The sequence below is a fragment of the Acinetobacter sp. V91_7 genome (assembly GCF_031799075.1).
GTDB classification, from domain to species: Bacteria; Pseudomonadota; Gammaproteobacteria; order Pseudomonadales; family Moraxellaceae; genus Acinetobacter; species Acinetobacter calcoaceticus.
This window is the reverse complement of record NZ_JAVQNT010000043.1, coordinates 461370-519040: the sequence shown is the minus strand read 5'-3', so window position 1 is coordinate 519040 and position 57671 is coordinate 461370. Positions and strand designations below refer to the sequence as shown.

The following is a 57671-nucleotide window of genomic DNA, read 5'->3' as shown; positions in this document are numbered from 1 at the left end:
ATGAAAGCCCTGAACACAAATTTGCTGAAGGCTATTTTGCTGGCTTTATCGGCTCAACAAAAAAACCTGAAGAACTTTATATCTCACGATATAACCAAAAGCCAATTGCAGCCAAATTGATTGGAGCCAGTTTAAAAAATATTGGTTTGGAGTCGATCAAAACAATTTTTAATGGTGAACTAGAGATTGTTGTAGATGGTGAGTTAAAAACTGCCAATATCGATCTTTCTAAAGCGACAAGCTTTAGTGATGCTGCAAATATTCTTGGTACAGCCTTAGGCGTTAAGTGCGAATTTAATTTTCACCTGCAGTCTCTCATTTTTTACTCAGGTAAAGAAGCTATGGACTCAAGTATTGGATTTGGTTCTGGAGAGGTTGCTACTTATCTCGGATTAACTAAAGCGGTTGGTGCGGTCGTTGATAATCATACGGGTGCTGAAGGTGTTAGTGAGTTAATGTTCCGGGTAACAAACTACACGCTGAATTTCTCAACGATTACTTATAGCCCGGATGCGTTCAGCTTAGAGCATCGTCAGGCAATGGCGTTATGGAATAGCAAACAAGACAGCCGGTTTTGGTTCGTAGCTTATGAAATGGAACCGAATGCACTGCTTGAAAACAACCCTGATAGTTTTGGTGGCTGGATCAAAGAGAACAACATTGAAGGTACGACAATTATCTATGGTGATCTTGAGCATGCTGCTTTAGCTTGTGGCTTTGCTGCATCCATTAATTTTGATGAATTCAATGGCAACACAACCATGGAGTTCCGTCGTCAAGGTGGTGTTAGCGCGTCAGTAACAGATGAACCTACCGCCAATGCGTTGGAGTCAAATGGATATACCTATTATGGCGCCTATGCAACAGCGAAAGACCGTTTTACTTTTTTCTCAAATACATGCGTTTCTGGGCAATTCAGTTGGGTAAATACCTATCTAAACCAAATTTATATGCATTCACAACTTCAGTTAGCAGGTATCAATCTGCTCATGGCGGCTAAGTCTGTACCGTATAACGATACGGGGAAAGCCATGCACCGCGCAGCGTATAAAGATCCAATTGATCAGATGATTAATTTTGGTGGTATTCAAAATGGAGTCGAATTGGATGAGCTGGAGAAAACTTTAATTAACCAGCAAGCTGGCTTTGATGCTGCTATGCAGCTGTATTTAGATGGCTGGTGTTTAGTCCTGGGCACAGCAACATCTGAGATACGTCGTAAACGTGCAGCTTTGCCTTCTATGCTTTGGTACACCGATGGCGGTAGCGTGCACCGCATCAATTTATCATCGATCAATATTCAATAATGGGGGTGTTTAAAAATGTCTAACTATCATGACCCAGGCACATTGACTTCAGCCAATGCAATTCTTCAGATCCGTTGTAAAGGGATCTACGATAATTTTGTAAAAATCCAAGGCTTTCAGGCTGATAATGCCTGGTCTATGGGGGATGCAAACTTAACCGAGTCCCGAGTCGGTACAGATGGGAAGCAAGCTTTTGGTTATACCCCGCATCAGGTGCAATGGGGCATCTTCTTGGAGGTTAATAGTCCTAGTCGTCGTATTTTTGAGAATATCCGCAAAGACTTTGTGAGGAACAAAGAAGCCCGTCTGGTTGAAATTATTGTCGAGTTGCCTTCGATTAAAGAGCGTCATACAGGATCTGGCACTTTTGCCAGCATGAGTGGTGGCCCAAATGGGAAAAAGCTTCTAGATGGCACGACTTATAACTTTAACATTATGACTGATGGCGGTGAGGAGATGAATTAATGGCTCGTAAAACAAAACGGGTCCCGATTAAAACGGGGCGTGATAAGGACAAGACCTTTTTAGTGACTGAAATGTCCGTGACTCAAGCAGATCGTTGGGCTATGCGTGCAATTTTCTCCTTAACGAAGGCGGGTGTGGATATTGAAGGCCTGAATGCAAGCAATGGCATGTTAGAAATGGCTAAGGTCGCAACCTCGGCTATTCAAGGACTCAGTACGGAAGAAGGCATGGAGCTGTTAAATGAGCTTTTAGAGTGCGTTCAAATTATTCCGAAAGGTGGGGATGCGCGTGAAGTGGAATGGGATGATGAGGTAGAGGAGTTCACCACCTTGTTTACATTACGCAAAGAGGCGTTGTTCCTGCATATTGATTTTTTAGTACAAGGCAATACCCAAGATTCGAGCGACGCGGGGTAAGTTTGCCGTTAAGAGCCGGTGCTCTTGCTGAAACAATCAATATCTCTACCGTAGCCAGTGCCGTATTAAAAACGGGGCTGGCTTCTTATTGTGAGTTGGACACCGTTCTCAGCTTAGAGGATGCCTTGAACATCATTGAAGCTGATCAAGTTGCTAAATATAACGAGCAGATTTGGGAGAGCATCAGAAATGAATATCGTTGAGGCTATTGGTATTTATGTCGGTTTGGATTTTGGTGATTTTAATGCCGATGCAGATAAAGCTATTAGCAAAAATGAAAAGCTAGAAAATGCCCTGGAGGATACCGAAAAAGCCGCGAAGAAAACAACAGCTTCAACCAAGGTGTTGAGTGAAGAACAGAAAAAAGCCAATAAAACTTTATCTGAAATGGGCAATGTGATTACAAGTGTGCACCGATTGCTTACGGGATTATTTACAACGCTTGCAATCAGCACCGGGTTTGCAAAGTTAGTTGCAGAGGCGCAGGCAACGAATAATGAATTATACAAGCTTGAAAAACAGCTCGGCATGCAAGCAGGATCAATTTCAGCTTGGCAAGGTGCGGCGACAATGGCAGGAGGTAGTGCAGAGGGTATGATTGCTTCCTTGAAGGGTTTGAACCGCAGTATCAGCGATTTAACCACTATGGGTGATGCAACTCTATTACCATTTCTTAATGAGCTTGGTGTCGGTGTTTTGGACAACATGGGCAATATGCGTGATATGGATAATATCTTGTTAGATATGTCTGAATCTTTCGCAGAGATGGATAAAAGTCGGGCTTATAGCTTAGGTGCCGGCATGGGACTGGATGAGGGAACAATTGAAACGCTCATGCAAGGCCGTGACGCACTGCAAGAAATGTTGGATCTGCAAAAGAATATTTATACATCAAGCGCCCAGGAACTTGAGGCCAGCCGAGAATTATCAAAACAACAAGCGCTGTTGCGTTCACAATATCAAGGCTTGAAGGTCATGCTTGGCAATACACTTGTGCCGATTCTGACCAAGATCACAGAAATAGTGAATAATTTTATAGGCTTCTTACACCGCAACGAAAAAACGGTTAAAAACGTTTTTGAAGGTCTGGCCATTGTCATAGGAGTCACTTTAATTCCTGTTATGTGGGCGGCAGCTGTAGCTGCTTGGGCCATGATAGCACCGTATTTACCATTACTTTTGATCGTCACTGCTTTAGGTGCAGCATTCATTCTACTTTACGATGATTATAAAACCTGGGCTGATGGCGGAGAGTCATTATTTGATTGGGGTGAATTCCAAAAAATTATTGGCTCTGTTGAGGGCATCGTTAACAAGGTGGGTAAAGCATTCGATTGGTTAAAAGGCAAGTACAAAGAATGGTCTGAGATTGCCAAGGAAAAAATCAAAGACGTTGCAAATAGTGGTGCAGACTGGTTAAAAATGAAGGGCTTTATTGATGAAAATGGTATTTCCCTTGATTCATTAAGAAATGGATTTAAAAATCTGGCAAATGACATTACAGCTGTTGTTATGCCTGAGCTTAAAAAGTTTATGGAAATCCTGAATAAATTACGAAAAGGTGATTTTAAGGGGGCTTTTGCAGATATTAAAAACATGATGCCAGATGTGGTTAATAACGGTGTTAAATCCGTTATTAAAACGGGAGCTGGTGCGTACGATAATCTTTTTGGGTTGGACTCAACCGATGATAAAAAGTCATTGTCTGGAGTGTTGCGTGGATTTAATCAAGATATTGATAGGCGCGCAGCAGAGAGTGTACCAGTAGAAAGTAAATCAATAACAAGCTCAGCCTCACAAAAAAGTAGAGGTAACTTAATTTCTGATTTTATTGGCAAGGGTGAGGGCCACTACAATTCTGTAAATTTAGGAAAGCGTTTTGGGTATAAATCAGGTACACGTAATTTGACTTCTATGACTGTGGCAGATGTTAAAGCTATGCAAGATAGTTATGCTGTTAATGCTGTTGGGAAATATCAAATTATTAGGGATACGATGCCCGATGTTATTAAAGGCATGAAATTAACGGGTAAGGAAAAATTTGATGAAGAAATGCAAGATAGAATGGGAGCTTGGTTGTTTTTTAATAAACGAAGTTCTTTGGGAGGGTATTTAAAAGGGAAGCACAATAATCGTAATTTAGCGGGTGATGAAGGAGCAAGAGAATGGGCATCTTTACCTGTTTTATCTGGTTCATTAACGACGAAGGTAGGTCAAAAAACTTACCATTCAAAACGCGGTGCCACTGCTTATTCCGATGGTGTAAATAAAGCTCAGCATTCAGCAAATTCGTTCGAGACTGCATTGGATCGTGCGAGAGCTGATTACTCCAGAGCAATTGAAAGTGGTCTGAGCGAGAAAGATGCGGAATTAGCGGCATTTAGAGGGCAGAATGTTAATAGCAATCAGCAATATGCATTATCTCAAGGTTCCTCAAGGGCTAATGCTATGATTTCTCAAGGCGCCCAAATACAACTGCAAGCAGCATCACACAAAGTAACAAACAACAATCAGAAACAGGTCGATGTTAATATTGGTGCTGTTACGGTTAACTCTGCATCAAATACGATTGACGGAACGGTGAATGACGGAATGCAAGCCACAATAAATAGTGTGAATCAAATGGTAACTGGGATGGTTTAATAAAAATGTTGATTATGTCACATTTTTGTCATATAGTGTGACTGACTCAGAGGGGGCTGGTAGCAGCATTACCAAGCTAAAGTTTCTTAGCCAACTGATCGACAGATTAGGACTAGGGAATGAGTTACAATGGGGGAACGGGGGAGTTACCCCATTGTATTTTTAAATTGAAGCTCATTTTATAGTGAGCTTTTTTTATGGTTCGGATTTCATTATTTTGATGAATTAGCTAGAGGGCGGAATAGGGAATTAAACTCATGGCATCAAAAAAGCCCAGAACATGGACAGGGACGGGGCTTAATTGAAGTTAACAAGAACAATGGCATATGTTAGTTAACACGGAATAATATAGCATCAAGTTCCAATGATATAGAATGAATCTAGTGTAACAAAAAGTGATGAGTAGCTTTAGACAGAGATATATTGATAATATACTTTCTACTTAGATTTATGACTGAGCCCAGTTTTCTAACTGTAAGGCTGGGACACGGTCAAACTATTTTGTATTATTCGTAATACGTATTAAATTAGACCTTTACTATTAATGATCGGTAGCTTTATTGTTTAGTAATAATTAGACTATATTTATACTTGGTTTTAAGGTGTGGAATACACATCAATTTTACAAATAAAACTATATTTGTTTAGCTTTTTTGGTAGCGATAATGAAAAACTTTTTATTTTTAGATTCAGTTCTATCGACAAAAATTGTAACTCTTGTTTATTGGCTCATGTTGTTATGCGTATGGATTCCTGGCCTTGGCCTTGTAATTATGGGTTTTTCAGGCACTGGAACCTATAATGGAGCTTCGGGTATTCTTATGGGTTCGGGATTACTCATTTTTGGTACGATCATAGCCCGTTTATGGTCGGAGTTGTGGGTCGTAATTTTTAAGATTCAACAAAATACTCGCCAGATTGCTTTATTATTACAAGAGTTAAAAGATCGTAATATACTCTAAGTAATTTCTGATTTAATCAAAAAAACCATCCTCAATCTGAGGGTGGTTTTTTTATGGGAGAACTTTATGCGTGGAATGCCAAATATTCCTAATTTTAAAGGATTAACTGAAGCGGGATTGAGTGCTGGCCTAAATCTTGGTGGTGCTGCTTTGATTAATAGTGTTTTTGGAAACTACTGGGGGATTTTTAGTGAATATGGTGTCCCGATCATTATGGTCGATTCGGTACTATCTGTTAAACATTCATCTAGCTCCAAAATCTCAAATGCTGCTGTCGAAAAAGGAAAATTCGCCAGTTACAACAAAGTGAATGAGCCATATAAGGCAACTGTGCAATTGTCCAAGGGAAGCGGTGGCACATTACAGCGTGGCACTTTCTTAGCTCAGATTGAGACATTAAAAAAAAGCACGCTGAAGTTTCATGTCGTTACGCCGGACTATGTGTATACCAATGCAAGTATTGTTGGCTTTGATCATGCGCGAACGGCTGAAGATGGCGCACAGCTTTTAAAGGTCAATGTGCAACTTGAGGAAGTTCAAGAGGCAAACATGGATTATCGATTTGAGGAAGTCCAAAATCCAAGTGATGCAAAGGTAAAAGATATTGGAGAGCAAGAGCCCAAGAAGCCGAGTAAATCACTTTTGAATTCCGCTTTAGGTGGTGGCGGGGTTAAAGGATTAATAGATGAAGTGGGGAGACGTACTGCAGATATGATGGGTGGCCTTGGCAATGTTTGAGATTCCGCTTAATGCATACCCTAATCAAGAGGTCAGCTTTATCATGAATGGCCAGCGTTGGACGCTTAACCTTGAGACCCGGTTAAACAATCTCTATGCAAGTGTTTCCAATGAAAGCCAGGGAACTATTGTTTTAAATCGGATCTGTTTAAACCGAGCCTTTTTTACAAGTAACCTGGTCTTTATCGATACTGAAGGTGCTGAGCACCCAGACTATAAGGGTCTGGGAGACAGCGGCCGTTTTAAGTTGGTGTGGTTTGATGAAAAGAAAAGTTCTTAAAGTGACCTTGACGATTGCAGGTAAGGATAAAAGTTTCACAGCCATCGATGGCAATGAGAATCAATTGTCATCCACCGGCCTAAGAGTTTCTTATCAAGGTTTATTTGGCAACGGTGCCCGTATGCCAATGGCTCAGATTAAGATTTATGGGTTAGCCCTAGAAAATATGTTGGATCTGCTTAAATTACGTTGGGGCACACTTGGTGCTCTTATGAATCGAGTCCGTATTGATGCGGGGGAGGAAGGGGAACCACTTTATAAAGTATTTGAAGGAAATATTACGTTTGCATATCCCGATATGCAAAATTCTCCGGATGTTGTCCTGGTCATCGAATCACAGGCTGCAATTTTAGAAAACTTAAAACCTGTATCACCTACTCCATTTGTGGGTGAGCAGGATGTTGCAGACATGATAAAAGTTCTTTGTGATGAAATCGGGTATCAATTTGAAAATAACGGAGTGAGCCAGGTCATAGAAGCTTGCTATTTTACTGATACTCAGATGGCTAAGATTCAAAAGCTGGCACGGGATGTAGACATCGATTTATACATTGAGCAAGGCTTAGTTGCCATTGCCCCAAAAGGAGCACCTCGGCGGCTAAAAATCCCCATTATTTCGCCTGATACTGGACTGGATGGGTATCCAACTCCAAGTATACAGGGCATATCTTTTAGATGTTTATACAACCCCGCAATTCGTTTTGGCGGGGTTGTTTCTATTCGGGATAGTCAAATTTCTATTTGCAATGGTGATTGGCGAGTTTTCGGGGTATGGGTCAACTTGGAGGCGAATACACCAGGCGGGAAATGGCATTGTGATGTGAACGCAACACATTTAAAGATGGGAGATAACAATGGATCTGAATGAGGATCTAATGCTCTTTAGTGTTGATCAATGCAAAGGCGCAGAACAAGAGCTATCGATCATTATGAATCTGGTCGGGAAGATCCAGACTGTTACCCTGGTTAAAGTGATATCGGTGCAAATTCCTGAAGATGGGATGATGGGAACCGTGAGTGTGCAGCCCATGGTTGCCCAGGTGAGTGGAGCGAAAACGATTATCGAGCATGGGGAAATTTCTAATATTCCTTATTTCCGATTACAGGGCGGTAAGAATGCAATCGTACTAGATCCTGAAAAGGATGATATTGGGATGTGTGGCTTTTGTTCCCGTGATATTTCAGCCATCAAGCGTACAAAGCAACCCGCAGCGCCGAATACTAAGCGTCAGTTTGACTGGTCAGATGGCCTTTACATGGGCGGCTATTTGAATGGAAAACCTGAGCAATATATTCAATTTTTAGCTGATGCAATCAAGATTCATTCCCCATACAAAATCATTTTAGATAGCCCCGAAGTTGAAGTGACAGGTGGCTTAACCGCCAAAGGCATCATTAAATCTTTAACTGACGTTATGGCCAAGGCGATTAGCGTGATTAAGCACGTGCATAAAGGTGTGACAAAAGGGGGAGACAATACGGGAGAATCTATTTGAACAAGACTTTATTTCTACATCCCGAAACATGGGATTTGGCATTAGATGTAGAGGGTAATATTGCCATGGCTACAGATACCTACCAAAAAGCCCAGGATATTTCGAGTGCATGTCGAACCTTTAAAAAGGACGTGTATCACAGACAGGAAGATGGCATTCCCTATTCTGAGGAGGTGCTAGGTAAAGGTAAATATTCATTAGCGTTGTACCGTAAACATTTAAATGATGCTGCGTTATCGATTCAAGGCGTAACAGAAGTAAATGCAGAGCTTTATCCATTAAAAGATCGGGGTGTTACAGGCCGTATTTTATTTGCTGATGAAGATGGGCAAAAGGGGGTAATTGGGTTATGAGTATCCCGAAGCTTGAAATTACAGAAAAGGGAATTTATGCACCGCCCACGGAGGCCGTTCTCGCTGGTGCATGGGAAATGTTGAAAGGTGCGTTCGGGAATAATCTTACTGAAGATTTACGCACGCCACAAGGACAGTTGGTCACATCGATTACGGCCATGGTTCAGGATGAGCGCAATCAAATGATTGAATTGTTGAATCTAACTGATCCCCGCTATTCAAAAGGCGTCTGGCAAGATGGTATTGGCCATATTTATTTTTTAGAGCGTAAGCGTCAAACTCGTTCGACTGCTGTATTAATCGCAATGGGGCTGAAAGGTGCAAAAATCCCACGTGGCACACAATTTCTTGATGTGAGTGGTTTGCTTTGGGAATGCTCCACTGATGCTGTTATTGGTGAGCACGGTGTTACAACAATCAATGTTCATTGCTTAACAGCAGGAACAATTAAAGCAGCGCCAAATACAATCAATCGCTTTTTAAAAGTAATACCTGGCATTGACCGGGTATTCAATGAGGCGGCAGCAATTGAAGGAAGGGAAGAGGAAAGCCATATCGATTTTGAAGAACGACGCCGCGAATCTGTTGCAGCTAATTCAAAAAATACCAATGCAGCCACCTATGGTGCTGTTGCGGACCTGGAGAATGTCATCAGTGTTTTTGTGGTGGATAACCCCACTGATGAAACTGTTTTGGTGGGCTCAACTGATTACCCGGTTATTCGTAACAGTATTTTGGTGTCAGTAGTCGGCGGTGATGAGCTTGATATTGCAAAAATGGCATTAACCAAGGCCGGCTCCGGTTGCTCATTTAATGGCAATACTGAAGTGACAATTAAAGACACGGATAACTTTCCAGAACGTCCACCCGTATATAAGGTCAAGATCTTACGACCTCAGCATATTCCTATCTATTTTAAAATTCGGCTTGAAGATGAAACCGCAATGTCAATTAAAGATGAAAAGGCCATGAAAAAAGCCATTGTTGATGCTATGCAAAGCGGTAAAAGCAAGGCCAAGATCGGCCACCCCGTGGTCGCACTACGCTTTGTGTGTCAGGTGACTGCCGTCACTAGTCTCATTCTTGAATCGATACAGATTAGCCGAGATCATCTGAATTTTAATGATGTGCTGGATTTTGGGGTGGATGAGTTTCCTTTTACCACGGAAGATTATATCGAGTTCGTATAATGAAAAATATTCAAGACACCTTGATGTCACAGTATGCCAATAGCCCGATCATATGCCAGCTCATCGAAGGCTTGAATTGTTGTATTGACCCAAGTAAAGATATTGAAGGTTTTTATCATTTGGCTTGGGATTTAAACACAGCACAAGGATTTGGTCTGGACATGTGGGGGCGTATTGTTGGGGTGGATCGTAATATTGGGGCACCGAATCCAGAAGCCGAAACCTTTGGGTTTAAAACACGTATCGCATCATTTTATCCATTTAATCAAAGGCCATTCAGTGCAGCTGGAACCAAGTATGCCTCATTTAATTTAAATGATCGGCAGTTTAGAACATTAATTCTGGTCAAGGCAGCATCTAATATTGTGCTGGCCACTGCACCCAATATTAACCGCTTTCTTAAGCTGCTATTTGATCAGCGTTGTTATTTCTTAATTATCGGGCATATGAAGGCCCGATATCTTTTTGAGTTTAATTTAAGGGCATTCGAGAGACTTCTAGTCTACAAACTTGAGTTACTCCCTAGACCGAGTGGTGTTTTAGTGGATTACAAAGAGATTGTCACTAAAAATATTTTTGGTTTCGCAGGCACAGGCTTTCAGCCATTTAATCAAGGAGTATTGGCTTAATGAACAACCCGACACTGATTGCTCTGCCTTTTGCATTCAATGGTAAGCGTAACAAAATAGAAAATGAGCGACAAAGTGGGCAGGATCTAGAGGATGCGACCTGGTCCATCGGATTCCCCCCGATTACCATGACCGCGGTAGAAGAAGGCGGCTTGCCCCCAAAAGGGTTAGATTTTAATGGTCTATTTTATGAGTTATCTGACAATACCGTGTTTCTGGCGAAAGGAGGACGTTATCAATATGATGCCGATTATGCCAAAGCGATTGGAGGGTATCCACAAGGGGCCATTCTTCTTTCCGTTGATCGCACCTGCGAATATATCAGCTTGATTGATGGCAATCTGTCTGATCCAAACGATGAAGCCAATTCCGAGAGTTGGAAGCTTTATGCGGGTGAAGGTTCTGTTGTTGAAGCTTCGACCGATGTGGCTGGTGTTGTTAAGCTGAATGATACTCTCACGAGTGATAGTAACCAGGAAGCCCTCACCGCAAAACAAGGTAAGGTTCTAAAGGGCCTGGTAGATGAAAAGCTAGGCAAGAATGAAACCGCAGCCAGTGCAGCTAAGCTCAGTTCCGCACGGACCTTCAATTATAGTGGGGCTGCTACGGGATCAGTGAGTTTCGATGGCTCTAAAGATGTGACCTGTGTGTTGACTTTGGCCAATTCCGGTGTTGAAGCGGGGACTTATAGCTCGACGATCGAGATACCGTCGATTACCGTAAATGCCAAGGGATTAATCACAGCGTTCTCATCTAATCCAATTCGCCTGGCCAGCAGCACACAGACAGGGGTAGTTCAATTGGTAGATGCCTTTTCTGGCGGAGCAGATAAAGCATTGACGGCAGAACGTGGTAAAGAGCTCAATGATAAGAAAGCACCCAAGGAAAGCCCTACTTTTGCGTACAAAGCCACAATCATGAAGGGTAACACAGATGTTGGATTAGAGATTCGAGGGGAGAGTCTTTTTAACTCTTCTCTCAAAATTGGTGATTTTGGTGCATCAGGCTCAGCCAGAAGTGGATTTAAGGTCCGCCATCCATTAACTAACGGTGAGGTGACTTTTCTATTTCCATTAAAAGATCCTGATACCGTTGCGATATTAGCCACTTTAGCGGATTTACCGAGCAATATTGATCCGATTCTTTATGCACCGGTCCCTTATAGCAAGGCAACACCACCGACTGGGTATTTAGTAATGCAGGGGCAGTCCATCTCAGCTGAGCTCTATCCGAACTTATCTAAGTTATATGGCAGCGTTTTACCTGATATGCGCGGTGAGTTTATCCGGGGCTATGACAATGGCCGTGGTGTGGATGCCGGGCGTTCGATCTTAAGTGGCCAACAAGATGCGATTCGCAACATCACCGGGACAATTGAAGCAAGTCTATTAAGTTCTGCGAAAGGAAGTGGAGCTTTTGGTGATATTTCTCCAAGTGGTGGGCATGGCGGAGGTAGTAATGAATCTGATACTCGAAAAAGCACTACTTTTGATGCCTCAAGAGTCGTGCCTACAGCGAGTGAAAATCGACCAAGGAACATTGCATTTAATTATATTGTCAAGGCAGGTTAAGAAATGACGACATTTACAGATAAAGATCGGATGATTATGGCTTATAGTTTTGATCCAGTTGATCAACGGTTGGTGGGGAGTTTTGAGTACTTTTGGGCTGTGGGAACCGGGTTAGCGGCACATAGTACCCGGGTTGAGCCTCCGGCCATAGAAGATGGGATGATCCCGGTGTTTGATGAGGAACGTCAATCCTGGAGTCTAACAGAGGATCATCGTTGCAAGGTCGTGTATTCAATTCAAGATCAGAGCAGTGAAATTGTGGATTATATTGGCCCGATTAAGGACGGGTATACGTTAACTCAACCAGATTCAGTTTATGAAAGCTGGCAGGGTGATCAGTGGGAAGATATCCGGACAGAAGAGGAAAAAGCTTTACAGAAACTCAGTCTATTTGCACCGTTAACTCGTCGGCAGTTTAAACTCGCTTTACTGGAAAATGGTCTATTAGTCCAGGTGGAACAAGCGATATCTGCTATTGAGGATGAGACACTTAAAACCCGGATTCAGATTGAGTATACCGAGTCAGAGAAGTTCGAGCGGATCAATGCATCAGTACAGTACATGTTAAGTGTTCTGGATCTCAATGAAGAACAAGTTGATGAGATGTGGCATTACGCAATGACACTTTAAAATCAGAATGAAATTATTTACAGCACCCAATCGGGTGCTTTTTTATTATTTAAAAATATCTGGAGAAATGAAAATGCATGAGCATTTATCTATCAAGGCACTCCCATGGGTTTTAAAAATTTTTGCGGCAATTGTAGGGGCTATATTCGCTTTAACTTTAAGTGGTGATATTGATAAAGAAGGACGAATTAAGATCAACATTGGTGTTGTGATGAAGTTTGTATTCAGTGTAGCCATTAGCTTGTTTGGTGGTGCTGCTTTCATTGAGTATTTTGGCTTGGGGAATTATTCACATATGGCACAAGGCTTTGTCATGTTGATGTTTGCGGTGTTTGGAATGCTGTGTATCGGTATTTTGTACCAGGCTGTGCAATTGATGAGAGGGAAGTCGCTTGCTGAAATCATTATTGAAGTGAAAGAAACATTTAGCTCAATTTTTAAATAAACCTTATCAAGATTTAATGCCGCCGTAGTGAACTGACCCTATAAAGTAGGACGGTTTTTATTCTTAACTTATTAGTTATTATATTTATTCACCTTTTAGAAAAGTTAATTTGTCATAATTAATTGTTAAATTCCTATTAAGGGTTATAACACTGGAAACAGAAATGACTTTAAAAGACCTTAATAAGCAGATTGATGATTTCAAGAGTAGTGGTAAGTCGCCGAAAAAATTGATTATTGGATATAAAACTTTTGCAGTTTTAATGGAAGATAATGATTTTCTGGATAAAGTTAAGAAGGATAAAGAAGATCCGGTGATTCGATATTACAAAGGGATTAAAATCAAAATGGTGACTGAAAAACATCATTTAGCAATTGAATAGTTTCACGTATTTTTTTAAAGGGCATATTTAGCATTCTTTTTATGTTTTACCCTCCGCCACCTCCGGGTGGTTTTTTTTCATCTAAAGGAAAGTGAAATGAGTACAAAACCATTTTTTGATGAAGCAAGAGTCATTGCTGGAGGCAAGCTTACACAACCACAAGTTGATGAACTTAATAAAGTGGTTGATTGGCTTGCACCAGGTGAAAAAACGACAAGCCAGATTGGTATAAATCTAATTTCAGGCTTTGAAAGTACCCAGCTTAAGGCTTATGACGATGGTGTTGGTGTTTGGACCATTGGCATCGGTACAACAGTTTACCCAAATGGTACCAAGGTAAAAAAAGGGGATACTTGCACACTCGAGCAAGCTAAATCGTACTTTAAATATGACTTAGCCAAATTTGAAAAGACCGTAAATGAATCTGTCGCAGTACCATTAACTCAAAACCAGTTCGATGCTTTGGTATCACTAACTTACAACATCGGATCTGGGGCATTTAAAGGTTCAACTCTGCTTAAAAGGCTAAATACCAAAGACTATTCCAGTGCTGCTGATCAATTTCTTGTATGGAATAAAGCTGATGGTAAAGTCCTAAACGGCCTAGTTCGTCGGCGTGCAGCAGAACGAGAACTATTTTTAAAGAAGTAATTTCTATGTGTGAACGTACGAAACTTCCCTTAATACTCACATTGTTATTAATTCTGTTATCAGGATGCACGGCCCATACGATTAATAGCAATGTTAGAGTAAGTATCTGCGTGCAGTGCGTTATGAGCTAGCATTTTGTACCAGTTCCCCAAGGTTGGCCAAAGCAGCTGCAGCCGTTGGCTAACTTTCTTGATTCATATAAGTTTTTGAAAAAAAGGGCAGCTAATAAGATTAAAACTATCATAAATGGTATTAATTTATTTCCAATATATGTTTACATTTTAATTCTTATATTAAATTGTTAATTTTTACTAAATATTATAAAAATATACCAAAAGGTAAAAATATTTAGCTGTATCAAAAATAATAGAAATTTTTATGACCAGCATTATATGATTTAATTAGGAGTCAACTTATGAAAAGAATCTTACTTTCTATTTTTCCAATATGTTTATGTTCTACTTCATTTGCGGGTGAAGTATTAACAAAGGATCACCTTGATAGACCTATTATCAAAAAAACTTTCGATATAAAAGATCAAAATGGAAATAATATAAAATTATCTCAAGATTTTCTCATTGTTGGAGAGGATGAGCTTTTATATCTTAGAGGATCATCTTCACCAGTAACATTAAAGTATGGAGAGGAAAAATGTCGCTCTGATGGTAAAGTCTTAGATATAGACTTTGGTTCTAAGATAATAAAGAGAAATCAACAGTATATACTTTCTTGCTCAAATGATAAAAATCTGAAAAATACGATTATTAATAAATCTTATTCATCATCACCACAAGAGCAGTCCTTAAAAGGCTTTAACGATGTTACATCTCTAAATCAATTTGGTGAAAAAATTATTACAAGAACATCAACAGCTATAGCACCAAATGGCCGAAAATATAATATACAGCAGCAGTTTCAGGAAATCTCGGAAAATAAATTATTGTATATTTTAAATAGTTCAACACCTGAGACATTGCAATATAATAACGAGCTGTGTAAATCTGTGGGAGGGATAGATGCTACAGATAAAGGGGTTCGTTTAATTAGTAAAGATGCGACATCTGCTATCATATGTGACAATGTAAAAAAAAATAATATAGATACTGTCAGTTCCACTAGACAGAGTTGCAATATTAGTGCTCTGTCAAATAGTGATTATAACGGTAGAGCATATGCAAACAATATTGTATCTGGTACGGTCTATTATACGAATGCCACGGGTAGTCTTATAAGAAGAATCACTGTTAATGGATACTCTAATGAAGCCATTGATTATTTATCTAATCAAACTGGTAATGGTCAAATTTTTCTAAATGCGTATATTGGTGCACCTAATACATATCCTATTGTTACTACTGGTCAATTAGGATGTTCTAGCTCATCTCAAGGTGTGCTGATTGCAAGCTGATTAAGCCCACACCTTAATCTTGCTAAGGATGTTTTTTATAGCAATGTAACAATGTAAATGTCTCGATTTGCGTTAAAGCTCTTTGAAAAAGCCCTGAACTATCAGGGCTTTTCAATTAATTTTCCATTTCTGCTTCATAAAGTGATGTTAAAGTAGCCTTTAATTTTTCATCTTTAGTTTCTGCAATGTACTCTTGCATTTTCTCTTTATACTCAGGGTGTCCAGCTTTATATTTTGCATACAAGTATGAGAACTCGCCTATCTTATAATCAGGGTCGATCTTGTTTTCTGGTTTGTCAAGTTCCACTTTTAGAACCTCTGCAACATGATCATAGCACTTATTAACCAAAGTTGCTTCTTTCCCTTGCATGGTAAACAACTGACATCTAAATGTAAGTCTTGCTGTGTCATTCGGCTTCTCTGCAAGTTGCTTATCATTCAATGCGTGTGCTTTCTCATAGTCATTCAAAATCATATAAATATTCATTTGAAGTAGTTCACGTTTACGTTTGTCCGTGATCTTGTCTACATTGGGAAGTATCTCGCGCATGTGCTTCTGAAAGATTTCTTTATCTTCCATAGAATATTTCTGAATGTACTCATTATGCTTATCAATAATCTTCTGATCTTCGGCAGACAATGTTTTAGGTGCTATCGTCTCAGTTTTTACTTCTGTCTGTTTAGTGCCGTCAGACGCATTGCTGCAGCCGCTTAGAAGTACTGAACCAATAATAAATAGTGTTAAATAGTTTTTCATGCTTATGCTTGGGTCTGCTTTAGAGGGAATGCCTTTTTCTGGACCACATTTGGATTAAATGTATTATAAAAAGCCCTAAATAATTAGGGCTATTGCAATACATATCTATACAAGAAATGGTCTTTAATGAGCTTTTTGCTTAAATGGCATAGATTCAAGAATTTCTTTAATAACTGTTGGGTCCACTACGTTCTCATACATCGTATTAAAAGTATGCTTCTCATCTTCAGTGGTTTGAGCATTAACTAGATCTTTTAACTTTTGCTTATATTCAATATGACCGGCTTGGTACATGGCAGCGTAACTTGACCAGAGAGCATATTGCTTTTGTGGATTATCATTACTTAGTTTTTCGTATTGTGCCTGATATAGCTTAGCTGCTTTTTCATAACAGCTATTAATTTGGCTTTCTGGCTTTTGCAATTTTCTTTGAATTAAACACTGAGTTTCTTGAATGCTTGCCGTGCTATCTAAAGCAAGAATTTTTGTTGCCAAAATATCGGCTTCATTTAAATAACCTAATTGAAGTAGCACTTTTAATTTTAACTTTTGCACTTGTATGCTTGAATCATTGTCATCTGGAAACTTCTTTAAAAGCTTTTCCAGTTTTGCTTGCGTGGATGTAATGTCTGCTTCAGTCTGAAGAGAGCTCATAATTTCATTGAACTCTGCCACAAGTGGTTTTAATGCTTCCTTTTGGTTATTAGATTGCTTACTCTGCACTTGGGCGATTTCAGTTGTGCTATCAAAGTTATTACACGCAGCAACCGCGGCACTTAATAATAGAATCGTTAATAACTTATTCATAACTTTTTACACCTTGCGCGCCGCAGAGTTTAAGGAAAACTTATATTTTTTTATAGGAGGCATTGGATGCACAGAACCCACGGTATCCGAAATTACTGCGGTATATCCTAGTTCAAGTTCTACATCAACGAGCTGCAAATTTGGTTCTGGTAATTTGATAGTGCAACTTCCCAAAGGGGCCTTATTTTTATCTGCTGGCCAATACCCTTGATCGCTTTTTAACTTATGTCTGGCAATTTCTTTACCTTCCCGTGAAACAATTGCAGTCCCAAAAGGGTAGACAGTTCCCTTGTGACTCAAGGGAGCTGCATTAATAACTACACTTAAAAATAGTTCCTTGCCTTGAACTTTGTAGTTTAGAAAATAGCTTACAGCCCCATCCAGAGGTGTTACACCTTCATCACCTAAAAGAACAGCCTTATGGCTAATGTAGACATCTGTTTTATACTGCTCAATGTAAAAGTTTTCATATTTGTCTTCTCTAAAACTATTAGTTGTCTGCTGTTTTTGTGACATTGGAGCTGATGAGAATTTTGCAGCTGATGCTGATGCACCACCATTGTCTTGGACAACTAAGTTTTGTTGAGGCAGTAATTTGCAACCACATGAAAGTGAATCATTAACACGAGCAGCGGCTTTGCCGAAGATCTGCATGTTTGGATCACCGGAGACAATTGTTGCGACAATTTTATGTGTTGGGCAGGTAGCTTTATCACCGACACAAGCAACGGCAATACCGTCAATAAGGAACATACTGTTCCCCGAGATTACTTGGCCGCCTCCAGTTGTGGGGCAGCCTATAGTTATATATGGGGTTGCCAAAACTATTCCTTCTGATTTTCTTGAAGTGCCAGAATGATAGCAAAGAGGGATAGACAATGCTGTATAGTTTTATTTATCAGGGTGCACAGCTCATACGATCAATAACAATGTGACTGTACTGTAAGCATTAGTGTAAAAGCCCTCTGATGAGGGCTTCTATATTATTATTTATCTACTACATATTGGACGAATTGTTCTAAATCAGAAAAAGTGTAACTTCTTTTTTCCTGCTGAGTTGCATAGCTATATTTGTAATCTTTACTTTCCGGTTCTAGATTTAAGTAATCAGTCTCATCCACAAAAGTACAAGAGGCGACTAAATTTCCATTCTTAGTCTTTTTAAATGAAAAATTAACTTTATCATTTACTTGTACCATGCCACCATTTGGTGATTTTGCAATCAATTCCAAAGCTAAAGATACTTTTGTTCCACCATCGAAAAGAACATTAAATTCCGTATATCCATTATTTTCAATTTTTTCACCAGGGAAAAGTGAAAGAAACCAATTTTTCAAATCTTCTCTGTGTTGAGTAACGCCTGAAAGAATTTTTGATATATTTTGACGATTTTGTTCCTCTTGATCTTTATCTTTTTTTGCTTCATCTTTAATTTTTGTTAAATTAAGTGCCATTTTAAGTCCTTAAGTTTATTTATGAAATAAATATATAGTGTTAATTTTGATATTTTAAAGGTCAGCTATTTAATTTCGCGAATTATTCTTCTCATTTAATTATTAATAATAGTTCATCCTGCTTAAAAGGATTTCTACTCAATTTATCCCTACTCATCGACCAGGAACAAAACAAGGTCTAACTCCCAATTTCTTCTTTTCAAACTTGTTATGAACATCATCCATAGTCTACATCAATCATTTACCACATTCTTTAAGCCAAACATCCAGTAAGCTAGAAGGTTCACATGTGCCTGCCACCAACCTCTGAATTCGAGCAACACGTTCGTCAAGTTTAGGGTCATTACTGATTAGAGAATATGAATTTGGCGCGATCAGAACTGCCACAAGTCGAATAAACTCGATATTGGTTAACTCAGCAGGAGGTCGCCCGTATATAGTTGAGCTTGCCAAATGAAAACCAATCATCCACCCATTAGGACCATTTCCCATTTCAAGCGTATCTAACCAAAGGGCAAGAATCTGTTCTTTCGTTAGGTGGCGCTCAAGTCCGAGAGCATAACCAGTTTGACGTATCTTATTAAAGCCAGGACGAAACTGCTGAAAGGCGAGCCTTTTTGCCGCCGATTGAGTAATGGTAGTTAAGCCTGCACCAGCGGTAGAAAAGTCTACTCCAGAATGTTTTGAGAAATTTGGATCTTCAACTGTGAGTAAAATAGCCAGATGGTCTGCTCCTAAAGAGTCACCGCCACGATTTTGAATGATCAATTGATTAGCTCGAGTACGTAATTTATTTGCATCTGATGATGCATCCTGATACCCCTTTGCACCATATACTACAGCAATAACAAGCAAGAGAGCGAAAGTAAAGCTAATTGTAATTCCTGCATATTTAAGTATTTGAAACATTTTCTTATACATTCTGCCTCCCATTTTATAGTAAATTTACTAATCACTATGCCTCGAAAGTACCGTGCTGGCTGATCAAAACTAGAACAGTTACAGGCTATTTTGTATAATTTATTAATATAGCACAACTCAAATTTAAGAAATTTTATTGAGGCTATCCTTATACAGACTTAGAACAGGATGCCCTTTTGGCGAACTATACTAAGTTCATTGGGACAACCTAAATCTATTTTAGGCTCTTTAATCCAAGGAGCCGCGAGACCAAACACACTAATATTCATTCAATTTATTCTTTTTTAGAGAATAAGAGGGGAGCTTCATAATTAGGATAGATATGAGGTTTATATTCAAATGTTGGCTCAAATAGATCAAGTAAGTGAATTCTATCTTTTGCAATTGGTTCGTAGTTTGAGCACATCTTTTTAACTTTGTTATATTTGTGATTGATCAATTTTACTATTTAGGAAGATCTGGATAAGTTTAAAATCTTTGAGGTTTTATGGTCTATTAGATGTAGATAAATAGGGGGGAGATAAGTTAGCTAATTTCTGGCGGAAAAGTACACTTTTCAAATAAAATTAAGAAATCTATAAGATGCTTACATATTGCTTACATGAGAGTAGGTATTAAACAACCACTTAGGATTAATGCACCTAAGTGGTTGTTTTATTTGGTGGGCCCACCGTGACTTGAACACGGGACCAACGGATTATGAGTCCGCTGCTCTAACCAACTGAGCTATAGGCCCTATAAGCAAGAAAAGCTTTTAATCTCAAGGCTTTTCAGTGCGTGCAATACTAATCAATTTTTTAATTAAACACAAGTCATTTTCTAAAGTTGGCGCATAGTAGCCCAAAAAATATTGTGTTGTTTTGGTTAAATATTACAAGCGATAGTGATTCTAGCGTATGAGTACTTCGCGAGTAAAGTGAACTAAGTTATTTATCGATCAATTAGAACTTATTCCAGCCAGCAACTTATTGTGGTAGAGGCTTAATTATCTTTTCGATTCGAATTATTAATTCTTTTAAAATATATATTGTTTGAAATATAATCAATTTGTGGGAGGTTATTTGAATAATGCTGACAAGATTAAGTTAGATAAGTTTACCGAAAAATAGTAGAGTACAAGCAGATTTGTGCATGTATGTATCGTGTGCAATTTATAAATTTTCGATCGAAAATTATTTTAATAAAACTATGAGAATGTAATGATAATATTTATAGGATTAATTTTTTAGAACTTGTAAAGGACTTGTCCTTTGATTTTTGTAAGTCTAGATATAATCGAAAAACTACTTATAAAATATTGAGAGTCAAAGTAATTCGAAATAAATAATCTAATATATAGGATGAATAAAGCTTTAAAGATGAAAAGCGAAAAGAGATGAATAAAGGTGAGCTTATTTTTAAAATTAAGTACTTTATCTCATTTTATTAAAAAAATAGAACTTTTAAGTGGAAAAGTTCGAAATTTTTATCATTGAAATTTCTTTCTTTTCCTAATGTGTTTTCTATATAAAACTTAAAGTGTGATTGCTTTCACGTGGAATACAAATGATTGTATTTTATTAATTTTATTCTTGACTAAAATGCTAGGTTTTAATAAAGTATAAATGTATTTTTCCAAAATAAAAAACTATTGCTTAGTCCTGAAATACAGTAAGAAGCCTGCTTTTTAAGTAGGCTTCTTGCTTTGTATAATATTGACGGAAATAGGGCCTGAACAATAAGCTAAATCTTTAAAGCAAGCATATTTAATTTGAAGTAAAACTATAAAAAGAGATCAGATGTACTCGGAACTAAAGTATAAGAAATTATAAATTTTCTTGAATAATTTGGATGAGTTCTCGAGCCGCTTTAGATAATGGGCGGTCTTGAAGCCAAATTAAATAAATGGATAGAGGTAAATGATTTTTGGTATTTTTAAAATCTAAAAGAACTAAATGACCTTGATCGATTTTTTCTTGTACTAATGATAAAGGGAAATTTCCCCAACCGAGTCCTGCTTCAACCATATTAATTGCTGTTTGTAGACTATTCGTTTTCCAGTACATTGCACCAATAATTGAACGAGAATCTGTCATTTCATGGTCACTACTCGCTACTACAATTTGCCTAATATTGATTAACTCTTCAATAGAAAACGGCTTTGTTTTTTCTTGTAGAAGACTATGACTAGACGAAATAGTGGCAACTACTGTTTCAGTCATGACCAATTGCAGATTTTCACGCATTTTTATATTTAGGTCTGATCCCGCTAAGCATAGACTAATTTCTTCCGTATAAAGTAAATTGACGATGTCATCTTGAGGGGCAGTAATAACTTCTATATTAAGTAATGGGAATTTATCGGCTAATTTTTTTATTGAATAGAATAATAATTTGGTATTTACATCAGAGACAACACCAATACGTAATTTACTTTCAAGCCCTAAAGAAAGTTCATGGGCATGAGTACTAAATAGCCTAAGCTGTTCAGAAATAATGCGAGCCTGTGGTTCTAAAGCTAATGCTGTCGAAGTTGGAATGACCTTTCGATGGGTTCGTTCAAATAAGATATAACCCAATTCTGCTTCTAAATTAGCAATGGCCATGCTGACTGCTGAGGGGACCCGATTTAGTTTACGAGCGGCCGCAGAGAAAGATCCCGTATCTAGTACGGTGATGAAGAGTTCAATATTTTCACTGTTAAAATTCATTTTGATATCAGTTAAACTGAAAGCTATTAACTTTATATATGATTTTAACTGAAATTAAAATATAAAGAATTAAGCAGAGTTTATTGATTATGCAAGGTGTAAAGCGTCGAATCGTATATGTTTCTTCTTATGAAGTGATCGGAATGATTATTTCATCAGTAGGATTAGCTATCTTGGCCGGTGATAGTGTAGAACATACTGGGCCTCTATCTGTCATGATTACGACCATCGCTGTAACTTGGAATTTTATTTACAATGTTTTATATGAGAAGTGGGAGGCTAGACAAAGCAGTAATATCCGTACAGTCAAGCGTAGGGTTGGGCATGCAATTGGTTTTCAGCTTACCTTAGTTTTATTTTTGATTCCTCTTATTGCATGGTGGATGGATATTTCTCTGATTGCTGCTTTTTGGTTAGATGTGGCATTTATCATTATTATCCCGATATATACTTTTATATTTAATTGGAGTTTTGATAAGTTGTTTGGGCTTCCTGCTTCAGCACAGGTTAAAGCATTACAAAAATAGTTTTTTATCAATTTCAATAAGATATCAAAGTCATACTTTGATATCTTATGTTTGGGCTTTACTTAACTTGTTCGAGAGGTAACTGTTTTACAAACTTTAGTTGAGCTCTTTTAGCAAAAAAATAGTAGATCAAAGCTGTAGAGATAAGTCCCACTAGCCATGATAAATCGATCCCTCCTAACATTGCCGCGATTTGACCTGTATAGAATTTACTATTAATGAATGGCAGTTGAATCAAAATACCTAAAAAGTAGCAAGTAATACCAATTCGATTCCAGCGACCATACTTACCATTTGGGTCATATAGCGCATCTACATCACATTCTTCTTTAGAGATAAAGTAGTAATCAACCAGATTAATTGCGCTCCATGGAATAAAAAAAGTAAGTAAAAACAAAATAAATGCTTTAAAAGCACTTAAAAAAGTGTGCTCGCCAATAATTGCTATAAAGGTCGAAATCACAACCATAGCAAGGACAATGAGCAATCTTGTTATTTTTGAGATTTGATTTGTCGATTTGAAACTGTTCCAAACCGTAGCAACACACATAAAACTACCGTAAGCATTTAAGGTCGTCAGAGTAACTTTGCCAAAAGCAATACTAAAATATAAGAAGGTAACAACTAAGGCGATGGGGTTCATTCCAACCACATATTGAACCTCATTTCCAACAAAATTCCCGTTTGCAACCTGAGCAATCAAAACGCCTAAGCTCATGGAAATTTGTGAACCCACTAAAGAACCTAAGCCAACGGCCCAGAAAACGCGAGATGAAGACGTTTTAGTTGGAAGATAACGTGAGTAGTCTGCAACATAAGGTCCAAAAGAGATTTGCCAAGAAGCAGAAAGTGAAACTGCTAACAAAAATGAAGACCAACTGAAATGACGTACTGCTAAGAGTTCAGAAAAATCAGAAAGAGCTAAAATTTGAGTCAGAATAATAACAAAAGCAATCAAGCCAATAATACTAGCTACTTTGCCTACCACATGAATTAAGCGATATCCAATTGTTGCAAATAAGATAATAAAGCAAGCATAAATTAAGATGCCAGTTGTATTGCTGACATGTGCTAGATGTGCAATAGCTTTACCCGCGAGTACCTCACCAGTTGCAGTAAACCCCAGATACATGAGACAGACGAGTATGATTGGAATACACGCACCATATACCCCAAATTGAACACGACTTGAAATCATTTGTGGAAGGCCAAGTTTTGGACCTTGAGCAGCGTGTAGAGCCATGACAGCAGCACCAAAACACTGTCCCACAAATAAACCAATAATCGACCAAAAAACATCCCCGCCTAATACAACTGCTAGTGCCCCCGTCACAATGGCCGTGATTTGCAAATTGGCACCAAACCAGAGGGTGAATTGGGCAAACACTCCGCCATGTCTTTCATTCTCTGGAATAAAATCAATGCTTCGGTTTTCAATAAAACTACTATTTGGTTTCTCAGCCGATGAGTCCATTACACTCTCCTTGTCCTTTAAGAGTCCACTCTATTTTTATTAAGTCTGCATTTGTACAAACAAATACAAACATGTATATACAAGTAATTTTAAAAAGAATCAAATACTTTTTTAGGCTGTAGAACCTAAAAGTGGCTTAAATATTTCATAGATAAATAAAAAAATAATTAGACTGATATTATTTTTAATAGATTTAAATGATATAAAAATAATATATAAAAAAGCCCTCTATTGAGGGCCTGACTTTATACATTCGTGTCTAAGATAGCTTGAAAGAAAGTTGGAAGTTCAGAAAATTGGACGAGTTGGGTTTTATCTTCTTGTTTATAATAATACTGATAGTTTGGAGCTTCTGAATGATTATCGAGATATTGAGTTGCATCGGTAAATTGTGCTTTTGCAACTGGTTTGTCTTTTTTAAATTTCACAATAATAGGATTTACTGAGTTTAATTTTACCGGTACACCATTCTCAAATTTAGCAGTTTCAATTAATAAAGAAATTTTAAAATTTCCGAATGTTACGCAACAATGACCTCCATTTTCTGTTTTAATTTCTTGATCATGAAAAAGCTCTTTAAATAAATTCTTTAAAGATTCTCTATGCTTATCTAAAGCGATCTGAAAATCATGATCTTGTTGTCCAATTTTTTCTTGCTCTTCTTGCAGCAATTGGGCTTGCTTTTCAATGGTGGTGAAATCCAGCTTCATTTTAATATCTCCTTAGGTTGTTTTAAAACTATATATGGCAATCTTTTATTAAGTTTTAAAGAAACATATATTATTTGTTACAACGCAATAATTAAGATGAGCTTTTGTGATAAATAATTGAAAATGTAAAAATATATTTTTAAAAATAAAACTTATAAAATTAAAGAGTTTATTAAGTAAATATTTTTCTATTTTTTATTTGAAAATGCTGCTACATAATAAACATATGATTTTTAATGTAGCAGCATATTTCCTATTTTGTACAATGTTTTACTATAAGAGGCGTGCCTTTAATTTTTAAAAAACCTCCGCTGCTCATTACACCAAGCATTACTAAAGCTGTTCCTATTAATTGCCAGATGTTGAGCGATTGCCCTGTAAGTAGGGCGATCAGCATACTAAATACTGGTACAAAGTTAAAAAAGACGGAAGCACGTCCGGCTCCTAACTTTTGTATGCCATTAAACCAGAATAAATAAGCAATCATTGTAGAGCAGATAATGACATAACCCATGGCCAGATGTGCATTTACAGGCGCAGAAGTGATGGCTGTAAGAGGATCTTCAAATATCATACTTAACACGCCAAGTGTTATTGCCCCGAACATCATAGAAAAAGTCGTTGTTTCTAAAGGCGTGGCATTTTTTACATAGCGGCGAGATAGAACATTTGCTAAGCAAAATCCGAAAGCCCCTAATAATATAAATAGATCTCCAATGTCTATTTTCAGGTGAAGTAAAGTTGTTATATGCCCCTGACTAATGACGAGTAACACACCACTTAAGCCGAATAAAACACCTAAAAATTTACTAGGGGTAAGTTTTTCACCGTCCAAAATAATTGTCATTAATAGAGTCATCAACGGTGTGGTTGCCATAATTAAAGCACCATTCACAGCAGATGTAGTCTGTAAGCCATAAAAACAACCTATGTTGAATCCTGCAATGCCGACAACCCCAATAATAAGATAGATAAATAAATTTTGACTTAAGGCTGCCCATCTTAGTTTGCCTGTTATTGAAAAGATCAGAAGTAAGCTTAGGCTTGCAATTGAAAACCGTTCAGATGCGGCAGATAGCGGAGGCATATGTTGAATAATATAAGACATTGCATTAAATGCTGATCCCCAAAAAAACATCGTTAATACAACACCAGCATAGGCATAAGCCACCGTTCTGTTCATCGACAGGCTCCCACTAAGAAAGGTTTTATTCTGGGCAATTATATAAAGGTGTACAATTCCGTATTAATACACTTCTAATGTGAAAATTTGCACAATGATTGATTGGGAAAATTTACATTACTTTTCAGTTTTTACCGAAGAGAAGTCACTGTCAGCTGCCGCAAGAAAGTTGGGCGTAGATCATGCAACTGTATCCAGAAGAATTGCCCAGCTAGAACAAAACTTAAAACTTAAATTAGTGGATCGTAGACCACGCACATACATACTTACCCCTGATGGAGAACGTCTTGCACAAGTAGTTGCTCGTATGATGGAAGAAACGTTTTCTATTGAACGTTTAACTCAAGCTGGTCAGCAAGAAGTGATGGGTAGTGTTTCTATTAGTATGCCTCCTTTAACGGCTGCGCATCTCATCATGCCTCATCTGGGGAGATTTTATCGACATTATCCCCAATTAAAATTACGTGTACTCGGTGATGTTCATTATGTTTCTTTACAGCATAGTGAGGCTGATATTGCTGTACGATTTGGTCGTCCTAAAGATGAAAACTTAGTTGCTCGTAAAGTAGGTGAAATTCCTTTTGGGATATACGCTGCTCCAAATTATTTAGCCTCAACTGATTCTGAAAGTTATGAATGGATCAGCGTAGAAGTCGGGGGTGTACATGGTCAAAAACAGCAGAAGTTAAAAGAAAGATTAGGTAATAAAGAACCTATAATGGTTACAAATCATCCTGAGCTTCAGTGGAGAGCCGCATGTGGAGAAGCTGGGTTAGCTGTGTTACCTGATTTTTTAGGCACATTGAGTAATTTGGTCAGATTGCAAGATGATCACCCCATGAGTGCTGAAATCTGGTTGGTAACCCACGAAGATCTACGACATAGTCCTGCAATACGTGTAGTAATGGATTTTCTGGTGAGTTGTTTCGAGTCTTTTAGAACTTAAACTTGGTTAGTTAAATGCTTACTCTTAGAAGTCTGTTTAAAGAAGCTGCCATTTTTCCGCAGCTTCTTTTGAATTTAGTTAGATCAATAGGCTAGGTCAGACTAACTTCTATGCCTTCACGTAAATTAGATTGATCTTGACGAGAGTTTAAATCAATTTTGGCAAAAGACTTAGCAAGTAAACGTCTAGCAGCTGAATTAATAGGTTTTTCTACCCATTTAGGTAATTTTATCCCTAAAGGATTAGTTTCGGTTTTAGATACTTCGGTGGTTACTCTTGTTCCCATAATATAGTCAAACCAAGGTCTGGTAACGCACCAATTAGCATTCTGATTACTTGTCATATGGTGATCATAATGCCAAGGAATACGTTTTTTTGCATATTCTGGGTCTAAATGAGACTTGGCATGCACGCGCCAATAATTCCATAAACCATAATAGAGTCCAGCTGTAAAAAAAGGTGCTACAGGTAAAAAAATGGTAGCAGCACCTGCTAATCCAATTAAGGCTGTTTTTTCATTATAAATTTCAGCATTTTTAAGCATAGATTCGGCATAGCCTTCGTCATGGAAGCCATTTAAACGGGCACGTTTATGATGGGCGATATGGGTGAAAAATGGGCTATTACGATACTGGCTTGGAAACTCATGCAGCCAAACTTTATGAAAGTACCATTCCAAGCCATTTGCTACAAAAACACCTACAGGGAATCCAAGCATATGTGTCACTTCTTCTTAATTACAATTTAAAGCCATTGTAAAAGAAGAACGTTTTATCCCTTTGACCTAATAGGCAGTAGACCAATTGCCTTTAGAATCAATTTGATTGTTTTTGTTTACGTTGTCGATAAGCATTTGGAGTTTCATTGGTCCATCGTTTGAATGCACGTGTGAACGCAGAGGGTTCTGAAAAACCGGTTAAATAAACAATTTGATCAATAGTTTCTTGTGTATTAGCAAGCAAACGTCTGGCAAGTTTTTCTCGATGTTGATTTAGAATCTTTTCATAATTTGTATTAATAGCTTGTAAATCAGCGCGAAGAGTACGAGGGTTGCGGTTTAATTGTTCTGCAATCAATTTTTGATCAAATTGCCCAGATTCAAGTAATCCATTACTAAGTAAACGTTCAATTGCATGAATCAGTTGATGCTTTTCTAATGTTAATAACTGCTGTTCCGCAAGAGTTTCATGGATTTTTAATAATTCTGGCTCAGCAGCTGGCGAGGTCTTATTTAATAGTACACTAGGAAAAACAATAGCACCTTTTGTTTGGCCTAAAATGACGGGGCATTTCCACATCTCGCGATAAGTTTCAGCCGAGGCACCTTGTTGATAAGGTAGAGTAATGTGATTAGGTCTGAACTCATTATTAGTAATATATTTAAAAAAATTAAGAAAAACACCAATTCCACATTCTAGATAATGTCTTACGGGATGCTCAAAACCCGATAATATTGCTTGATCTTCATTAATGGTTAAGGAAAGGCTAAATACATCTGTAAGTAGGGCTTGATATCTTATAGTGCGTTGTAATCCTTCACCAAATGTAGAGCTGCTCAAAAATAAATATTCAATGACCAAACCCCGGAAAGGGGGCATTTGCTTACCTACATGTAAGCCAATATCAGGATCTTGGCTAATTTCTTCAGCAGCTGTCCAAAAACGATTTTGGGTAGAATTATCTCTACGAATATTTTTATCGGGTGGTTGATTGGGCAAATTTACACTTGAAAAAATAGATGCTGCATCTAAGCCCATCTTTTGCATAGTCTGGTAAGTCATCCATAAAAAAATTCCAGCGTCTGAAGAATTTTTAGACATGATTTGATGACAACCCTATAAACTATAGCGCATATTCAATCATGATTTTATTGCTGATTCTATATCTCAGAAACTTATATTAGTTTAATTATCAGGAAAGAAACCCGCATCTTCACGTGCTTGCTTTAAAGCTAAGATAAAGGAGGTTAATAAAAGCAAACCTATAAAAAAAAGAAAAAGATCGATGTTACTAATCGCAAAACCTATACTTGTAGCACCTAGACTTAGTAATAAGATACATAATATTTTCCAAAAAATGAGCATGTTACGTTCTGATAAAAAGTCTAAAACATATTATTTGCAATTGAAGGGGATTTCTAAATTTATTTATGTTTTTTTTATTATAAATTATGTAATTCTTTAAAGTTTAAATTTTTATGATTTTAGTCTAAATATTTGAAGTTAAAGTAAATTTAAGTTTATCCGACTTGACGAGTGTCTTTTAATTTTTCTTAAAATTAAGTTTTTATTAATTAATAGAATGATAATTCTTTAGAAGCACTATAAAATAGCGATTATAAATTAAATTTATTTTTTTAATTTATTTAAAACAATATGTTATGATGATTTTTTAAATTTTTGTTAAAAAAAAGACTTGATCTTTAAGCCGAATTTTGAAATTATACCCATGCAAATTGTGATCTATTTCCCACAATTTGTATTTCAGGTTAAGTGGTTATCACTAATGCTCATTTGCTAATTTTGCTTATGAGCATTTTTTTATGTGATTTTTTAATAGAACTACAAAGTTTGAAAAATTAGTTTTTTGAGTTCTTTTGGTAGCATTGAGCTTATTTATTTTTAGTAATTTTATAGAGAATAGTTAATCATATTGAATCGTCACCGTCGCTGTGGCTTTAACCTCACCTGCGGTCACATTGGTGGCAGTCTGATAGTAACGAGCAGTTAAAGGTATATCATATTCAACAGTTTGGTTGGAACTCACCATACCTATATTTAGTTTGCTTGCTTTTTGAATCGGCTGATTTGCTCCATTCATATTCCATAACAGTTCGACACCCACACCGTTGGCTTTGATTGAATTCGCGGCACTGTTGTTAATCACCTGATTATTGGAGGTATCAGAATTATAATCAAAACTTAAGCTGATCGTATTGCTCGTAGAGATACCAGAGTTGTTTTCGCCACCATTACATAAGATTGATAGATTAAAATTCTGTTCCCCTTGGGTTGACCCAATCGCTCTAAAGCCTGATTTCATCACGGTTGGAAGTTGAACTGGTGAATCTACACCATTTTGAATTTCACAAGATGAAGACGCAATAAGAATAGGGGTATTACTTAATACGGTCGTTGTTAAAAATGGGCGATTTTGTTGTCCTGATACATAATAGGTGCTGTAACGGCCTGCGACTAGTGCTCCGGAGCCTGTTGTCATGGCAGTTTTAATAACCTCCATAACAAAATACCCTGGGGAAAGCGTATATGCTTTATTTGGTGTTAATGTACGTCTATAGGGATAATATCCTGAAAAATCTGAAGCATCGGCAGCTTCACGATAAAGACGAATACCAATACCCGGAATATTGGTGGCATAAACATTATTACCTATAGGACTAATTGGATAATTTAAGGGGAGAGCAGCAATAATTTGATCACTCGCGCGATTACAAGTTGCAGTTGAATTATTAGGAGATATTGTAAAAGTATTCTTTTGTAAAATCGTTCCTATTGGATCATTTGGTTTTACTACGATTTTACCTATATTCATTGGAATATCGACGGTAGTAAATCCTTTACTTAAATTACAATTTGCATTTGTATGGCTATAAGCAAATAGACTCACTGCCAAAAATCCAATTTTTTTTAAAATATTATTCATTTACAGACTGCCTTTGTCATAATAATTGGTTGGTTGTTATGCTTTATTTGATCCGCTATATCGTATTCAATCTCGCATTTTTCAGTACTCGTATTTCCCCATTTCACATATAAACGGTCATGGGTTAAGGGTGTTCGTAAATAAAAGCGACTGCCTTGCGCGACAATACCTATTACTTCGTTATTCTGGTTGTATACCTGTGCGGCAAAAGGTAGATGTGAGCCATCTAATGTTGTTGTACTAATAAAAAGTGCATAACCTTTTTTTGTTGAGAATTGAACTTTAGTGATTGAACCTGCATAAGGGGCAATCCGTAAACTGCTCTCACCAAGTTCAACTTGTGTGGGCATGTTTTGCGGGTCAAGACTAATGTCATTCATACGGTAAGGCGTAACATAGGGAATAACTGCATATCCCTTTTTGTTAATACTGAGCCCTGGTGTATTACCGACTTGTGCTCCCGTAGCATCCGGTGCATAGACCAGCACCATGGTTTGAGCCTGATCTGGCCCAAACAGAATTCCTTGGGAATGTGCAACAACATTGCCACTGAAGTTAAGCATTTCTTGTTGGTATGAATCTGCGTGACTGAATGAAGCACCAAGTGTTGTATAGTTTGTTTTATAGGTACCATTAATATTCAGGTTGGTTTGACCATCGTCCTGACTAGAAATTGATGCGCCGTAGTTTAAGCGACTTCCTGTAAAGCCACTGAAGCTTAAAGTCTGGCTGTCCTCACCAATAACACTATTAAAAGTTAGAGAATTTTTCTTAAAATCTAATGGAAAAGATAAAGAAGCAAGGTACTGCGTATCTTGACCTGTGCGGGTGCCGCCTTCATCAACTTCGCTGCTAATTGCGGATAAACTATAAGTTAAATCTTTAAATTGATTGCTATAACCTAATTGGAACTGTTTATTGGTCTTGGGTTGATTCCAATAGTTTGTCCATGAACCCACTAAATAAAAATTTCCCCATTGCTTTGGAAGAACTTGATTTAAAGTAATCTGGAATTCACTTTTTTGTTTGCCTACAGAAAAGCTATCAATATTTTGTTGTTGTAAATCTTGAATTAAAATTGCATCACGCAATTTGAGGTAGTTCTCTGTTGAATAGCGATAAGTAGCTAATGTTAAATTAGTATTTGTTGGAGAAAATAGTTGACTGTAACTTAAACGATAACTTTGCCCTGTCATTTTAGATTGATGATCAAACTCAGCTTTTGATTGAGTGGCATCCAAAGAGACAGCTCCAATGGGTGTTGAAAAAGCTGTACCTAGTAATAATGAGAGATACTGCTGGGTCGCTTGAACCGCACTGTAAGCTGTGAGGTAATTATTAATTCCCCGTTGATACTTACCCTGTATCAGCCATGGAGTTAGGCTAAGGTTTGAATCTCGAAACTGCCCTAAAGTAAAAGAGTATCGACTCATTTGAGGGCGTAGCATTTCGACGACAGAAGCATAGGGAATAGAGAATTTTTGAATTACTCCATTAGACTCAATTACCGAAACTTGTAGCTCACCTCCAAATCCCGTTGGGTAAAGATCATTAATTTCAAAGTTTCCGGGTGGTACCGTTGTCTGATAAATTAAATTGCCTTGTTGTCTAACCTCGACTTTCGCATTGGTTTTTGCATAACCTCTCACTCTGGGAGCGTAACCGAGCATACTGTTTGGAAGCATTCGGTCATCACTTGAAATATTTACGCCCCGATACGGTAACGAATCGATAAAATCACTATTAGTAAAATAATCGCCTAAAGTCACAACGCCATGAATTTTCGGAAATGCTTTTTGTATATATGTATTCGTTGAAGTATAAGAAGAATTATCAGTTTGAAAATCAGTATGGTCTTGCCATTTCCATTGTCCATTATGGCGAAATTGCCAACTCGCTAAATTTGCTCCAAGATTCGTCCCCATAAAAGCATATGTACTTTCATGTTGTTCGTTAACTATCCGATAAGCAGTTGCGTTATATGTCAAAAAAGCTGCATTAATACCTCGATCCCAAAAATGTGGGTCGATATAGCCTTGTGCATTTTTTTCTAATGTGGCTTGGGGGATAGAAATATCAATTCTTAAACGAGAGCTGTCAAATAAATAAAAAGCATTATCTATCCAAGTCCCAAGTGTGTCACAAGAAAGAGATGATGTATGAGAATGTTGGCTAAGCACCTCAGCTTTTACGCCATATTCTAGTAACATGGCTTCTGTGAAACAGGTTTCGGCATTTGCATTGGGAGTGTGCGCATTAAAGCGCATATGTCGTTTACCCAGCCATTGACCATTAATATAGACATCTAAGCTATATTCACCAGCTAAGATGGGGTTTCCATATTTGAAACGACTAATATCAATTTTTTGCGCATTACCTACTAAAAAATTACTATCAAACTCTGCTTTTGAGAAACCTGAAACATCGGTACTATTTTCGGCATATGCAGCCAAAGGCATAAATACCGCAATACTTGAGGCCACATAACAAGTAAAAGGGCTTTTTAAACATATATAAGGTATAAACCATTTAGACATAGTTTTAGAGCCTATTCATGATAGGTATTTAGGTTTTCTTAAGTAATACAGTAAGGTTAGAACTTTATTGGGTGCTCAACTCTTCCACCATAATCATTGATATATACAAAGCTCATATCTGCTAAATTTTTATTTTTTATTTTTATTTTATCTTCGGAAAAAGGGGCAACCATTAAACCTTGTTGTAATAAGTCTATTTTATGGCCTTCACTTCCTTGAAAAATGGAGCTAATAGTCAGGAAAAAGGGTGTTGGGTTCTTTACTACTAGATATTGATCATTCATTTTCCATTGAACTTTCTCACTTAGTTGTGCAATATTTTCTCTTAGATTTATAGGGCGATAAAAAAATTTAATGCGCGAACGAACAGCAAGCTGTAAAAAATTATTAGAAATAGAGATGTTTTGGTCTTGTTGAGTTTTTCCTTCCGGTTTAGGAGGTATATCTAAAACATTAAGCCAAAAAATTGATTCTTGTTGCTGACTTAATTGAGACGTATTAGGCAGAGCTGTAATTCTTAAGGTCTGGCCTTTATTCGCTTCTACTCGTGAAATCGGGGGAGTAATAATGAAGGGCACATTTGCTTCATCAGGAGTCAACTTTGCATTTCCATCATCGATCCAAGCTTGAACAAGAGAGGGAGCTGTACCGTTATTACTCAGTTGCAAAGTGATCTCACGTGCATTTGAAAGATAAATGACACGAGTTCCATGTAAAACAATTTCAGTATGCCCTGTGGTAGTCAGTGCTACCTGTAGACAAACTAATCCCCAAAAAAACTTACGACCACGAAAAAGCATGAGTCATATTCTCAATAATGAATAATAGATAGGAGATAGCTTCTATCTTTAAATAGAAGCTTCAATTTTAATTTTATTGATAAATAATGGTGTATTTTACTTGCGATGTTACCGTACCCGCAGTAGAAGCACCTGTAGCATAGTATTCAGCATAATAGTTAAGGTCAGCATCACCACCTGCCGAAACATTCACCCATTGTGAGTTGGTCTGAGTCGCATTCGTGCCTGTAGCGAGTACAGGGATTACAGCATTATTACTGCTTAGCAACTGGATATTCACGTTTGTTGCGCCGCCTGAAGTTGCTTGGTTTAATAAACGACCAGTATTAAAGTCAACGGTAGCACCCGGTTCAAAATAGGTGGCTACTTTACCAGCCGAAGCACAGTTCGTTAAATTAATTTGAAATGGGGTACGGCCAGCTACATCACCTGCATTTTTTAAGGTTTGAGATGAAACTGTAGGCAGGTTAATTGTTAGATTTTTATCTCCAGTATCAATCGTACAAGTATTATCTGTGACAAGACCATTAATAGTAATTGTGCCATCTGCAGCTTGTGCATTTGTTATATTTAAGAGAGAAACCGCCGCCATAAAAATAAATCTTTTCATAAAATCCCCAAAATAGCCTTTTAAAATAAATTCCATTACTTTTTAGCAAGTTTGTTCTGCTTAAGTAAGGCGAAGAAAATATATCACTTTTCAACCAAAAAACAAGAAAAACATTATATTTATATATATTTTGATTGGTTGTTTTTATTAATAAATATTTGGGAAATATATTTTTTATCAGTTGGTAAAATAATGTGTGATTCATTTTTAAAATAAAATGAAAAAACTCGTAATATTTAAGTAATTGTATTTTATTAAATTAATCTAACTTTAAAGAATTTAAGATGGAAGTTGTCTATATTTTTAACTTAAATTATTGTTTTTTAACAATAAAATTATTTTTAATTTATCTTGTTAATATATTTGTTTTTTTAAGAATTTTTTAAGATTCAATTCCTACTGTTTTAGTTGTAATTTAATAAAAGATAATCTGGAGTTCCGTTCCATGAATAGTATGAAGTATAGCTATAAACCTAATTACTTTTTCTTTGCTCATAAGCTAGTTTTGTTTTTAAAGGATTATCTCATTAAGCATCCAACTGAGCAGGAGACAACATTTAACTTACAAACGATTTATGACATCTTTAGTCATGATCTTGCTTCAAGTACAACTAATCTTGAGGGTATCTTAAATATTGCAGATGAATACGTCTTTGAAACAGAAGAAGGTTTACTTCCATTGATCAGTAAACACTCTGTTAATCTCAAGAATCATGTACTTTCTTTGGAATTTTCACCACAAGCTTTGACAAGCTTATTGTCGGGTCGTTCTTTAATGAACCCTAAAGCAGCTTAGATTCTCTTTTAAGGTAGAGTTAACTCATATAAAATTCATAAAATTTATTTTTAAGAGTTGTTTATGAGTAAAGACTTTAAGGCCTTAACTTATATTGTGGATGATAATATAGCGGATACGGTGACTTGGCTCTTACACCATCAAGATGTTTTTGATTCTTTTAATTTTGATGTATTGAGCCAAGAGTTGTCTGTAACACATGCAGCAGGAAAAGACATTATTCGAGTCGGGACATTTCTTAATGCCACTTATGGAATTTTAGTTACTTCTGTTTAAATAAAAAAGCCCTGAAGAATCAGGGCTTTTTTATTTTACTGCCTTGAGTTATGCGCTCATGGCATTTACTGATAAGTCAGCAACTGTTGGTTTTGGTTTTTCTGCGGTTAAGCCGAGTTTGTTAAACAATGCTTGGTCTTTACCTTCACCTGCATTTGGTGTGGTGAGTAACTTATCACCAGAGAATAATGAGTTTGCACCTGCCATAAATGCTAATGCTTGATCTGAATCACTTAATGACTCACGACCAGCAGATAAACGAATATAGCTATGCGGCATAATAATGCGCGCAACAGCAATAGTGCGGATCCATTCAATTACATCAAGCTTCTCAACATCTGCTAACGGCGTTCCTTCAATTGGAACAAGCATGTTAATTGGCACAGATTCAGGATGAATTGGTAGGGTAGCTAATTCATGTAATAAACCAACACGGTCATCACGGCTTTCGCCTAAACCTACAATGCCGCCGCTACAAACTTTCATGCCAGCTTGGCGAACATAATCTAGGGTATTTAAACGATCATCAAAAGTACGCGTGCTAATGATGTGTGAGTAGTACTCACGAGATGTATCTAGGTTGTGATTGTAATAATCTAAACCAGCAACTTGTAGGCGCTCTGCTTGAGATTGGTTAAGCATGCCTAAAGTCATACAGGTTTCCAAACCTAAAGCTTTTACTTCACGTACCATTTCTAAAACATAAGGCATATCGCGCTCATGTGGGTTACGCCAAGCTGCACCCATACAAAAACGTGAAGAACCTGAATCTTTTGCAGCTTTTGCTTCGCTAATCACTTTTTCTACAGCAATACGTTTTTCTGCTTCTAGTTTTGATTCGTAATGTGCTGATTGTGAGCAGTACTTGCAATCTTCAGGGCATTTACCCGTTTTAATCGATAAAAGGGTGCTGACCTGAATCGCATTGGCAGTGAAGTGCTCGCGATGTACTTGCTGAGCCTTGAAAACTAAATCCAAAAAGGGTTGTTCATATAAAGCTTGGATTTCTTCACGATTCCAATCATTACGTAGAGTCATTGTCATATCCATGATGATGGCATTAATTCACTACACATAATCATACAGAATTCGTATTAAAGCTATAGGGCAAAAAACATCATTTTTTTAATTTCATGACTGAAGTTGATTAAGTTGTTGTTCAATTGCCCAATCAATATGCACGTTGACAATATCATCATGCAAAATCTTGCCATTTTGTAGTTGATCTACAATTTCCTTTGAATAAGGAGCATTTCCTAAACCGATAGCAATATTACGTTTAAAAGATTGATAACCTGTCCGGCGGATTGGGCTGCCTTCCGTATTTGCCAAAAACGTAGCTTCATCCCATTGCCAGATATCGAGTAGGCTGATGCTGTCTAAACCATTTCTAGGATTGAAATCGCTAATGGACGCAGTTTTGGCAAAACTGTTCCAAGGGCAAATTAATTGACAGTCATCACAACCAAAAACTCGGTTACCAATACCGGCACGTAATTCTTCAGCAATAATTCCTTTATATTCGATAGTTAAATATGCGATACAACGCCTTGCATCGAGCATATAAGGTTCAACAATCGCTTGCGTCGGACAAATATCAATACAAGCACTACATGAACCACAATGAGAGGTCGTTGGGCCATCAAAAGGTAAATCGAGTGATGTAAATAGTTCACCCAATACAAAAAAAGAACCTGACTTTTTGTGAATGAGCAAAGTATGTTTACCCGTCCAACCCATTCCAGCACTTTCAGCCAATGATTTTTCAAAAATAGGGGCTGAATCAGCAAAAGGACGTGATTCAAAATCACCAACTTTTTCACGAATTCGTGTGGCTAAAGTTTTCAATCGTCCCCGCATTACTTTATGGTAATCACGGCCGCGTGCATAACGAGCAATAATCGCAGAATTTGGTTCGAAAGGTACATATCGAGGTTTTGGTGACTCGACCAGATAGTTCATGCGAACGCAGATAATACTTTTTGTGCCAGGAACTAATAATGTTGGATCAGCCCGCTTTTCTAGATTTTCTTCTAAATAGGTCATATCTGCATGATAGCCACGTTCAAGATACTCTAAAAAACGCGGCATTTGCTCTTGAGCATCTGGTTTTGCAATGACACAATCAGCAAAACCCAAGTCTAAAGCTTGAGCCTTGATCCATGCTTTTAATTCATGAAGATCAAGTTGTTGCAACGCAATGCGTGATGTATCGGAAGATGTCATAAACCAAAATGCAAAAGGATAATAATATGCAGGCGATAGTTTACCATAGCCATGATATTCAAGCATGGGAGCAACGCTGGTTTGCTGCGCAAAACTCATCATTAGGTTTAATGCAACAAGCGGCTTGGTCAATTGCTCAACAGTTAATTGAACTTTTTAAAGAGCAGTCTATTAAAAATATTGCTGTTTGGTGTGGGCAAGGCAACAATGCTGGTGATGGTTATTTTATAGCAGCTTATTTAAAGCAAGCAGGTTGGAATGTTCAAATCTTTGCATCCGAAGTAGGGGCTTCAGCAGATTTACATCAAGCTGTGCAATTTGCAAAAGATCAACTGGTACAAATTCATCAAGGTTTTGAACTCGCAAAGCATTTTGATTGTCATATTGATGGTTTATTTGGTATTGGTTTAAATCGAGAATTAAACATTCATTGGCAACAGGCTATTCAACAATTTAATGGACAAACGGGCCTAAAAATTTCTGTTGATATACCCAGCGGTTTGCAGGCAAATACAGGATGTACTTTACCTTGTGCAATAAGGGCTGATCATACATTTACAGTTTTAGGACTTAAAGCCGGATTATTTACAGGTCAAGGCAAAGAATACACAGGCGAGCTTCATTTAATTGATTTAATTCCTATAGACCAAGAGCTGAAACCGTTAGCTTATTTAACATCAACAAATATTAAACTTCCTAAGCGTATGGCATTTGGTCATAAAGGGAGTTATGGGCATGTTTTAGTCGTTGGTGGGCATGAACAAATGGGCGGTGCTGTAATTATGGCTGCCGAGGCTGCTTTTCATGCAGGAGCAGGTAAAGTCACGGTGGTTTGTCACCAAAACCATCATCAGGCTATTTTGGCTCGTTCACCAAATATTATGCTCCGTGATATTAATGCCCTAACTGAAAAGTCTATTAAAGATATTTTATTTCAGGTCGATGCAGTGTGTTTTGGGATGGGGTTGGGGCGTGATGATTGGGCAAAGCAGATCTATCTACAATGGTTTAATTTATTAAATCAGAGTGAAGATCTGGAGATTGTTTTAGATGCAGATGCTTTATGGTTTCTAGCAAAACAGCCTCAAAAATTGAATGCACATATTTATCTAACACCCCATCCTGGAGAAGCTGCAACATTGCTTGAGTGTTCTACTACTCAGATTGAGAATGACCGAATTTCTGCGATTTATGCCTTACAACAAAAATATGCAGGGCAGTGGGTGCTTAAAGGAGCGGGTAGTCTGATTTTAGAAGATGCTCTTTATATTTGTACGCAAGGGAATGCTGGTATGGGAACTGGAGGGATGGGCGATGTACTAGCAGGAATGATTGCAAGTCTAAAAGCACAATTCCATAAGGCAATTGCATTACATGAAATTGTTACCCTTCATGCTCAGGCTGGTGACCAACTTGCAAAACAAGGTATGCGTGGTTTACAGGCTTTTGAGATGAATCAGGCAATTACACAAGTCGTGAACTAATAAAGCTTTAACGTCTGCGACTGCTAGAGCGGCTTCGTCCACGTGCCATACCACCTAAGGCATTAAGGACCGACAGTTTGCTCATACTTCCAGATGCATGAGCATGGCAAATTGCTGCTGCTAGTGCATCTGCGGCATCTGCTTGAGGTTTAATGGTCAGGTTAAGTAATCGCATAACCATCATTTGTACTTGTTCTTTGTCTGCGGCTCCATAACCTACAACAGATTGTTTAATTTGGCGCGCAGTATATTCTGCAACTTGTAAATCTAAATTAACCAAAGCGGCTATTGCTGCACCACGTGCTTGACCAAGTTTTAGAGCCGAATCGGGGTTTTGAGCCATAAACACTTGCTCAACGGCAGCTTCAGTTGGACCATGAAATTTAACAATACGTTCAATACCAGCAAAGATACGTTTTAAGCGTTCGGGCATTTCCTTAGTTTCTGTTCGAATAGTACCTGCATCGATAAAACGTAGTTTGCTACCATCTTTTTCTATGATTCCATAACCTGTTAAGCGTGAACCAGGGTCAATCCCAATAATCAAAGACATGCGAAGGCTTACATAAATAATTTAAAGCTATTGTTACATACCAAAATATGATCTGCATGAGTTATTTAAGCAAGTCACTTATGAATGGTTATTTTTCGTTTTTAAATAGATTCAATTTGGGTTACTACAAAGAAGATTTTTCAAGATTTCAAAAAAAGATAATATTCTTTGATAATTGACAATATTCTAGTTTAGTGGAATATTTATCTATAATTTTGGAAGCGAAGTTTGTGGGCGTATGGAAGATATTAATATTCGCATTGCACAGCAAGTACGTGAACTGCGTTTAGCTCGTGGATATACCCTGGATGTTCTTGCTACACGATGTCAGGTGAGCCGTTCTGCTATTTCATTAATTGAAAGAGGTGAGGCCAGCCCAACAGCGGTTGTCCTTGAAAAGCTAGCAAATGGTTTAGATGTACCTTTGACTCAACTCTTCGCTAACCCGCAAGGTAATCAATCACCTCAGCCTATTGTTCGGCGTAGTCAACAATCACAATGGAAAGACCCGGAAACTGGCTATATTCGCCGTCAAATTTCACCTCCAGATTGGAAGTCTCCATTTCAGATTGTTGAAATTGAATTTCCCCCTCACTCACGAATTACTTATGAAATTAGTGAAACCTCTAAGGTAGTACAACAGCAACTTTGGGTAGTTGAAGGGAAAATTGATATTCAATTAGGTGAATCTTCTTATGCTTTAAGCACAGGGGATTGTTTGGCAATGCAACTCAACCAACCCGTTATATACAGTAATAATTCATCTCAAGTTGCACGCTATATTTTAGTCGTCTCTAGTCAACTCGTCTCTGCTGTTAAGGAATCTTTATGACCTTTTCCCTCAATTCCAATTTTCGTTTAATTGATTGTAATGAAGCAGAACATTCCGTGGCTATATTAGAGATTCTGAATGAAGCAATTATCAATTCTACCGCTCTATATGACTATTTCCCGCGCTCTGAAGAGTCGATGAAAAACTGGTTCTCGGTTAAAAGACAAAATAGTTTTCCCGTCATTGGTATTGTTGATGAGACTGACAAGTTATTGGGTTTTGCGAGCTGGGGAACCTTTAGGGCTTTTCCTGCCTATAAATATACCGTTGAACATAGTATTTATATTCATCATGAACATCGTGGTAGCGGACTAAGCAAAATTTTAATGCAAGAGTTGATTCAGCGAGCTCAAGAGGCCGAGTTACATGTATTGATTGGTTGTATTGATGCGACCAATCAGGCAAGCATAGGTTTACATGAAAAAATGGGCTTTATTCACGCAGGCACTTTTAAACAAGTCGGTTTTAAGTTTGGGGAATGGCTTGATGCTGCTTTTTATCAGTTAAATTTGAGCACACCATTTCATCCAATCGATGGATAAATAAAAACTTCACATTTCAAAAATCAGGATAATAGCCCAGTCTATGATTGGGCTATAGAGTTCAACTTATAAAATACCCAGTTGTTCTAAGCCTTTATAAGCAATTTCTTTGCGAATAGAGCTAGGAGTTCCTTTTTTCATTTCTAAATTAAGTGAAAATGCCACAATTTCTCCTTGTGGTTGAACGACCCAGCCTGTTAACCAACCAACTTGCGGTTCAACATCCCATCCCCAACCACTTTTGGCATAAATTTTACTTCCATTTTTTTCCTCTATGAACACCATCGATTGAACTTGTTCTTGTACATTTTTGCTAAATGGAAGAGTTTTATGGGCTAATTGATAAGCAAATTGGGTTTCTTGTTGAGGTGTAATTTTTAGAGGGCCAACAAGCCAAAAATCATCTACTTTTGAGCCAATGTTAGCATTACCAAAACCAATTCGTTTCACCTCTTTGGACATAATATCTAGACCAATTCGTCGGGCTAATTCTTGGTAAACTGGAATTGCAGAAGCTTTCATGGCATCACCCAGTGTCATGTCCTTTTCCCAGTCAGGAAATAAACGTTTTTGCCCATTCCATTTAAATACTTCAGTTGTAGTTGCCTTATGATGTTCAAGTCCAATTAAAGCATTTAACATTTTAAAGGTAGAGGCGGGAACATAGTCGGTTGATGCTCTTTTAAGATCATTTCCATAAATTTCTTCTGTTTGCCCTCGCTTAATCACCAAAACACCCGTGGTCTGTGCTTGATCAAACAGTGATTTAATTTCTTCTGAATTTTTATTGGCAGAAATAGAATATATTTGATGTTGTTTTACTGAATTAGAAGAACAGGCGGATAAAAATAGGATACTTGTTGCAACGATAAGGGCTTTTTTATACATAATCTGACTAAGTTTAATTTGAAGTATTGCTAATTAATTTAACTTGAATAGGACTGTCTTTAGATAGCTAAAATGTAAGTTATCTAGTAAGGTTGATATATCGGTATTACTTTTAAAGTCCTCTAAAAGTAACACATAAACAAAGGAATGCTCCTAACTTTGCTAAGCAAATAAGACTTTATTTGACTAAAGAAGTTCTTTTTTGAACGAATTCTCACTTAAATAAAGTAAAAAATTAAAATCTGATTGAAGTGGCACTTGATAAACCTGATACAGCACTCATTAATAATAAAGCATGTTTGTTTTTATCGAGTTAAAATCAAATGTACTCCAGTATTGCAGACTCTTGCCGGTGCGATAGTTTTTGTTAATTTTTAGAAATTAGGCAGAACAATCAGAGCTAAGAGGAATGCTTAATCCTTATTTGCAACTTAGATAAGGTTAGGTCAAATAAAACTGCAATGAATTTTCTTTTTGAGATAGATAAAGTTTTACATGAATTTACTTCTTATTGTAGTTCTGGGCGCGATTGTTGAAATTGCCGTATGGATTGGCGTAGCACAGTTCATCAGTGGATGGTATGTGTTCTTTTGGTTCATTATTGCTTTCTTTATTGGTTTGGGGCTTATTCGCAGAAGTACTGCCGGTATTATGCCTCAATTACAGCAAATGCAGATGACAGGCCAGCTAGGTAGTGATCCAACAGTAACTAAAAAACTTGCTTATGCTTTTGCAGGTTTCTTATTAATGTTGCCGGGTCTTGTATCAGATGTTTTGGCTGTTTTAATTTTGATTCCTGGTGTTCAAACCGCATTTCGTAATGTAGCGATGAGAACTCTTGCAAAACGCCAACAAGCCATGATGAATAAAATGATGGGTGGTATGGGCGGTAATGCTTCGGGACAAAACCCATTTGCTGATTTAATGCGTCAAATGCAAGATATGCAGAACCAGCAGGGTGGTGGTCAAGGCCAATACCATGATTCAAACATCATTGATGGTGAAGCGCGAGATGTTACTCCAGACCACAAAAAAATAGAGCATAAAAATAAAGATTAATAAGTGTGTTCTGAATATGAAAAAGCTTAAACCTCATGGGTTTAAGCTTTTTTTATTTTTAAATAATTATTTATTTTGGCAATCCGAAGTCGATGAATCAATATCATCCATTTCTAATTTAGTTTCTTCATGTGGTTTCGACTGCGGTTGATATTTATTTGAAGGTAGAGCGGTTTGCTTGTTTTCAGATTGTTGATAACCTCGACTTCGGTTGGCTCTTTCGCGAAAGCCACCCTTATTAATGAGCTGTGTATCTGACATGCATTGACCTAAAATGTGAGATTATTCGCTTATTTTAGCAAATTTGGCAAAATATCAAAATAAGAAAAATAGTGCCAAAAAAATAATATTTAACTTATCTTTTTGTATTTTAAAAATATTTTTTAATTGACTCAATTGTTCATTCAGATTGAATTATCTTTTCATTTCACATAGGATAAATATAAAGGATGTATAAATTAAAAATGCAGCAAACCTATTAAAAAAACAACGGTTGAAATGAGGGAAGGAGGGTTACCTATGCTATATCAATACCATTGTGCGTGTTGCGACAAAGTTGTGGCATCAACTGATAAATCATGTCCATATTGTGGTTCGCAACATATTCGAAGCCCGTATGGTTTGTGGATGTTTTGTGTGATGGCTTGTCTAGCAGTTGTCATTGTATTTAAAGTTGTCCATATATATGTACAGAACCATCAAGATACTCCGACGCAGTCAACATTACTTGATGTATTAAATCAGGATGATAAAACCACAAGACAATAAATTTTGATCAGAGCTATAAATGATATGGCATCAAGGATGGTTGCTAGAAGAGTAAACCCTACATATTATGAAATTTGAACTATAAAAAAGCCCGCTCATTGGCGGGCTTTTTTATGACTTTGTATTAGAGGCCAGCAGCATCTTTAAGAGCTTCAACTTTATCAGTTTTTTCCCATGTAAATGCAGTATCTGATCCTTCGCGACCAAAGTGACCATAAGCCGCAGTTTGTTTATACATTGGCTGAATAAGATCCAGCATACGAGTAATACCAAACGGTCTTAAATCGAAATGATCACGTACGAGTTGAATAATCAACTCATCAGAAACTTTTGCTGTACCAAAAGTATTAATTGAAATTGAAGTAGGTTCTGCTACACCAATTGCGTAACTCACCTGAATTTCACATTTGTCAGCAAGACCAGCTGCTACAATATTTTTTGCAACATAACGGCCTGCATATGCAGCAGAACGGTCAACTTTAGATGGATCTTTACCAGAGAAAGCACCACCGCCGTGACGAGCCATACCACCGTAGGTATCAACAATAATTTTACGGCCTGTTAAACCACAGTCGCCTACAGGACCGCCAATAACGAACATACCTGTTGGGTTAATATGGAATTTAGTCGCAGCGTGGAACATTTCAGCAGGAATGATCGGCTTGATAATTTCCTCAATGATCGCTTCTTTAAGCTGGCTTTGAGTAATTTCAGGATCATGTTGAGTAGACAAAACGACTGCATCTAGACGTACAGGTTTGCCATTTTCATATGCAAAAGTAACTTGGCTTTTTGCATCTGGGCGTAACCATGGAAGTGCGCCTGAGCGACGAAGTTCAGCTTGACGTTCCATTAAACGGTGAGCATAAGAAATCGGAGCAGGCATTAACACATCTGTTTCACGGCTTGCATAACCGAACATCAAACCTTGGTCACCGGCACCTTGATCTTCAGGTTTTTGACGGTCTACACCTTGTGCAATCTCTGGTGATTGTTTACCAATCATATTGATTACAGCACATGTTGATCCATCAAAGCCAAGATCAGAGTGGTGGTATCCAATACCGTTAACGGTATTACGAACAACAGCTTCAACATCAATATTAGCAGTCGTTGTTACTTCACCAGCAAGTACAACAGCGCCTGTTTTTACCAGTGTTTCACAAGCAACACGTGCGTATGGGTCTTCTTTTAAGATTGCATCCAAAATAGCGTCGCTAATTTGGTCGGCCATTTTATCAGGATGACCTTCGCTTACAGATTCCGAGGTAAAAACAGCGTACTCGCGCATGAAAGTCCTATCTTGGTTATTTCAAAAGACATAATATGTTACATCGACTTGAGCTTGAGGACCAGTTCATACTGACCAAAAAGCATGAATTTGTTTCATTTATACTGTGTTTTAATTGATAAGTGTATTAGTAAAATTGATATAAAGAGTATTTATTTAAAGTATTGGTATTTTAATAATTTGTTGTTAGTACGTTTTTTAGACATATGGTTTAACAAAAAGATGATGTCTTACAAGTTGGATTTTAAAGAAAAGAAACATGATCGATCTAGATAGAGATTTCACAATATTTTATCTATATATCAAAGTCTAATAGAACTGCCTGCTCGTATAGGGGAGCAGTATTTAAAAAAATGAGCACTGTTTTGTATAACTTAAAGGTTCAAATGTTTTTTGTGTAACCAAGAAACGGTTAAAAATAAAGAAATATACTATGTTGGGGTTTACCCTCAGCCTTTTTTTTAAGACAATATAGCGGCATTGAATTGTTATTCATCTTCTTCTTTTCATCAATCTATTAAAATTGGATTCTGATCTTATGGCGACCCCTTTAAACGAACGTCGTATTGCAAATGCAATTCGTGTATTGGCAATGGATGCTGTGCAACAGGCAAACTCAGGGCATCCTGGTGCTCCAATGGGGATGGCAGATATTGCTGACGTCGTCTGGCGCGAGTTTTTAAATCACAACCCAACTAATCCACAATGGGCAAACCGCGACCGTTTCGTTTTATCAAACGGCCATGGCTCAATGTTGCAATACGCTTTGCTTCATTTAACAGGTTATGATCTTTCAATTGAAGATTTAAAACAGTTCCGTCAATTACATTCAAAAACTCCTGGTCACCCTGAATATGGTTATGCACCAGGTATCGAAACAACGACTGGTCCTTTAGGTCAAGGTATTGCTAATGCTGTTGGTTTTGCATTGGCAGAAAAGACTTTAGCTGCCCAGTTCAATAAAGATGATTTAAACGTTGTAGATCATTTTACTTACTGTTTCTTGGGCGATGGCTGTTTAATGGAAGGTATTTCTCACGAAGTATGTTCTTTAGCAGGTACTTTACAACTTGGTAAATTGATTGCTTATTATGATGATAATGGCATTTCAATTGATGGTGAAGTAGAAGGCTGGTTCAGCGATGATACAGAAGAGCGTTTTAAAGCCTATGGTTGGCAAGTTCTTCGTGTAGATGGTCATGATGCTGATGCGATTCGTCAAGCAACAATCGAAGCAAAAGCTGAAACTCAAAAACCAACCATTATTATGTGTAAAACCATTATTGGTTTAGGTTCACCAAATAAGCAGGGTAAAGAAGACTGTCATGGTGCGCCATTAGGTAAAGATGAGATTACTTTAACTCGTGAAGCATTAGGCTGGAAAGAAGAAGCATTCGTTATTCCTACTGATGTATATGCTGCATGGGACGCGAAAGCAAAAGGTACTGAATCTGAAGCAGCTTGGGATGCGGTATTTGCACAGTATCAAGCAAAATATCCAACTGAAGCAGCTGAGTTACTTCGTCGTATTAGCGGTGACTTACCAGCTGAATTTGCAGCGCAAGCAGATGCATTCATTCGTGAAACAAATGCGAAAGGCGAGACAATCGCAACACGTAAAGCAAGCCAAAACACATTACAAGCATTTGGTCCTTTATTGCCTGAATTGCTAGGTGGTTCTGCTGACTTAGCGGGTTCTAACTTAACGCTTTGGAAAGGTTGCCAAGGTATTCAAGAGAACCCAGCTGGTAACTACGTATATTATGGCGTACGTGAGTTCGGTATGACTGCAATTGCCAATGGCGTTGCATTACATGGTGGTTTTGTTCCTTACGTTGCAACATTCTTAATGTTTATGGAATATGCGCGTAATGCAGTACGTATGTCTGCATTGATGAAACAACGTGTAATTCATGTTTATACACATGACTCAATTGGTTTGGGTGAAGATGGTCCAACTCATCAACCAATCGAACAAATTGCTTCTTTACGCGGTACACCTAACCTAAATACATGGCGTCCTGCTGATACTGTAGAAACTGCTACTGCATGGAAATCTGCTTTAGAGCGTAAAGATGGCCCTACAGCACTCATTTTCTCTCGTCAAAACTTACCATTCCAAACACGTTCTGAAGAACAAATTCAAAATGTTGCAAAAGGTGGTTATGTTCTTGCTCAAGAAAAAGGCGAATTAAAAGCAATTATTATTGCAACTGGTTCTGAAATTTCTTTAGCAATGGAAGCTTATGCTCAACTTGACGGTGTGCGTGTAGTTTCTATGCCATGTGCAGAAGAATTTATGAAACAAGACGCTGCATATCGTGAAGCTGTATTACCAGCTCATATCCGTGCGCGTGTTGCAGTTGAAGCAGCTCATGTTGACTACTGGTGGAAGTTTGTTGGTCTTGATGGCAAAGTAATTGGTATGACAACTTATGGTGAATCTGCACCAGCAAAAGATTTGTTCCAATTCTTTGGTATTACAACTGAAGCTGTTGTTGCAGCAGTAAAAGAATTAACTGCTTAAATATTAAAGTAGTGTAAAAAAGCGCTCCATAGGGAGCGCTTTTTTTATATCTGAAAGGTTAAATGCTAAGTTCGGTTTGAATATTAATTTGAGAAGTGAGTAACTTATGAATGGGGCAGTTCTCGGCAACTTTTAATAAACGCTTGTGTTGATCTTCACTGAATTCACCTTTGAGCGTGATTTTGCGTTCAATATTATTTTGGCCTTTCTCTGGTTCACCATTTGGGTTTAATACTAAATCAACTTGAACATGATCAAGCTTAATACCTTTAAGATTCGCATACATCTCTAGTGTGATGGTGGTACAAGCGCCTAAAGCAGATAGTAAGATTTGAACTGGGTTTGGAGCAGTATCTAGACCACCTTTGTCTGTAGGCTCATCAGCAAACCATTGGTGACCCGAAGGATCGGTCAGAGTTACTCGATATGGAGTGGAAGTACTTTGTGCTTGAGCAGTATTAGCCATGTTTTACCTTGTTATTGATCAATAAAGTCGAAGTAAAAACGAATTAATTTGAGAGTTCGGAAACGGTATGACAACACCGATATCTTATAATATTGTTTTTAAATAATAACTGTAACGCTTTTATTGTTGCATGGATGAAACATATCGTTTTATAAAGAATAGTGAATTAAATTACTTGATGTATACACTAACGACTATATCAATAAAGGATACGAAAAATGCATCTTAAAACACTAAGCTTTGGTTTGGCAGTAGCATTGGCTAGTTCAGTTACTTTAGCTGCGCCAGTGGACTACAAAATTGATCCTACACATACAGCTACTGTTTTCTCGTGGAATCACTTTGGTTTCTCTACTCCAAGCGCTAATTTCTCGGATATCCAAGGTGTAATTAAAGTTGATAATGCTAAACCAGCAAACTCATCTGTAAATGTGACTATTCCTTTAAGCAGTGTAAATACAAACGTTCCTGCTTTGGATAAAGAGTTCCAAGAAGAAGCTTGGTTTAATGCTGCTAAATATCCAAACATTACGTTTAAAAGTACTAAAGTTGAAACTAAAGACAAAAAGCACTTTAAAATTACTGGTGACTTAACTGTTAAAGGTGTAACTAAGCCTGTTGTACTTGATGCTGTTTTAAACAAGCAAGGCGAACACCCAATGGCAAAAGTTCCAGCGATTGGTTTTAATGCTACAACTTCATTCAAGCGTTCTGACTTTGGTCTAGGAAACTATGTGCCTAATGTTGGTGATAAAATCACTGTAAACATTACGACTGAAGCAAAAGTTGATAAAAAATAAGTTTTAAGTTTTCTAAAAGCTCTCATATTTGAGGGCTTTTTTATTAAATTGGTTCTTTTTTATCTGGATCTATAAACACTAAGGGGACTGAAGGATCAATATTCCTTTTTTCAGATTTTTCTCTAAGAAATTGATAAGTAGGGACCTTCATTTTTGCCTGATCACGCAATTTCTTTTTAATATAAAGAACAAGAGCAAAACATGTCGTTGCAACTGTGAGCATCATCCCATTCATATAGCTCATGATTGAACTTACATAACCTATGGTCGTTAATCGATGCATCATACGTTCAACTTGGGTACTACTTTCGATTCCGGTAATTGCCCAACTACATAAATGTTCACAGTTATTAATAATTAGATGGTAGTGGTTTTCATGCATACGTGAACGCATTCGGCGCACGACAGCTCTTCCTTTATAGCGTGGCGTGTCATAAGAGCGAATGTGTATTTTTTTGCCATGCGAAAATGCATCTATTGAGGTAATTTCAATGGGGCGTTTTTTGATGAAATGCGCTAAGCCTGAATAATGGATAACTCGACCTCTCCCTGCGTATATACCATGATGGCTATAGCCGAGATGCTTTACGATGAGATGAGCCCCCAAAGGGTAGCGCTTATTCGGTTGTTGCATGCTTACGCTGATCCAATAAAGTGTAAATGGCTTTTATTGAAAAGCTGCTAACCATTATAACCAATATAGAAATTTTCGAGTGTATTGATTACGTCGAATGGATGAGTTTGGTACATATCCAATTATAATTGTGTTTATTGTATCTAATTTAAAGATTTAATATGAAGAAAAAATGTCATGTCTGGTGGTATTAAATGAAATGGTTGATGTGGTGCTTAACTATATATGGGCTTTTGATTCAGTCTGTCTATGCGATAGAACACCAGCAAGTTAAAACAGCGGAAGGCGACCAATATGATGTGGTTTCAATTAGCAATTTAAAACAGTTACGGTTGTTTCTTAAGAATTCTAATAATCAGCAGTATCACAAAAGCTTTAACAATGTTCAGGAACATTTAAAGCAATGTGAGCGACTTTCTTTCGCAATGAATGCAGGGATGTTCCATCCGGGATTTTCTCCAGTAGGGCTGTATGTTGAAAAAGCTAAGGTGATTCAGCCACTAAATAAAAGTAAAGGATTTGGAAATTTCTTTTTGCAGCCTAATGGGGTGTTAAGTTGGAATAAAAAGCAGGCCTTCATTTTAACAACGCAGCAATACAGTCGCCGAGATTTCAACGTTGATTATGCGACACAATCTGGCCCGATGTTAGTGATAGATGGAAAGATAAATTCCCTTTTTTTACCAGATTCTCAATCAAATAAAATTCGTAATGGAGTCGGTATTCGAAATAATAAACTCTACTTTGTAATATCGAAGAATAGTGTGAGTTTCTACAAGTTTGCTCAGTTCTTTCAAAGAAATCTTAAGGTAGAGCAGGCTTTATATCTTGATGGTTCTATTTCTAGTTTATATGTTCAAAAAGACAAGCGTAATGATCAACAATTTGAAATGGGACCAATTGTTGGTTGGGTAGATCAGACAGAGTGTAGATTAAAGTGAAATATAAAAAAGCCAGTACAAGACTGGCTTTTTAATTAATGGATAGATGGTTTTTGAGTGAGTTCATTCAACTCTTTTCGGCTATAACCACGGGAAATAAGAACTTTCTTTATTCCCTTAATGACATCTTCATCTGTTGCTAGTGCAAGAGCACTTAGAAGTTGTTCATTTGTTTTACATGAGCAGTCATTTTCAACACAAGCAGTTTGGTTTTTATGCTCGTTATGCTGTTGATCTGCTAAGAACAGCTTTTGCCAAAAACTCATAGAGCCTTCATATACAATCTAACATAGCTCGAAATATAGCCAATTTAAAATAAAATACAAGTCTCTATAAGTGATAAATCCACCAATTGAACTCGAGAATTTTCGATAGGAATGCGTGAGTTAAACGAAATTATGACGGATAGATGACTTGATATTTTTTGAAAATTTAAGTACTTAAACAAAAAATCATTAAAAAATAAGGAGGTATGTAACCTCCTTTGATTTTAAATTTACAATGAAAGATTTTGTTTAAATCTTCTCAAGTAACACACCCGATTCCACATGATGGGTATATGGGAACTGATCGAATAATACAAACTTGGTAATACGATGAGTTAAACCTAATATTTTTAGGTTCTCATACAGTGTATCGGGGTTACATGAAATGTAGATAATCCGTTCAAAACCTTGTAAAAGTTTTAAAGTTTCATCATCAATCCCTGCGCGCGGGGGATCAACAAATACGGTATCAAAGTCATAACTTTGGATATCAATATTCGCTTCTTGTAAGCGGCGGAATTCGCGCTCACCCTGATAGGCTTGAGTAAATTCTTCAGCTGAAAGACGGGCTACTTGAATATTATCAATCTGGTTTTGCTCGATGTTCCATTGAGCAGCATAAACGGAAGATTTTGCAAGTTCTGTTGCTAGAACACGTTCAAACTTTAAAGAAAGAGGAAGAGTAAAGTTACCATTACCACAATAAAGTTCTAGTAAGTGTTTTTTCGATCCTTCAGCTGCATCACACGCCCATTGCAGCATTTTTTTGCAAACTTGTGCGTTCGGCTGAGTAAAGCTACTTTCGATTTGTTTGTATTTAAATGAACGATTTAAAAGTTCAAATTCTTCTACGACAAAGTCATCGCCAATAATAATTTTTTGACCACGACTACGACCCATAATCTTAATGTCTAACTTCTCAGCAAGCGCTTTAGCTGCTTGTTCCCATTCCTGATCTAGTTTACGGTGATAGATTAATGTAACTAACATTTCCCCGCTAAGTGTTGCAAGAAAATCAGCTTCAAATAAACGGCTCGAAAGTTTAGGTTCTGCTTTGAGTTCTTCCAAAAGTTTTGGCATTAAATCATTAATGCTTTGGTCTGCAATGGGGAATTCATCAATGCGTAAAACGGTTTTTTGTTTGTCATCATCGTTACGTTCAAACATGGCATAGAACATGTCATTTTCTGTATGCCAGATACGAAACTCAGCACGCATACGGAAATGTTGTTCAGGTGACTCAAACACTTCTAATGTAGGTGGAGTAAATTCAGAAAATTGGGCAGTAATGCGGTCAATTTTAGTTTGAAGTTGTTGATGATAAGAAGAGGTCATAGACAAAGAAAATTTAGACAGAATCAAATAGTGAATGGTATCAAAAAAAACGGAGTTACAGGAGCCAATTTTAGCTAGATATCAATAAGGATGACTGTCGTTAAAATTATGGATGTTTCAAAATGCGAGTAATAAAATCTGATTTTATTGTTCTATATTGATCGTGATCTAAATGACTACACTGTAATTTTAATTGATTATATTCATCGACCAGTGCTGGAGAAGCGGTAAGCTTATTTCTAAATGTTAAGAAAAATGTGAACTTTGAACCTGTAGCTACAATTTGAAAAGCAACATCATCGTTATTGAGTGACTCAAGCATACAAAGTTCATGTGTTTTTAGCGTATTTTGCTTTTCTATAAAGTTAAGAGTTTTTAACCCTTCAATTGCAACTTCAAACTGCTCAGGCTTAACTTCAATATAAATATCTAAATCACCCTTTGAAATTGCATTCGGTATTGAAGATGAACCAATATGCTCAATTCTGGCAAATGGTAGTAGTGTTGAAATATCTTTTTGATATGAATTAAAAAGCTGAGCGCATTTTTTTTGATATTGTTCTGGTTCTAAAAAGATCATTATTAGAATCTCGAATTGATAAAGTTTATATATTTAAGAAAAGATTACTTTATTAAATAAAAAAGCCCAAATGCTAGATTTGGGCTTTTTTAGAAACTTACGTATTAATCAGACATTGTCATTAAGCTTGCATTACCACCAGCAGCAGCTGTATTCACACTAATTGCACGTTCAATTACTAAACGTTCAAGTGGAATAGTCTCATTTGGCTCAACATGTGTAATACCCACAATTGCACCAGAACGAGTAGCAACTTCTTGCTGTAATGAGAAGATTTCTTCGCGGTTACCATGATGTAAAACTGCATCAAAATCATCTGAACTGATGTTTTTAATCGTGGAAATTGCAGCAAGCACATCCTTTGGCAATGTTTGTTTATATTTTGCCAATAATGGACTATTAGGCATTACCGCAGCTTGGCTACCAACTGCAAAAATTGCGAGCAATTGATGCAACTGATTTTGTTCTGTGTCAGCGATTGAAAGAACACGTTGACGTGGCAAAATAATATATTGGTTACTTTCCCCAGTAGGGCCTTGTAACTCATAGAATTTACCAACACCAAATGGTTCAATTTCGCGATTTTCTTGCGGTAAATGTTGTTTCGCCCAATTTTGTAAGCTCTGATAAACTTCACGGTTAAAGCCTTCAAAAGCAGTTTGTTCATTTTTCATGGCAAACGGGGTTGCCAATACTTTATTTGAACAATGTTGCATTAAGCGATACATGTAAAGCGGACCACCAGCTTTTGGACCTGTCCCAGATAAACCTTCACCACCGAATGGTTGAACACCAACAACAGCACCAACAATATTTCGGTTGATATAAAGGTTACCAACTTCAGCATGTTGAATCACTGTTTGGATCGTTTGATCAATACGGGTGTGTAAACCCATTGTTAAACCATAACCTTTGGCATTAATTCGCGAGATGAGTTGCTCAAGCTCGCCATACTTATAGGTAATGATGTGTAAAACTGGACCAAAGACTTCACGTTGTAAATCATCAAGGTTAGGTAACTCAATTGCTGTTGGTACAACAAAAGTTCCTTTATCTAATTCATTCTGGCTCGTTGCACCAAACATTAGCTGATGTACCGGATAGCCTTTAGACTTCATTTTTTGGATGTGCTGATCAATCGTCTGTTTTGCTTCAACATCAATAACAGGACCAATGTCAGTTTTTAAAATGGCAGGGTTACCTACGCTCAACTGTTGCATTGCACCTTTAAGCATTTTAATAACGGTTGCAGCACTGTCTTCTTGTACACATAAAATACGTAAAGCAGAACAACGTTGACCAGCGCTATCAAAAGCTGAACTTACAACATCAAGTACGACTTGTTCAGTTAAAGCTGATGAGTCCACAATCATTGCATTTTGACCACCAGTTTCTGCAATGAGAGGAATTGACTGTCCATTTTCAGATAAACGTTTTGCAACAGTCTTCTGTAAAATTTTTGCAACTTCAGTCGAACCTGTAAACATGATGCCATCGATACGGCTATCTTGGCTGAGTTGAGCTCCAACTGTTTCACCACGACCTGGCAATAACTGCACAGCGCCATGAGGGATACCAGCTTCCCATAAAATTTGCACTGCTTGAGCTGCAATTAATGGAGTCTGTTCGGCAGGTTTAGCAATAACACAGTTACCGCTGACTAATGCAGCCGCGATTTGGCCTGAGAAAATCGCAAGAGGGAAGTTCCATGGGCTAATGCAAAGTACAGTACCTAAAGGCTGAATGATTGTATTAGCTGGAAGGTTCTCAACTTGAGTTGCGTAGTAACGTAAGAAATCTACAGCTTCACGAACTTCAGCAATCGCATTGGCATAGGTTTTACCACTTTCACGGCAAAGCAATACCATTAACTCTTCAATACGGCTTTCCATCAGGTCAGCTGCACGTTTTAAGTATTGAGCACGTTGATCTTTAGGAGTATTAGCCCATTCAGACTGAGCTTGTTCAGCTGCATTAAGTGCAACTTCTACATGCTTTAGATCAGCTTCTTGTACATGCCCAACAATTTCATCATTTTGTGCTGGGTTTGTAATTGCAACAGAATGACCTTGTTCTAAAGAACCATTATCTGCCAATAATGGATAGCTTTGCCAAATACGACTACGCAGTTGTTGAGCTGTCTGATCTAATGCTTCAAGTGGAGCATCATTAGCTAAATCATATCCTTTAGAGTTTTTACGGAGCGAACCATACATGTCTAAAGGTAACGGAATAGATGGGTGTTTTAAGCCAACTGAACCTTCAAGTTTAGCTGCATTGCGAATATCGTAAATTGGAGACTGAATCAGATCTTCAACTTTAAGTGTTTTATCGGCAATACGGTTAACAAATGAAGTATTTGCACCATTTTCAAGTAAACGGCGAACTAAGTAAGCCAACAAAGTTTCATGGTTACCAACAGGAGCATAAATACGGCATGGTACGCCTAATTTATTTTGCTCACGTGGGCCAACAACTTGTTCATAAAGTGGCTCACCCATACCATGTAGGCATTGGAACTCATATTGACCAGCATAATATTTGCTTGGATCAGCTAAATGATAAATCGTTGCTAACGTTTGAGCATTATGAGTTGCAAATTGCGGATAGATGAACTCTGGTGCTGCAAGTAATTTTTTAGCACAAGCGATATAAGATAAATCAGTATGCACCTTACGAGTGAAGACAGGATAGTCATCCATACCTTCGATTTGTGCTTTCTTGATTTCGCTATCCCAATACGCACCTTTCACAAGACGGATCATGAGGCGCTTTTGGCTGCGCTTAGCAAGATCGATAATATAATCAACCACGAAGAAACAGCGTTTTTGGTACGCTTGAATAACGAAGCCAATGCCTTTCCAGTTTGCAAGTTCTGGTTCGAAGCAAAGACGTTCAAGTAATTCAAGAGAAATTTCTAAACGTTCTGATTCTTCTGCATCGATATTTAAACCGATGTTGTATTGTTTTGCTAAAAGAGCGAGTTCGAATACTTTGCCATAAAGTTCTTGATGAACACGTTCAATTTGCGCGCGTTGATAGCGAGGGTGTAAAGCAGAAAGCTTAATTGAGATACCTGGGCCATCATAAACGCCTTTACCGTTAGACGCTTTGCCAATTGCATGGATGGCTTGTGTATAATCATTGAAGTAACGTTCAGCATCATGTTCGGTTAGAGCAGCTTCACCCAACATGTCGTAAGAATAGCGGAAACCTTTGTCTTCAAGTACTTTTGCATGGTCTACAGCTTCTTCAATGGTTTCACCAGTAACAAACTGTTCACCCATCATACGCATTGCAACATCGACTGCTTTACGAATAATGCCACGGCCACTACGTGCTAAAAGGCCAGTAAGTACACTTGAAAGACTAGTTTGCTTTGGAGTTTCCATCAGCTTACCAGTTAGCATAAGGCCCCATGCAGCAGCATTTACAAACATTAAGCTGCTTTGGCCAACGTGTTCTTTCCAGTTGCCTTGATTGATTTTATCTCGAATAAGCAAATCACGCGTTGCTGAGTCTGGAATACGAAGCAAAGCTTCAGCAAGACACATGAGTGCCACGCCTTCTTGTGAAGAAAGGGAGAATTCTTGTAGTAACCCTTGAACAATACCTGCTTTACCCGAAGAGGTTTTACGTTCACGTAAGTTATGGGCAAGATTAAAGGCAAGGTCATAAATTTTATGATCTAACTCATCAGATACCGCGGCAGCTTGTAATAGCTCTTCTACAGCTTCTGGTTCAGCACGACGCCAAGCTGTGTTAATGCGTTGTTCAAACTCACTTTTATCGTTGAATTCGGTGATATAGCCTTGGTGAGATTTATCCATTTGATGAAAAGTATCCATTGTATTCATATCTGTTTCCGCCAACTAGCTCTCATACTATTTATCTTGAGTAGAGAGGTTTAGATAATTTATCATTACAGAAGAAACACCGAATAACTCACTATATTTATCCCATTTTTTAGAGGAAAATTCAGATGAATGGCCCATTATTAAGCCTTGATCGCATTGATTTAAAAATTTTGGATATTCTTCAAACAGATGGGCGTATTTCGAACAGTAAATTAGCCGAACTTGTGAATTTATCTCCAACTGCTGTCATGGCACGAGTCCAAAAGCTAACGAAGGATGAATTCATCTTGGGATATGAGGCTAAGTTAAACCCTGTTAAGTTAAATGCTAATTTTTTGGTGTTTGTTGAAATATTACTGGATAAAACGACACCTAATGTTTTAGATGAGTTTATTGATGCTGTGGTGCATTATCCGGAAATTGTTGAGTGTCATATGGTCAGTGGGGGCTTCGATTTTTTAATTAAATTACGAAGTGCTAGTATGGAAGAGTTTAGACGTATTGCAGGGCAAGTGTTATGGCAGTTACCTGGGGTAAAAGAAACCCGTAGTTATCCAGTGATGCAAGTCGTGAAGGATACTTCAAAAATTAAAATCAAAACTAAAAATAAATAAAGGGGCCGAAGCCCCTTAGTTTATTTAGATAGATTATACGCTTTCTTTGTAGAGTTTATCTGCTTGTTCAAAGCGTCCAGTTACTGTTGTATTTGGCGCTTTAGTTAAAAGACTCACAACAACGATGCTGATAAATGCAAGGATAAAGCCAGGAATAATTTCGTAAACACCAGTGTCTGCAAAAAGATTTTTCCAGCCAATTACCACAACTGCACCAACGATCATACCTGCTAAAGCACCTTGTAAATTCATACGTTTCCAGAACAATGACAAGATGATAAGCGGACCAAA

At 37.5% G+C, this 57671-nt stretch carries 61 protein-coding genes, 1 tRNA gene and 2 pseudogenes (2 of these 64 cut by a window edge); 32 read left to right on the top strand and 32 right to left on the bottom strand.

The window, feature by feature from the left end:
• From RMB03_RS17395 to RMB03_RS17305, 19 genes are all read left to right on the top strand, one after another.
• Positions 1-1307: the 3' portion of a DUF3383 domain-containing protein gene (locus RMB03_RS17395; protein ID WP_311077053.1), read on the top strand. The gene continues 163 nt to the left of window position 1, outside the view; the window shows 1307 of its 1470 coding nt (coding positions 164-1470); its start codon lies off the left edge, out of view; the stop codon is at positions 1305-1307.
• 15 nt (positions 1308-1322) lie between these two features.
• Positions 1323-1772 (top strand): phage tail fiber protein, encoded by a 450-nt coding sequence (locus RMB03_RS17390; RefSeq protein WP_311077052.1) that lies wholly within the window; start codon positions 1323-1325, stop codon positions 1770-1772.
• Positions 1772-2188, top strand: coding sequence for a hypothetical protein (locus RMB03_RS17385; protein WP_311077051.1), 417 nt, complete (start codon positions 1772-1774; stop codon positions 2186-2188). Before RMB03_RS17390 ends, RMB03_RS17385 begins: the two co-directional genes overlap by 1 nt.
• A 2-nt stretch (positions 2189-2190) precedes the next feature.
• Entirely contained in the window at positions 2191-2391 is a 201-nt protein-coding gene (locus RMB03_RS17380) for a hypothetical protein (protein ID WP_311077050.1), read from the top strand.
• Positions 2378-4831 (top strand): phage tail tape measure protein, encoded by a 2454-nt coding sequence (locus RMB03_RS17375; RefSeq protein WP_311077049.1) that lies wholly within the window; start codon positions 2378-2380, stop codon positions 4829-4831. The genes RMB03_RS17380 and RMB03_RS17375 overlap by 14 nt, the downstream gene beginning before the upstream one ends.
• 665 nt (positions 4832-5496) lie before the next feature.
• Positions 5497-5793 (top strand): DUF4282 domain-containing protein, encoded by a 297-nt coding sequence (locus tag RMB03_RS17370; RefSeq protein WP_311077048.1) that lies wholly within the window; start codon positions 5497-5499, stop codon positions 5791-5793.
• Between the two features lie 66 nt (positions 5794-5859).
• On the top strand, positions 5860-6531 hold the full coding sequence (locus RMB03_RS17365; protein ID WP_311077047.1) for a phage baseplate protein: 672 nt from the start codon (positions 5860-5862) through the stop codon (positions 6529-6531).
• A complete protein-coding gene (locus RMB03_RS17360) occupies positions 6524-6811 on the top strand; it encodes a hypothetical protein (protein WP_311077046.1) in 288 nt (95 codons plus the stop codon). Before RMB03_RS17365 ends, RMB03_RS17360 begins: the two co-directional genes overlap by 8 nt.
• A complete protein-coding gene (locus tag RMB03_RS17355; RefSeq protein ID WP_311077045.1) occupies positions 6792-7679 on the top strand; it encodes a baseplate hub protein in 888 nt (295 codons plus the stop codon). Before RMB03_RS17360 ends, RMB03_RS17355 begins: the two co-directional genes overlap by 20 nt.
• A complete protein-coding gene (locus RMB03_RS17350; RefSeq protein ID WP_311077044.1) occupies positions 7666-8307 on the top strand; it encodes a Gp138 family membrane-puncturing spike protein in 642 nt (213 codons plus the stop codon). Before RMB03_RS17355 ends, RMB03_RS17350 begins: the two co-directional genes overlap by 14 nt.
• The gene (locus RMB03_RS17345; protein ID WP_311077043.1) at positions 8304-8660 is read left to right on the top strand and encodes a hypothetical protein; all 357 of its coding nucleotides are present in this window, start codon (positions 8304-8306) and stop codon (positions 8658-8660) included. The genes RMB03_RS17350 and RMB03_RS17345 overlap by 4 nt, the downstream gene beginning before the upstream one ends.
• Positions 8657-9850, top strand: coding sequence for a baseplate J/gp47 family protein (locus RMB03_RS17340; RefSeq protein ID WP_311077042.1), 1194 nt, complete (start codon positions 8657-8659; stop codon positions 9848-9850). Before RMB03_RS17345 ends, RMB03_RS17340 begins: the two co-directional genes overlap by 4 nt.
• Positions 9850-10479: a DUF2612 domain-containing protein gene (locus RMB03_RS17335; protein WP_311077041.1), complete on the top strand. Its 630-nt coding sequence runs from the start codon at positions 9850-9852 to the stop codon at positions 10477-10479. Before RMB03_RS17340 ends, RMB03_RS17335 begins: the two co-directional genes overlap by 1 nt.
• Complete coding sequence (locus tag RMB03_RS17330; RefSeq protein ID WP_311077040.1) at positions 10479-12050, top strand: phage tail protein; 1572 nt, start codon at positions 10479-10481, stop codon at positions 12048-12050. Before RMB03_RS17335 ends, RMB03_RS17330 begins: the two co-directional genes overlap by 1 nt.
• Before the next feature lie 3 nt (positions 12051-12053).
• Positions 12054-12680 carry a hypothetical protein gene (locus RMB03_RS17325; protein WP_311077039.1) on the top strand — a complete coding sequence of 209 codons (627 nt, stop codon included), beginning with the start codon at positions 12054-12056 and terminating at the stop codon, positions 12678-12680.
• Positions 12681-12753: 73 nt separating this feature from the next.
• Complete coding sequence (locus RMB03_RS17320) at positions 12754-13125, top strand: hypothetical protein (protein WP_311077169.1); 372 nt, start codon at positions 12754-12756, stop codon at positions 13123-13125.
• A 163-nt stretch (positions 13126-13288) separates the two neighbouring features.
• Positions 13289-13507, top strand: a complete 219-nt coding sequence (locus RMB03_RS17315) for a hypothetical protein (RefSeq protein WP_311077038.1) — start codon at positions 13289-13291, stop codon at positions 13505-13507.
• A gap of 96 nt (positions 13508-13603) precedes the next feature.
• Positions 13604-14158 carry a lysozyme gene (locus RMB03_RS17310; RefSeq protein ID WP_311077037.1) on the top strand — a complete coding sequence of 185 codons (555 nt, stop codon included), beginning with the start codon at positions 13604-13606 and terminating at the stop codon, positions 14156-14158.
• Between the two features lie 415 nt (positions 14159-14573).
• The gene (locus RMB03_RS17305; RefSeq protein WP_311077036.1) at positions 14574-15566 is read left to right on the top strand and encodes a hypothetical protein; all 993 of its coding nucleotides are present in this window, start codon (positions 14574-14576) and stop codon (positions 15564-15566) included.
• 115 nt (positions 15567-15681) lie between these two features.
• Here the strand turns inward: RMB03_RS17305 and RMB03_RS17300 are convergent, their stop codons facing one another.
• The 9 genes and pseudogenes from RMB03_RS17300 to RMB03_RS17260 form a co-directional block, all read right to left on the bottom strand.
• Positions 15682-16323 carry a hypothetical protein gene (locus RMB03_RS17300; RefSeq protein ID WP_311077035.1) on the bottom strand — a complete coding sequence of 214 codons (642 nt, stop codon included), beginning with the start codon at positions 16321-16323 and terminating at the stop codon, positions 15682-15684.
• Between the two features lie 123 nt (positions 16324-16446).
• Positions 16447-17130: a hypothetical protein gene (locus RMB03_RS17295; RefSeq protein ID WP_311077034.1), complete on the bottom strand. Its 684-nt coding sequence runs from the start codon at positions 17128-17130 to the stop codon at positions 16447-16449.
• Between the two features lie 6 nt (positions 17131-17136).
• Entirely contained in the window at positions 17137-17952 is an 816-nt protein-coding gene (locus RMB03_RS17290; RefSeq protein ID WP_311077033.1) for a PAAR domain-containing protein, read from the bottom strand.
• A 164-nt stretch (positions 17953-18116) separates the two neighbouring features.
• Complete coding sequence (locus tag RMB03_RS17285) at positions 18117-18584, bottom strand: hypothetical protein (RefSeq protein ID WP_311077032.1); 468 nt, start codon at positions 18582-18584, stop codon at positions 18117-18119.
• Between the two features lie 91 nt (positions 18585-18675).
• Positions 18676-18809: pseudogene (locus RMB03_RS17280) on the bottom strand (DNA polymerase V subunit UmuC); the annotation flags it as partial.
• A gap of 12 nt (positions 18810-18821) precedes the next feature.
• Positions 18822-19505 carry a transglycosylase domain-containing protein gene (locus RMB03_RS17275; RefSeq protein WP_409070623.1) on the bottom strand — a complete coding sequence of 228 codons (684 nt, stop codon included), beginning with the start codon at positions 19503-19505 and terminating at the stop codon, positions 18822-18824.
• 283 nt (positions 19506-19788) lie between these two features.
• Positions 19789-19911 (bottom strand): annotated as a pseudogene (locus RMB03_RS17270) (SOS response-associated peptidase); the annotation flags it as partial.
• A 253-nt stretch (positions 19912-20164) separates the two neighbouring features.
• A tRNA-Ile gene (locus RMB03_RS17265) sits at positions 20165-20241 on the bottom strand.
• 1069 nt (positions 20242-21310) lie between these two features.
• Complete coding sequence (locus RMB03_RS17260) at positions 21311-22195, bottom strand: LysR family transcriptional regulator (RefSeq protein ID WP_311077031.1); 885 nt, start codon at positions 22193-22195, stop codon at positions 21311-21313.
• 89 nt (positions 22196-22284) lie between these two features.
• On the opposite strand from RMB03_RS17260, the gene RMB03_RS17255 reads away from it, so the two are divergent.
• Positions 22285-22722 carry a PACE efflux transporter gene (locus tag RMB03_RS17255; RefSeq protein ID WP_311077030.1) on the top strand — a complete coding sequence of 146 codons (438 nt, stop codon included), beginning with the start codon at positions 22285-22287 and terminating at the stop codon, positions 22720-22722.
• A 58-nt stretch (positions 22723-22780) separates the two neighbouring features.
• Here the strand turns inward: RMB03_RS17255 and RMB03_RS17250 are convergent, their stop codons facing one another.
• The 3 genes from RMB03_RS17250 to RMB03_RS17240 form a co-directional block, all read right to left on the bottom strand.
• The gene (locus RMB03_RS17250) at positions 22781-24196 is read right to left on the bottom strand and encodes a cytosine permease (RefSeq protein ID WP_311077029.1); all 1416 of its coding nucleotides are present in this window, start codon (positions 24194-24196) and stop codon (positions 22781-22783) included.
• A gap of 245 nt (positions 24197-24441) precedes the next feature.
• Complete coding sequence (locus tag RMB03_RS17245; RefSeq protein ID WP_003651360.1) at positions 24442-24906, bottom strand: hypothetical protein; 465 nt, start codon at positions 24904-24906, stop codon at positions 24442-24444.
• 253 nt (positions 24907-25159) lie between these two features.
• Positions 25160-26089, bottom strand: coding sequence for a DMT family transporter (locus RMB03_RS17240; protein WP_017390523.1), 930 nt, complete (start codon positions 26087-26089; stop codon positions 25160-25162).
• Between the two features lie 94 nt (positions 26090-26183).
• On the opposite strand from RMB03_RS17240, the gene RMB03_RS17235 reads away from it, so the two are divergent.
• Complete coding sequence (locus RMB03_RS17235; RefSeq protein WP_005041209.1) at positions 26184-27035, top strand: LysR family transcriptional regulator; 852 nt, start codon at positions 26184-26186, stop codon at positions 27033-27035.
• Positions 27036-27126: 91 nt separating this feature from the next.
• On the opposite strand, the gene RMB03_RS17230 is transcribed toward RMB03_RS17235, so the two are convergent.
• From RMB03_RS17230 to RMB03_RS17200, 7 genes are all read right to left on the bottom strand, one after another.
• Positions 27127-27753 carry a sterol desaturase family protein gene (locus RMB03_RS17230; protein ID WP_080026919.1) on the bottom strand — a complete coding sequence of 209 codons (627 nt, stop codon included), beginning with the start codon at positions 27751-27753 and terminating at the stop codon, positions 27127-27129.
• Between the two features lie 97 nt (positions 27754-27850).
• Entirely contained in the window at positions 27851-28855 is a 1005-nt protein-coding gene (locus RMB03_RS17225; protein WP_311077028.1) for an AraC family transcriptional regulator, read from the bottom strand.
• 84 nt (positions 28856-28939) lie between these two features.
• Positions 28940-29119 (bottom strand): hypothetical protein, encoded by a 180-nt coding sequence (locus RMB03_RS17220; RefSeq protein ID WP_017390526.1) that lies wholly within the window; start codon positions 29117-29119, stop codon positions 28940-28942.
• A gap of 559 nt (positions 29120-29678) precedes the next feature.
• The gene (locus RMB03_RS17215) at positions 29679-30698 is read right to left on the bottom strand and encodes a fimbrial protein (RefSeq protein ID WP_311077027.1); all 1020 of its coding nucleotides are present in this window, start codon (positions 30696-30698) and stop codon (positions 29679-29681) included.
• A complete protein-coding gene (locus tag RMB03_RS17210) occupies positions 30695-33151 on the bottom strand; it encodes a fimbria/pilus outer membrane usher protein (RefSeq protein ID WP_311077168.1) in 2457 nt (818 codons plus the stop codon). The genes RMB03_RS17215 and RMB03_RS17210 overlap by 4 nt, the downstream gene beginning before the upstream one ends.
• Positions 33152-33291: 140 nt before the next feature.
• Positions 33292-34035 carry a fimbria/pilus periplasmic chaperone gene (locus tag RMB03_RS17205; protein WP_311077026.1) on the bottom strand — a complete coding sequence of 248 codons (744 nt, stop codon included), beginning with the start codon at positions 34033-34035 and terminating at the stop codon, positions 33292-33294.
• Positions 34036-34108: 73 nt separating this feature from the next.
• Positions 34109-34681 (bottom strand): fimbrial protein, encoded by a 573-nt coding sequence (locus RMB03_RS17200; protein ID WP_311077025.1) that lies wholly within the window; start codon positions 34679-34681, stop codon positions 34109-34111.
• Positions 34682-35090: 409 nt separating this feature from the next.
• On the opposite strand from RMB03_RS17200, the gene RMB03_RS17195 reads away from it, so the two are divergent.
• Complete coding sequence (locus tag RMB03_RS17195; protein WP_311077024.1) at positions 35091-35441, top strand: hypothetical protein; 351 nt, start codon at positions 35091-35093, stop codon at positions 35439-35441.
• Between the two features lie 63 nt (positions 35442-35504).
• Positions 35505-35717: a hypothetical protein gene (locus RMB03_RS17190; protein WP_003651378.1), complete on the top strand. Its 213-nt coding sequence runs from the start codon at positions 35505-35507 to the stop codon at positions 35715-35717.
• Positions 35718-35765: 48 nt separating this feature from the next.
• Here the strand turns inward: RMB03_RS17190 and bioB are convergent, their stop codons facing one another.
• A complete protein-coding gene (gene bioB / locus RMB03_RS17185) occupies positions 35766-36755 on the bottom strand; it encodes a biotin synthase BioB (protein ID WP_004642579.1) in 990 nt (329 codons plus the stop codon).
• A 93-nt stretch (positions 36756-36848) separates the two neighbouring features.
• The gene (gene queG, locus RMB03_RS17180) at positions 36849-37943 is read right to left on the bottom strand and encodes a tRNA epoxyqueuosine(34) reductase QueG (RefSeq protein WP_311077167.1); all 1095 of its coding nucleotides are present in this window, start codon (positions 37941-37943) and stop codon (positions 36849-36851) included.
• Between the two features lie 26 nt (positions 37944-37969).
• On the opposite strand from queG, the gene RMB03_RS17175 reads away from it, so the two are divergent.
• Positions 37970-39427, top strand: a complete 1458-nt coding sequence (locus RMB03_RS17175) for an NAD(P)H-hydrate dehydratase (protein ID WP_311077023.1) — start codon at positions 37970-37972, stop codon at positions 39425-39427.
• A gap of 7 nt (positions 39428-39434) precedes the next feature.
• Here the strand turns inward: RMB03_RS17175 and ruvC are convergent, their stop codons facing one another.
• Positions 39435-39980: a crossover junction endodeoxyribonuclease RuvC gene (gene ruvC / locus RMB03_RS17170; protein WP_003651385.1), complete on the bottom strand. Its 546-nt coding sequence runs from the start codon at positions 39978-39980 to the stop codon at positions 39435-39437.
• A 238-nt stretch (positions 39981-40218) separates the two neighbouring features.
• On the opposite strand from ruvC, the gene RMB03_RS17165 reads away from it, so the two are divergent.
• Together RMB03_RS17165 and RMB03_RS17160 are read left to right on the top strand one after the other, a co-directional pair.
• On the top strand, positions 40219-40812 hold the full coding sequence (locus RMB03_RS17165) for a helix-turn-helix domain-containing protein (RefSeq protein WP_311077022.1): 594 nt from the start codon (positions 40219-40221) through the stop codon (positions 40810-40812).
• Positions 40809-41354, top strand: a complete 546-nt coding sequence (locus RMB03_RS17160; protein ID WP_311077021.1) for an N-acetyltransferase family protein — start codon at positions 40809-40811, stop codon at positions 41352-41354. The genes RMB03_RS17165 and RMB03_RS17160 overlap by 4 nt, the downstream gene beginning before the upstream one ends.
• Positions 41355-41420: 66 nt before the next feature.
• Here the strand turns inward: RMB03_RS17160 and blaOXA are convergent, their stop codons facing one another.
• Positions 41421-42242, bottom strand: coding sequence for an OXA-213 family carbapenem-hydrolyzing class D beta-lactamase (gene blaOXA, locus RMB03_RS17155; RefSeq protein WP_311077020.1), 822 nt, complete (start codon positions 42240-42242; stop codon positions 41421-41423).
• 495 nt (positions 42243-42737) lie between these two features.
• On the opposite strand from blaOXA, the gene RMB03_RS17150 reads away from it, so the two are divergent.
• Complete coding sequence (locus RMB03_RS17150; protein ID WP_151744081.1) at positions 42738-43301, top strand: FxsA family protein; 564 nt, start codon at positions 42738-42740, stop codon at positions 43299-43301.
• A gap of 66 nt (positions 43302-43367) precedes the next feature.
• Here RMB03_RS17150 and RMB03_RS17145 read toward each other — a convergent pair whose 3' ends face one another.
• Complete coding sequence (locus RMB03_RS17145) at positions 43368-43562, bottom strand: hypothetical protein (protein WP_151744080.1); 195 nt, start codon at positions 43560-43562, stop codon at positions 43368-43370.
• A 258-nt stretch (positions 43563-43820) separates the two neighbouring features.
• Between RMB03_RS17145 and RMB03_RS17140 the strand changes: the two genes are divergently transcribed.
• Positions 43821-44069 carry a hypothetical protein gene (locus RMB03_RS17140; RefSeq protein WP_198078646.1) on the top strand — a complete coding sequence of 83 codons (249 nt, stop codon included), beginning with the start codon at positions 43821-43823 and terminating at the stop codon, positions 44067-44069.
• Positions 44070-44193: 124 nt separating this feature from the next.
• Here RMB03_RS17140 and metK read toward each other — a convergent pair whose 3' ends face one another.
• Positions 44194-45360 carry a methionine adenosyltransferase gene (gene metK / locus RMB03_RS17135; RefSeq protein ID WP_016138342.1) on the bottom strand — a complete coding sequence of 389 codons (1167 nt, stop codon included), beginning with the start codon at positions 45358-45360 and terminating at the stop codon, positions 44194-44196.
• A 538-nt stretch (positions 45361-45898) separates the two neighbouring features.
• Between metK and tkt the strand changes: the two genes are divergently transcribed.
• Positions 45899-47887 carry a transketolase gene (gene tkt, locus RMB03_RS17130; protein WP_311077019.1) on the top strand — a complete coding sequence of 663 codons (1989 nt, stop codon included), beginning with the start codon at positions 45899-45901 and terminating at the stop codon, positions 47885-47887.
• 58 nt (positions 47888-47945) lie between these two features.
• Here tkt and RMB03_RS17125 read toward each other — a convergent pair whose 3' ends face one another.
• A complete protein-coding gene (locus tag RMB03_RS17125) occupies positions 47946-48353 on the bottom strand; it encodes an OsmC family protein (protein ID WP_045432773.1) in 408 nt (135 codons plus the stop codon).
• A gap of 218 nt (positions 48354-48571) precedes the next feature.
• On the opposite strand from RMB03_RS17125, the gene RMB03_RS17120 reads away from it, so the two are divergent.
• Entirely contained in the window at positions 48572-49153 is a 582-nt protein-coding gene (locus RMB03_RS17120; protein ID WP_005041161.1) for a YceI family protein, read from the top strand.
• A 43-nt stretch (positions 49154-49196) separates the two neighbouring features.
• Here RMB03_RS17120 and RMB03_RS17115 read toward each other — a convergent pair whose 3' ends face one another.
• Positions 49197-49787, bottom strand: coding sequence for a lecithin retinol acyltransferase family protein (locus tag RMB03_RS17115; protein ID WP_311077018.1), 591 nt, complete (start codon positions 49785-49787; stop codon positions 49197-49199).
• Between the two features lie 194 nt (positions 49788-49981).
• Here RMB03_RS17115 and RMB03_RS17110 point away from each other — a divergent pair, with 194 nt between their 5' ends.
• A complete protein-coding gene (locus RMB03_RS17110) occupies positions 49982-50728 on the top strand; it encodes a phosphodiester glycosidase family protein (protein WP_311077017.1) in 747 nt (248 codons plus the stop codon).
• A 35-nt stretch (positions 50729-50763) separates the two neighbouring features.
• On the opposite strand, the gene RMB03_RS17105 is transcribed toward RMB03_RS17110, so the two are convergent.
• The 4 genes from RMB03_RS17105 to putA all read right to left on the bottom strand — a co-directional run bounded on the left by RMB03_RS17105 (position 50764) and on the right by putA (position 56766).
• Positions 50764-50994 carry a hypothetical protein gene (locus tag RMB03_RS17105; protein WP_003651412.1) on the bottom strand — a complete coding sequence of 77 codons (231 nt, stop codon included), beginning with the start codon at positions 50992-50994 and terminating at the stop codon, positions 50764-50766.
• A 249-nt stretch (positions 50995-51243) separates the two neighbouring features.
• On the bottom strand, positions 51244-52329 hold the full coding sequence (trmA, locus tag RMB03_RS17100; protein WP_311077016.1) for a tRNA (uridine(54)-C5)-methyltransferase TrmA: 1086 nt from the start codon (positions 52327-52329) through the stop codon (positions 51244-51246).
• Positions 52330-52435: 106 nt separating this feature from the next.
• Entirely contained in the window at positions 52436-52909 is a 474-nt protein-coding gene (locus RMB03_RS17095; protein WP_311077015.1) for a GrpB family protein, read from the bottom strand.
• Positions 52910-53013: 104 nt separating this feature from the next.
• Positions 53014-56766: a trifunctional transcriptional regulator/proline dehydrogenase/L-glutamate gamma-semialdehyde dehydrogenase gene (putA, locus tag RMB03_RS17090; RefSeq protein ID WP_311077014.1), complete on the bottom strand. Its 3753-nt coding sequence runs from the start codon at positions 56764-56766 to the stop codon at positions 53014-53016.
• A 125-nt stretch (positions 56767-56891) separates the two neighbouring features.
• Between putA and RMB03_RS17085 the strand changes: the two genes are divergently transcribed.
• A complete protein-coding gene (locus RMB03_RS17085) occupies positions 56892-57380 on the top strand; it encodes an Lrp/AsnC ligand binding domain-containing protein (protein WP_311077013.1) in 489 nt (162 codons plus the stop codon).
• A 33-nt stretch (positions 57381-57413) separates the two neighbouring features.
• On the opposite strand, the gene putP is transcribed toward RMB03_RS17085, so the two are convergent.
• Positions 57414-57671, bottom strand: partial view of a sodium/proline symporter PutP gene (gene putP, locus RMB03_RS17080; protein WP_151744073.1) — the final stretch only. Its footprint extends 1233 nt past the window's final position; 258 of the gene's 1491 nt are visible here — the last part of the coding sequence; the start codon falls outside the window, past its right edge — the gene reads right to left on this strand; it ends in the stop codon at positions 57414-57416.

Bases quoted from the DNA above. Each gene is read 5' to 3' on its own strand.
- RMB03_RS17390 (WP_311077052.1), top strand. From the start codon at position 1,323: ATGTCTAACTATCATGACCCAGGCACATTGACTTCAGCCAATGCAATT.
- RMB03_RS17385 (WP_311077051.1), top strand. From the start codon at position 1,772: ATGGCTCGTAAAACAAAACGGGTCCCGATTAAAACGGGGCGTGATAAG.
- RMB03_RS17375 (WP_311077049.1), top strand. From the start codon at position 2,378: ATGAATATCGTTGAGGCTATTGGTATTTATGTCGGTTTGGATTTTGGT.
- RMB03_RS17370 (WP_311077048.1), top strand. From the start codon at position 5,497: ATGAAAAACTTTTTATTTTTAGATTCAGTTCTATCGACAAAAATTGTA.
- RMB03_RS17365 (WP_311077047.1), top strand. From the start codon at position 5,860: ATGCGTGGAATGCCAAATATTCCTAATTTTAAAGGATTAACTGAAGCG.
- RMB03_RS17360 (WP_311077046.1), top strand. From the start codon at position 6,524: ATGTTTGAGATTCCGCTTAATGCATACCCTAATCAAGAGGTCAGCTTT.
- RMB03_RS17355 (WP_311077045.1), top strand. From the start codon at position 6,792: ATGAAAAGAAAAGTTCTTAAAGTGACCTTGACGATTGCAGGTAAGGAT.
- RMB03_RS17350 (WP_311077044.1), top strand. From the start codon at position 7,666: ATGGATCTGAATGAGGATCTAATGCTCTTTAGTGTTGATCAATGCAAA.
- RMB03_RS17340 (WP_311077042.1), top strand. From the start codon at position 8,657: ATGAGTATCCCGAAGCTTGAAATTACAGAAAAGGGAATTTATGCACCG.
- RMB03_RS17335 (WP_311077041.1), top strand. From the start codon at position 9,850: ATGAAAAATATTCAAGACACCTTGATGTCACAGTATGCCAATAGCCCG.
- RMB03_RS17330 (WP_311077040.1), top strand. From the start codon at position 10,479: ATGAACAACCCGACACTGATTGCTCTGCCTTTTGCATTCAATGGTAAG.
- RMB03_RS17325 (WP_311077039.1), top strand. From the start codon at position 12,054: ATGACGACATTTACAGATAAAGATCGGATGATTATGGCTTATAGTTTT.
- RMB03_RS17320 (WP_311077169.1), top strand. From the start codon at position 12,754: ATGCATGAGCATTTATCTATCAAGGCACTCCCATGGGTTTTAAAAATT.
- RMB03_RS17315 (WP_311077038.1), top strand. From the start codon at position 13,289: ATGACTTTAAAAGACCTTAATAAGCAGATTGATGATTTCAAGAGTAGT.
- RMB03_RS17310 (WP_311077037.1), top strand. From the start codon at position 13,604: ATGAGTACAAAACCATTTTTTGATGAAGCAAGAGTCATTGCTGGAGGC.
- RMB03_RS17305 (WP_311077036.1), top strand. From the start codon at position 14,574: ATGAAAAGAATCTTACTTTCTATTTTTCCAATATGTTTATGTTCTACT.
- RMB03_RS17300 (WP_311077035.1), bottom strand. From the start codon at position 16,323: ATGAAAAACTATTTAACACTATTTATTATTGGTTCAGTACTTCTAAGC.
- RMB03_RS17295 (WP_311077034.1), bottom strand. From the start codon at position 17,130: ATGAATAAGTTATTAACGATTCTATTATTAAGTGCCGCGGTTGCTGCG.
- RMB03_RS17285 (WP_311077032.1), bottom strand. From the start codon at position 18,584: ATGGCACTTAATTTAACAAAAATTAAAGATGAAGCAAAAAAAGATAAA.
- RMB03_RS17275 (WP_409070623.1), bottom strand. From the start codon at position 19,505: ATGTATAAGAAAATGTTTCAAATACTTAAATATGCAGGAATTACAATT.
- RMB03_RS17260 (WP_311077031.1), bottom strand. From the start codon at position 22,195: ATGAATTTTAACAGTGAAAATATTGAACTCTTCATCACCGTACTAGAT.
- RMB03_RS17255 (WP_311077030.1), top strand. From the start codon at position 22,285: ATGCAAGGTGTAAAGCGTCGAATCGTATATGTTTCTTCTTATGAAGTG.
- RMB03_RS17250 (WP_311077029.1), bottom strand. From the start codon at position 24,196: ATGGACTCATCGGCTGAGAAACCAAATAGTAGTTTTATTGAAAACCGA.
- RMB03_RS17245 (WP_003651360.1), bottom strand. From the start codon at position 24,906: ATGAAGCTGGATTTCACCACCATTGAAAAGCAAGCCCAATTGCTGCAA.
- RMB03_RS17240 (WP_017390523.1), bottom strand. From the start codon at position 26,089: ATGAACAGAACGGTGGCTTATGCCTATGCTGGTGTTGTATTAACGATG.
- RMB03_RS17235 (WP_005041209.1), top strand. From the start codon at position 26,184: ATGATTGATTGGGAAAATTTACATTACTTTTCAGTTTTTACCGAAGAG.
- RMB03_RS17230 (WP_080026919.1), bottom strand. From the start codon at position 27,753: ATGCTTGGATTCCCTGTAGGTGTTTTTGTAGCAAATGGCTTGGAATGG.
- RMB03_RS17225 (WP_311077028.1), bottom strand. From the start codon at position 28,855: ATGTCTAAAAATTCTTCAGACGCTGGAATTTTTTTATGGATGACTTAC.
- RMB03_RS17220 (WP_017390526.1), bottom strand. From the start codon at position 29,119: ATGCTCATTTTTTGGAAAATATTATGTATCTTATTACTAAGTCTAGGT.
- RMB03_RS17215 (WP_311077027.1), bottom strand. From the start codon at position 30,698: ATGAATAATATTTTAAAAAAAATTGGATTTTTGGCAGTGAGTCTATTT.
- RMB03_RS17205 (WP_311077026.1), bottom strand. From the start codon at position 34,035: ATGCTTTTTCGTGGTCGTAAGTTTTTTTGGGGATTAGTTTGTCTACAG.
- RMB03_RS17200 (WP_311077025.1), bottom strand. From the start codon at position 34,681: ATGGAATTTATTTTAAAAGGCTATTTTGGGGATTTTATGAAAAGATTT.
- RMB03_RS17195 (WP_311077024.1), top strand. From the start codon at position 35,091: ATGAATAGTATGAAGTATAGCTATAAACCTAATTACTTTTTCTTTGCT.
- RMB03_RS17190 (WP_003651378.1), top strand. From the start codon at position 35,505: ATGAGTAAAGACTTTAAGGCCTTAACTTATATTGTGGATGATAATATA.
- bioB (WP_004642579.1), bottom strand. From the start codon at position 36,755: ATGACTCTACGTAATGATTGGAATCGTGAAGAAATCCAAGCTTTATAT.
- queG (WP_311077167.1), bottom strand. From the start codon at position 37,943: ATGACATCTTCCGATACATCACGCATTGCGTTGCAACAACTTGATCTT.
- RMB03_RS17175 (WP_311077023.1), top strand. From the start codon at position 37,970: ATGCAGGCGATAGTTTACCATAGCCATGATATTCAAGCATGGGAGCAA.
- ruvC (WP_003651385.1), bottom strand. From the start codon at position 39,980: ATGTCTTTGATTATTGGGATTGACCCTGGTTCACGCTTAACAGGTTAT.
- RMB03_RS17165 (WP_311077022.1), top strand. From the start codon at position 40,219: ATGGAAGATATTAATATTCGCATTGCACAGCAAGTACGTGAACTGCGT.
- RMB03_RS17160 (WP_311077021.1), top strand. From the start codon at position 40,809: ATGACCTTTTCCCTCAATTCCAATTTTCGTTTAATTGATTGTAATGAA.
- blaOXA (WP_311077020.1), bottom strand. From the start codon at position 42,242: ATGTATAAAAAAGCCCTTATCGTTGCAACAAGTATCCTATTTTTATCC.
- RMB03_RS17150 (WP_151744081.1), top strand. From the start codon at position 42,738: ATGAATTTACTTCTTATTGTAGTTCTGGGCGCGATTGTTGAAATTGCC.
- RMB03_RS17145 (WP_151744080.1), bottom strand. From the start codon at position 43,562: ATGTCAGATACACAGCTCATTAATAAGGGTGGCTTTCGCGAAAGAGCC.
- RMB03_RS17140 (WP_198078646.1), top strand. From the start codon at position 43,821: ATGCTATATCAATACCATTGTGCGTGTTGCGACAAAGTTGTGGCATCA.
- metK (WP_016138342.1), bottom strand. From the start codon at position 45,360: ATGCGCGAGTACGCTGTTTTTACCTCGGAATCTGTAAGCGAAGGTCAT.
- tkt (WP_311077019.1), top strand. From the start codon at position 45,899: ATGGCGACCCCTTTAAACGAACGTCGTATTGCAAATGCAATTCGTGTA.
- RMB03_RS17125 (WP_045432773.1), bottom strand. From the start codon at position 48,353: ATGGCTAATACTGCTCAAGCACAAAGTACTTCCACTCCATATCGAGTA.
- RMB03_RS17120 (WP_005041161.1), top strand. From the start codon at position 48,572: ATGCATCTTAAAACACTAAGCTTTGGTTTGGCAGTAGCATTGGCTAGT.
- RMB03_RS17115 (WP_311077018.1), bottom strand. From the start codon at position 49,787: ATGCAACAACCGAATAAGCGCTACCCTTTGGGGGCTCATCTCATCGTA.
- RMB03_RS17110 (WP_311077017.1), top strand. From the start codon at position 49,982: ATGAAATGGTTGATGTGGTGCTTAACTATATATGGGCTTTTGATTCAG.
- RMB03_RS17105 (WP_003651412.1), bottom strand. From the start codon at position 50,994: ATGAGTTTTTGGCAAAAGCTGTTCTTAGCAGATCAACAGCATAACGAG.
- trmA (WP_311077016.1), bottom strand. From the start codon at position 52,329: ATGACCTCTTCTTATCATCAACAACTTCAAACTAAAATTGACCGCATT.
- RMB03_RS17095 (WP_311077015.1), bottom strand. From the start codon at position 52,909: ATGATCTTTTTAGAACCAGAACAATATCAAAAAAAATGCGCTCAGCTT.
- putA (WP_311077014.1), bottom strand. From the start codon at position 56,766: ATGAATACAATGGATACTTTTCATCAAATGGATAAATCTCACCAAGGC.
- RMB03_RS17085 (WP_311077013.1), top strand. From the start codon at position 56,892: ATGAATGGCCCATTATTAAGCCTTGATCGCATTGATTTAAAAATTTTG.